Raw genomic sequence first — 55708 nt, 5'->3', positions numbered from 1 at the left:
GCGACATTGCCGTTACCGACGATGACCACCCGCTCATGACTGAGGTCCACCGGCAGATCCACGAAGTCGGGGTGCCCGTTGAACCAGGCCACCACCTCGGTGGCGGTGGCGGTGTTGGTCAGGTCCATCCCGTCGATGTCGAGACGCCGGTCGTTGGGCGCGCCGACCGCATAGAGCACGGCGTGGTGGTGTTCCAACAACTCCGCATGGCTGAGGTGCTTGCCCACCTCGACGTTGAGGAAGAAGGTGAAGCCCGTCTGCCGCGTCATCCGGTCGAACAGCCGGGTGACGCGCTTGGTGCTCTGGTGGTCCGGCGCCACTCCGGCGCGGACCAATCCGTATGGCGTGGGCAGCTTCTCGAAGACGTTCACCCGGACCCCTCGCTGGGTGAGCAACTCGTCGGCCGCGTACATCGCCGCGGGACCGGAACCGACGATCGCCACGGTGAGCGGATCACCGGCGCGCGGATACACCTTCGGCGCCTCCAGTACCGGCGCCAGCTTCGACGTCGGCGGCAGTTTCCCCTCCCGCTTGGGATAGAACGCCGCGTTCAATTCGATGAACGGCAACTGGTTCTCGGTGAGCCGGGTATCGGGCCCGATCGCACCGACCGGGCATGCGCTGACGCACGCGCCGCAGTCCACACAGGCATCGGGATCGATGTAGAGCATCTCGGCGGTGGCGAAACCCGGCTCGTCCGGCGACGGGTGGATGCAGTTCACCGGGCAGGCGTAGACACAGGACCCGTCGCTGCAACACGACTGGGTGATCACATGAGGCATCGGGCAGCCGTCAGGCGACCGAGACCAGGTGCTGGCGCTGCGGCTCGCTGCGGTAGCGACTGGGGCTGCCGTTGATCCGGCAGATGCGCCACACGAGCTTCGCCAGCGGGTTCATCAGACCACTGTCGTGGGCCAGCATCCGCACGTCACCGAACATGTCGCGCAGCATAAGCCGTGACTGCGGCGATTTGAAGAAGATGTCCTTGCGCACCGAGCGCGGGATGTCGAACTTCTTCCAGAACGTGCGCGGCGGCACGATGATCGCCGAGCACAGGATGCGCATCACGATCGGGACGTAGATCGACAGCACGAACCGCTTACGCCAAGACAATTCGGGAACCCGCTTGCGCAGGTACTCGTGCGCGAACGAGATGTGCCGGGCCTCTTCGGCGACGTGGATCGCCATCACCCGCTCCATGATCGGGTGCAGGGCCTTGCCCTCGCGCAGCACGTTCTTCTGGGTGTGGTCGATGGGCTCCTCGCCGGCGAGAATGCCGAACCAGAACGGGATCGGCAGTGGGCCGGCCACCAGCGGGATGCCGGGCTGGATCCACTTCAGCAGCCGCGGCATGCCCGGCACGTCAGCGCCGATACGGTTGACCATCTCCTGGAACATCAGGGTGTGGTTGCACTCCTCGACCGCCTCGTGCAGGCAGTACCGGTATTCCGGGGACCCGTTGGGCGTCCAGAAGGCGTACTCCATCAGGCCGCGGATGAGGATCGACTCGAAGTGCAGGCCGACCTTGGCGACATTGGCCTGGCGCCACATGCCGATCTCGATCTGCCGCTCCAGAGGCTGGGCCTGGTACCAGGGATGCTGGCCGATGGGATCAGTGGCAGGAAGCACCCACCGCGGGTCGTTGGGGATCACGGCAAACTCCGGCGAATCCCACTCGATGTCTTTGTACGGATTGAAATTGCGCCGCACCGAACCCTCGGACAGCGTGGTGAGCATCTCGACGTATTGCGTGTCCTCGCTGACGTCCATGTTCTTGCGCCAGCGCCGGATCATCTTGGTCCTAGCCACTTGAATCCCTCCGTGAGGTTTACATCGAACGGCCTCTTGTCTAGACGGTACCGCAGGTATCGAGTAAAAGTCCACACTCCCGGCTCTCCATTTGCTGATATTCACAGCTCATCAGGAGAAGGTCCTGTTGGAACTCTAAACGCTGCCACACGATATGTTTGCTACACGCCGCCCGAGCCCCGCCCCGCGGCGTGCGGGATCACGCCGCACCCGACGGTCTGACCACGCATTCGTGTGACTGCGTCACCTCGGAATTACCACCTGCGCCGACCGCACAAACCTTGCTGCGCAACCCCGGAAAGCGACACCACACCGATACCGAAACCGGGGTCATCCGACGGACGACGGCGGACACGCGCGTTCCTCCGTCCATGCCGCCGCCGCGCACCCAGCGTCAGAAGCGCGCAAAGTCTCCTCACCTCGCTACACTCCCAGCTGACTCACAGCACCGACGAAGGATGCAGATGGCCGTCAATCGCAACGTCAAAGGTGTGGTGATCGGGGCCGTGCTCGTCGTCGGCGTCCTGATCTCGGGCGCGGTGCTGTCGAGTTGCGCCACCCAGGTAGGGCCGGGGCAGACGGCGGTCAAGGTGGACGACTACGTCTTGATCCCCACCGATCCCAAGGTGGAGGGTTGCATCAATCCGGAGACCTCGGAGTTCAATCCACCCGGTGGTTTCAAGGCGTATCGCTATCCGTCCCGACAGATCAGCTGGGATGCGACCGGCGGGCCCGATTCCGAGGCGGAGGCCACGATCGTGGTGTCCAACGCGACCGCCCCCGCCGAACTTCGCGTTCCCGTCGTGATCACCTTCGATCTGACCACCGACTGCAGCATGCTGATGGACTTCCACCGCGACTTCGGCACCAAATACCAGGGCTGGCTGGACAACGACGGCCTGGTCACCCCCGGTTGGGTGAACCTGCTGCGCTACGTCATCGGCCAGCCCGCCGAACAGGTGCTCATCAGTGTCGCCCAGAAGTACACCTGGCGGGAGATCTGGAATGACGAGAAGGTCCGGATCGAATTCCAGAACGCGCTGCGCGACGCCCTGCCCGGCGCGTCGCGGGCCCGCACCGACGGGCGGGAGTTCTTCACCAACTTCCAGGTGACCGTCATGAAACCGGATCCGGTGGAGTCGGGGCTCAAGGACGCGATCATCGCCGAGCAGAAGGCCATCGCCGACGCCCGGGCCGCTGAGGCCAAGGGGGTGGCGGACGCCAACGCGGCCAAGGCCAAAGCCGAGGCGGACAAGGCGGCCGCACAGGCCCAGACCGAACTGGCCCGTCAGCGTGCACTTCAGAAGCAGGCCGAGATCGCCGGCTACCCGGACGTGGACGCCTACCTGAGGGCCATCGCCATCGAGAACGGGCAGAACCCGTTCCAACCCACCTACGTGGTGCCCCAGGCGCCCTGAACCGCACCGGCGTCTTAATGGCTGGCGCAGGCCGATAATCTGAACGCCATGGCCGAACTGACGATCCCCGCCGATATCAAGCCGAAAGACGGACGCTTCGGGTGCGGACCGTCCAAGGTGCGCCCCGAACAATTGGCCGCGCTGGCCGCCGCCGGTGACCTGTTCGGCACCTCGCACCGGCAGGCCCCGGTCAAGAACCTGGTGGGACGGGTTCGGGACGGTCTGCACCAGCTGTTCGCGCTGCCCGACGGGTACGAGGTCATCCTCGGTAACGGCGGATCCACCGCATTCTGGGATGCCGCGGCCTTCGGCCTGGTCGACAAGAAGTCGCTGCACCTGACCTACGGCGAGTTCAGCTCGAAGTTCGCCTCGTGCGTGGCCAAGAATCCGTTCGTCGGCGATCCCATCATCATCAAGACCGAGGCGGGCACCGCCCCGGAGCCGACGTCGGACCCGTCGGTCGACGTCGTCGCCTGGGCGCACAACGAAACCTCGACCGGCGTCGCGGTGCCGGTGCAGCGTCCCGCCGGCGATGCGCTGGTGGTCATCGACGCCACCTCGGCGGCCGGCGGGCTGCCCGTCGACATCGCCGACACCGACGCCTACTACTTCGCCCCGCAGAAGAACTTCGCCGGTGACGGTGGGCTGTGGATCGCGGTGCTCTCGCCCGCCGCGCTGGCGCGCATCGAGGCCATCGCGGCGACCGACCGCTGGGTGCCCGATTTCCTGTCCCTGCCCATCGCGGTGGAGAACAGCCTCAAGAACCAGACCTACAACACCCCGGCCATCGGCACGCTGATCCTGCTCGCCGAGCAGATCGACTGGCTGTTGGGTAACGGTGGGCTGGATTGGGCGGTCAAGCGCACCGCCGATTCGTCGCAGCGGCTGTATTCGTGGGCCGAATCGTCGGCGTTCGCCACGCCGTTCGTGGCCGACCCGGCGCTGCGGTCGCAGGTGGTCGGCACCATCGATTTCTCGGATTCGGTCGATGCCGCGGCCGTGGCCAAGGTGCTGCGTGCCAACGGCATCGTCGACACCGAGCCTTACCGCAAACTGGGCCGCAACCAGCTGCGGGTGGCGATGTTCCCCGCCGTGGAGCCCGACGACATCAGCGCCCTGACCGCGTGCGTGGACTGGGTTGTCGAAAAGCTCTGACCGGCCTGCGTGTCCGCGCGGTAACGGACAGATAACGCTGTAGGGTGCGCGGGAGGAGGTCAGTATGCGTGAACTCAAGGTCGTCGGGCTCGACGTGGACGGCAAGAGGCTGATCTGCGAGGGCGCCGACGCGAGCGACAAGTTCGTCATCAAGGTCGACAACCGGTTGCGCGCCGCCGTCCGTGGGGACAAGGCCACCTCCAACCAAACTCAGATCGAGGTCGAGGTGTCGACGACGTTGCGTCCCAAGGAGATTCAGTCCCGCATCCGTGCGGGCGCCTCCGTCGAGCAGGTCGCGGCCATCACCGGCGCCGATATCGAGCGCGTGCAGCGGTTCGCTCACCCCGTGCTCTTGGAGCGGGCCCGCGCGGCGGAGCTGGCCACCGCGGCGCATCCGATCCTGGCCGACGGTCCGGCGGTGTTGACCCTGCTGGAGACGGTCACCTCCGCCCTGATCTCGCGCGGCCTGGATCCCGATGCCACCACCTGGGATGCCTGGCGCAACGAGGACGGTCGCTGGACCGTGCAGCTGGCCTGGACGGCCGGCCTGTCGGACAACACCGCGCACTTCCGGTTCACCCCGGGCTCGCACGGCGGCACCGTGACGGCCTTCGACGAGCGGGCCGCCGAGCTGATCGAGCCGAACTTCACCCGCCAGCTGCGCACGGTCGCGCCGGTGGCTCAGCTGGAATTCGAAGCGGTGCCTGCTCCCGCGCCGGTGACTGCTCCGGAGCCGGTGGCGGCACCCGCGCCCGCGACGATGGCGGAGCCGACACCCGAACCTGCACCCGCGGCGCCCGCAGCCAAGCCCGCACGTAACCGCAAAGCCCGCGCCACGGTCCCGGCGTGGGAGGACGTGCTGCTCGGCGTGCGCTCCGGCACGCAGCGCTGAGCCGGTTCCCTCCGGTCAGAGCGAAGGAGCGTTCGCGCTCAGCGGCTGGCGAGCAGCGCGAGCAGGGTCACCCAGCCGGCGGCCACGCCCACCGCTGAACCCAGCACGAACCAGCGCCATACCGGGCGGGAACGCCAGCCCCACACCGTGGGAGCCAGGCCACCCACCGCCACCAGGTTCAACCCGACGGTGAGCAGTGGGTGCACCCGCGTCAACCCCACGCTCAGCACGATGATGGCCGCGGCGGTCAGGGCGGCGACGAACCCGGCGACGGTCAGACCGGTGCCCCAGGGCACGCCCGCTCCGCGCGCATGCGATCGCGTCGTGTCACCCGACATCACGCCAGCCTAGCCCGCTCGTAGAAGGCCAACGCGGCAGCCGTGGCGACGTTGAGCGAATCGGTGCCGCGCGCCATCGGGATGCGCACCCGGACGTCGGCGGCCCGCATCGTGTGCTCGGCCAAGCCCGGCCCTTCGGCACCGACCAGGATCGCGACCTTGTCGCCCACCAGGCCGCTCATGGCCGCGGCCAGCGTGTCGGCGGCCGGATTCGGGGTCATGGCCAGCACCCGGAAACCGTTGTCCCGCAAGGTGTCCAGCTCGCGAGGCCAGGACGGCGCCCAGGCGTAGGGCACCAGCAACGCGTGCCCCATCGACACGCGCACCGCGCGCCGGTAGAGCGGATCGGCACAGCCGGTGCCGAACAGCACCGCATCCACGTCCAGGCCCGCCGCGTTGCGGAAGATCGAGCCCAGGTTCTCGTGGTCGTTCACGCCTTCCAACACCGCGATGGTGCGGGCACCGTCGAGCACCTCGGCCACCGACAGTTCGGGCGGGCGCGGGGCCGCCGCGAGCACACCACGGTTGAGATGGAAGCCGATCGCCTGGGCCATCACCTCGGCGTCGGCCCGGTAATAGGGCACGTCCACGTCCGTCAGATCGGCCGCCAGTTCCCGCAGCCTGCGATCAGTGCCCAGCAGTGCCCGCGGGGTGAACCGGGAGGCGAGCATGCGCTGCACCACCAGCACGCCCTCGGCGATCACCAGTCCCTTGCCGCTGGGCAGATCCGGCCTGCGGTCGACACTGTTGAGATCGCGAAAATCGTCCAGCCGCGGATCGGCCGGATCCACGATGTCGATGATGTCGGTCAGGTCGCCGAACCTTCGTCGACGATGGCCAGCATCAGGTCGGCGGCCTCCAGGAGCGTCTGGCGCTGTTCGGGGGTCAGCGCATCCAGCCGCTGTTGCAGCCATTCCCGGCTGGCCTTGCGCTCGGCCTCGATCAGGTCGGTGCCGGCCCGCGAGACGGACACCAGGACCTGCCGGCGGTCGGCGGGATGCGCGGTGCGGTCCACGAAGCCGAGATCGACCAGCGACGCGATCACCCGGGTCATCGACGGCGGGCGGACACGCTCGCGGATGGCCAGAGCGCCGGGGGTCATCGGCCCTTCCTTGGCCACCGTGGCCAGCGCCGAGAGCTGCGACAGCGACACCGGTGAGTCCGGCCGGCGGAACCGCAACTGCCGGGCCAACCTGATCACGGCCAGCGACAGATCGCTCGACAACCTTGAGTCGACGTCCGTCACAGGGCAAGACAATACCCAGAGGCCATCCGGGAGGTCGGGAGGCTACGTCGGGAGGCTAGGTTGTGAGGCGATGGCAGAAAACACGGCCGACCCGATCGAACCGCCCGCGCTGCCGGCCAGACTCCTCGAACCGGTGCCGGTCATCGTCGCGATCGCGGCCGGCTGGCTGATCGCCGTGCTGCTGGCCTTCACCGTGCCCGCCCTGCACACCTGGCGGCCGATCACCCTCGCCGGGCTCGGCGTCGGAGTGCTCGGTACCTCGATCTTCCTGTGGCAGCTGCGCTCCGCCCGTCGCGGCGACCGCGGCGCACAGCGCGGCCTCGTCAACTGAATCGAAGGAGCACAGTGCCGTCCAGACAGGGATCCCCGCTACTGCAGGCTCAGATCGACATCCACGCCCCGGTGCCGCAGGTGTGGGCGCTGATCTCGGATCTGCGCCGGATGCCGCAGTGGAGCCCGCAGTGCCGCGCGATGTTGGTGCTCGGACGCACGCGCGTCGGCGCCAAGGCGATCAACCTCAACCGCCGCAACAAGACGTTCTGGCCGACGACGTGCACCGTCACCGAGATCGTCCCGCAGCGCAAGCTGGCCTTCCGGGTCGACTTCAACGCCATGGTGTGGAGCTATGAGCTCGAACCGATCGAGGGCGGCACCCGGGTGGTGGAGACCCGCCGGGCACCCGAGGGCTTCAAGACGGTCCCCACCCTGCTGGTCGACAAGATGATGGGCGGGGTGCCCAGCTTCGAGCAGGAACTCGTCGCCGGGATGAACGAATCGCTGCGGCGGATCAAGACCGCCGCGGAGCGTTAGGACCCGTCCGCGGGACGTTCGGCGACGTCCAGCACGCCGTCGTCGTACGGATCGAACAGCGGCGAGCCAGTGCCGGCGGGAACCGGGGTGTCCGAGTGCGCGCCGCAGCCGTACTCGCCGTCGACCACCCGGCCGTCGGCGGACATCTCGTTTCCACAGACACCGAACACGGTGCCCAGCGAACCGGCCAGCGGCAGATAGAACCCGCATTCACGGCACACCCGCCGGGTGGCGCGGGCCATCGCCGAGTCGGGGCCGAACTCGCCGTCGTGCCAGCGCTGCGCCGCGTCGAGCCTGCCCTCCAGGCTGAGCACCTGACGGCGGCCCAGGCCGACCTCACCGGCCAGTTCGTCGAGCTCCTCGTCACCGCTGGACAGATAGCCGGGCACCAGTCGCGGGTCGTCGGCAGGTGGGGCCAGCAGGTCACCGGGACTCAGGTCGCCCGGGCGGACGCGCTCCTCCCACGGCACCCACTGGGGCGCCAGCAGCGCGGTGGGACCGGGCACCAGCACCACTTCGCTGATGGTGACGTGGTCGGCGCCGGGATACCCGGCCACCACGACCGCCCACTGCCAGCCCTGGTAGCCGGTCAGCACGGCGAGGAAGCGGTGCGTCGCGGCGGCCGGGTCCTCGAATGCCGAGCCCAGATACTCGCCCACGGCGTCGGCGCCGCTGAACTCCTCGATCGCCGCGCGCGCGGCGTCGACCGCACCGAGCAGCAAGGCTTCGAGCGCAGGTGACCGTTCCGCCTGTGGCTCGACCTGTTCGGTGACTTCGGCGACCGTGTCCGTTCCTGTGTCCATCGATCGCAATTATTGCCTGACCATGCCCACCAGAGCCACACCGGTCGCCTTCCCACGGCAGCCGTCGCGGTAAGGGACAATCGAAGTCGTGCCTTCCCGGGACCCCCGATACCACCCACCGCGGCCGCCGTCGGACGGTGAGCACCCCGGCATGGCGAACTATCCGAGCGACGGTGGCGCAGGTTCCAACGGCCGGCGGCAGCACCCGCCGTCCGGGCCGAGCGCCAACAGGTGGCTGCCGCCGCTGGACGAGGACACGCCCCGGCGCCACACCGATCCGCAGCCCCGGACCCGTTCGGGCGTCGGCGCGGCGGCAGGCGAGAAGGTGACCGTCACCCGCGCCGCCGCCCAGCGCAGCCGGGAAATGGGCAACAAGATGTACGACCTGGTGCACCGGGCCGCCACCGCCGACGGCGCCGACAAGTCCGGGCTGACGGCACTGACGTGGCCGGTGGTGGCCAGCTCGGCAGTGGACGCCGCGATGGCGGTGGCACTGGCCAACACGCTGTTCTTCGCGGCGGCCTCCGGCGAGAGCAAGGGCAAGGTGGCGCTGTATCTGCTCATCACCATCGCCCCGTTCGCGGTGATCGCCCCGCTGATCGGTCCTGCGCTGGACCGCCTGCAGCACGGTCGCCGGGTGGCACTGGCCATGTCGTTCGCGCTGCGCACCGTGCTCGCGGTGGTGTTGATAGCCAATTACGACGGCGCCACCGGCAGCTATCCCTCCTGGGTGCTGTACCCGTGCGCGCTGGGAATGATGGTGCTGTCCAAGAGTTTCTCGGTGCTGCGCAGTGCGGTGACCCCGCGGGTGCTGCCACCGACGATCGATCTGGTGCGGGTGAACTCCCGGCTCACCATGTTCAGCCTGCTGGGCGGGACGATGGCGGGCGGGGCGATCGCCGCCGGCGCCGAATACCTGCTCAACATGGCCGAACTGCCCGGCGCGCTGTACGTGCTGGTGACGGTCACCGTGGCCGGCGCGGTGCTGTCCATGCGGATTCCCAAATGGGTCGAGGTAACCGCCGGTGAGGTACCGACCACCCTGAGCTACCACGGCGGCGGCACCGAGGCGTTGCGCCGGCCGGCCACACAACGGCAACCCTTGGGCCGCAACATCATCACCTCGCTGTGGGGCAACTGCACCATCAAGGCGATGGTCGGATTCCTGTTCCTCTACCCGGCGTTCGTGGCGAAATCGCACGGCGACGGTGGCTGGGAGCAACTGCGCATCCTCGGGCTGATCGGCGCGGCGGCCGGAATCGGTAACTTCGTCGGGAACTTCACCGCGGCCCGGCTCAAACTCGGCAGGCCCTCGCTTCTGGTGACCCGGGCCGCCATCGCGGTCACCGTGATGGCCCTGGCCGCCGCCGTGTTCGGGAATCTGCTGGTGGCCGCCCTGGCCACCCTGGTGACCTCGGGCGCCAGCGCGATCGCGAAGGCATCGCTGGACGCGTCCCTTCAGGACGACCTGCCCGAGAAGTCGCGGGCATCGGCGTTCGGCCGCTCGGAGTCGCTGTTGCAGCTGGCCTGGGTGCTCGGCGGGGCGACCGGGGTGCTCATCTATCCGCAGCTGTGGATCGGGTTCACTACGATCACCGCCGTGCTGATTATCGGTTTGGCCCAGACACTGGTGAGCTACAACGGCGGATCCCTGATACCCGGCTTCGGCGGCAATCGCCCGGTGCTCGCCGCAACCGAAGGCGGCCCGGTGGCCGCTTCGTCGGGACGCCGATGAAGCGCGTACTCGCTGCCCTGCTGGCGGTGGCGCTGTTGGCGTCGGCGGGCACCGGACTGCTGGTGTGGCAGCTGAGCCGGCACGACGGCACCGGGCTTCCGGAGATCAGCGCCTATTCGCACGGCGAGTCGGTGCGCGTCGGCCCCTACCGGTATTGCCAGGTGCTCGATCTGGACAACTGCGAAATTCCGCAGACCACAGGTAGTTTGGCGGTGAATTCGCGCAACCCGCTGCAGCTGTCGGTGCCGTCGGCGATCGCGCGGGCGCCGTGGTGGCTGATCCGCGCCTACGAGGACGCGCCGTCGCCGGTCGTCTCGGAGTTCCGGCCGGGCACCACTTTGGCGGTCACCATCCCCACCGTCGACGCGCGATTCGGCAAGCTCACCGGGATCGCGGTCCAGGTGCCCACCCTGGTGCGCGATGAGGCGGGCAATGAGTTCCCGCTGCCGCACGCCGAATGGTCGGTGCGCACCGTCTGGAACTAGACCGGCGGGGTCCCATCGCCAAAAGGTCTGCCGCCCAGGACTTCCCGACCGTGCGGCGTGTTCCAGCCGGAGAGGTCGGGCCCCTTCGGCACGATCTGGGTGGGGTTGATGTCCTTGTGCACGACGTAGTAGTGCTTCTTGATCTGATCGAAGTCGATGGTGTCGCCGAAACCGGGCGTCTGGAACAGGTCGCGGGCGTACGCCCACAGCACGGGCATCTCGGTCAGCTTGGACCTGTTGCACTTGAAATGCCCGTGGTAGACGGGATCGAAGCGGGCCAGCGTGGTGAACAACCGGACGTCCGCCTCGGTCAGCGTGTCACCCACCAGATACCTTTGTGCGCTTAACCTTTCGGATACCCAGTCCAATGCGGTGAACAGCCGGTCATAGGCGGCGTCGTACGCCTGCTGGGAGCCGGCGAAGCCACACCGGTACACGCCGTTGTTGATCTCGGTATAGATGCGCCTCGCGACGTCGTCGATCTCGTCACGCAACGGTTCCGGATACAGCTGCGGCGCCCCGGCGCGGTGGTAGGCGGTCCATTCGGTGGAGAAGTCCAGCGTGATCTGGGCGAAATCGTTGGTCACGACGGCGCCGGTCGGCACGTCCACGATCGCCGGCACCGTGATGCCCTTGGGGTAGTTCGGGTCACGCTTGAAGTACGCGTCCTGCAGGCGTGGGATCTGCAGGACCGGGTCGACTCCGCCGGGATCCAGATCGAAGGTCCAGCTGCGCGCATCGTGGGTGGGCCCGCAGTAGCCGATGGACAAGGCGTCCTCCAGCCCCAACAGGCGCCGCACGATGATGGCGCGGTTGGCCCACGGGCACGCCCGCGCCACGATCAGCCGGTAGCGTCCCGGCTCCACCGGGAAACCGTCGCGGCCGTCCGCGGTGATGCGGGTGGTGATGTAGTTGGTGTCGCGGTTGAACTCCCCCTGCGGGCTGACATAGGCCATGGCCCCAGTGTTCCCCGTCGAGCGTCGAAAACACGTCGGCCATCCACAAATTTGTCGATGCACGGAACCGCGTGGAGCCCCGGAGGGTCCAACAAGTGGGGACGTTCTGGAGTGGCCCTTCGTCGGCTCGGAGGCGCGCGCCGCCGGCCTGGTGACCGATCACCGCCTGCGGACCGCCTACGTCGCCGTCCACCGCAATGTCTATGTGCCACGCGAGGTCGCACTCGATGCCAAGGACAAGGCGGTGGCGGCATGGCTGTGGTCGGGCCGGCGTGGCGTCGTGGCCGGGCTCTCGGCGGCCGCGCTGCTCGGCTCCCGCTGGATCGACGGACACCTGCCCGCCGAGCTGAACAGGCCGTCGCGCGACAAGGCCAACGGGATAGTGCTGCACAGCGACGCGTTGGCGCCGCGCGATGTCGATCGCATGGCCGAGCTGACCGCACTGGGTTGGAGCGTGGTGCGCGTCAGCGGGGAGATGCTGCGCGACCGACCTCACGTGATCGTGCAACGTGTGAGCGCAGCGCTACGCGAACGTGGACTTGTCGTCGAAGAAACCCGTTAGGAGCGACGAAAACTCGACGTTCGCGGAGAAGAACTACGCGTCGAGTTCGCGGGCGACGGCCTTGACGACCTCGGACACCCGGCGGGCGACCTTACGGTCGGGGTACTTACCCTTGCGCAGCTCGGGCTGGATGGTGCTCTCCAGCAGGGTGATGAGGTCACCGACCATGCCGTGCAGCTCGTCGGGGGTGTGCTTGTGCTCGACGGTGACAGCCTCGCGGCGCGTCTTGGCCAGGCTCGGCGGCGGGTCGATCAGCTTGACCTGCAGCGCCTGCGGGCCTCGGCGACCGGCAGCAAGCCCGAACTCGACCTTCTGCCCGGCCTTGAGACCCTCGACACCCGCGGGCAGCGCCGAAGACCGGACATAGACGTCCTCGCCGTCCTCCTGGGACAGGAAGCCGAAGCCCTTCTCGGCGTCGTACCACTTAACCTTGCCCGTCGGCACCGCTGTTCACCCGCTCGTCTCTAGATCACATAAGTAATGCGTCCCGCCTGCGCAGGACGCAATGTAGGAGGATCTTATCCAATTCCCGGGTCGCCGCGCTCATGGGTAGTCTGATGTGACCGCTGGAGGAGACATGCGCCTGATCCTGAATATCGTCTGGTTGATCTTCGGTGGGTTGTGGCTGGCCCTGGGCTACCTGCTGGCCGCCATCATCTGTTTCGTCCTCATCATCACGATCCCGTTCGGGTTCGCGTCGCTGCGTATCGCCCTGTACGCGCTGTGGCCGTTCGGGTACACCGTCGTCGACAAACCTGGCGTGCGCCCCGGCGCCCTGATCGGCAACATCATCTGGATCATCGTGGCCGGAATCTGGTTGGCCATCGGGCATCTGGTGAGCGCCGTCGCCATGGCCATCACCATCATCGGCATTCCGCTGGCGCTGGCCAATCTCAAGATGATCCCCGTGTCGCTGATGCCACTGGGCAAGGAGATCGTGCCGGTCGACGAACCACGACGGGTGACCGGATGACGCTGACCGATCTCGGCGTGCCCGCCCTCCGCATCAGCCGCCCGGCGCCCACCGCGGGCCCATTGATCGACACCTTCGGCCGCATCGCCACCGACCTGCGCGTATCGCTGACCGACCGCTGCAATCTGCGCTGCACCTACTGCATGCCGGCCGAGGGGCTGGACTGGCTGCCGGGCAGTCAGCTGCTCAGCGCCGCCGAACTGAGCCGTCTGCTGCGGATCGGCATCACCCGGCTGGGCATCACCAACGTCCGGTTCACCGGAGGCGAGCCGCTGGTCTCACGAAATCTGGAAGAGGTCATCGCCGCGGCTGCGGCCCTGCGGCCCCGCCCCCAGATCGCGATGACGACGAATGGGATCGGACTGGCCGCCCGGGCCGCCGGGCTGAAGCGGGCCGGCCTGGACCGGGTCAACGTCTCCTTGGACACCGTCGACGCGACGCACTTCGCCCAGATCACCCGCCGCGACCGCCTCGATGACGTGCTGGCCGGGCTGGCCGGGGCCGCGGCAGCCGGGCTGGCCCCGGTCAAGGTCAATGCCGTGCTGGACCCGCGGACCGGTCTCGACGATGTGGTGCCGCTGCTGCGCTTCTGCCTGGAGCACGAGTATCAGCTGCGGATCATCGAGCAGATGCCGCTGGACGCGGGCCATGAGTGGAGCCGGGACCGGGCGATCGGCGCCGACGCGGTACTGGACACGTTGCGCCGGTACTTCGACCTCCGGCCGGATCCGGCCCCGCGGGGTTCGGCGCCGGCCGCTCTGTGGCGCGTCGACGGCAGTGCGGCCACCGTCGGGATCATCGCGTCGGTCTCGGAGGCTTTCTGCGGGGCCTGCGACCGGACCCGGCTGACCGCCGACGGTCAGATCCGCAACTGCCTGTTCTCGACCGCCGAGACCGATCTGCGCGGACTGCTCCGCGGGGGTGCCGATGACGAGGAGATCGAGACCGCGTGGCGGCAGGCGATGTGGGTCAAGGCGGCCGGGCACGGCATCAACGACCCCGGTTTCGTCCAGCCGTCGCGGCCGATGAGCGCGATCGGCGGCTAGCCGTGACACCGTCCGCTGACGGCTCACCGATGACGGTCACCGTGCGATATTTCGCCGCCGCACGGGCCGCTGCCGGAATCGAGACCGAAACGTTGCAGCTGCAAAAAGAATTGACGCTCGCAGCTCTCGTACAGCAACTCTCGTCCAGGAGTCCAGAGTTGGCCAAAGTGCTGGCACGCTGCTCTTTCCTGTGCGACGAGGTCGCCGTGCGCGATCTCGAACGGCCGCTCCGAACAAACCAAACCGTCGATGTGTTACCCCCGTTCGCGGGCGGATAGTCGTGATTTGCATCACATAACGAAACGGTCACAACGAGGCCAACCCGAGGTTCTGCGCCGAAAACACCTGCGAAAACGCCCGAGCGGCCTGCGCCTTTAAAGTCCTCATAAGATTTGCTGCCTGTGAAAACGCCGAAAACGCATCGAAGTGACGCATGCCCGGCGAACCGATACCGTCTTGTCCCAAGCCATTTGACCTATATCGAGTGGCCCGCTGTGCCCACTACGCCGAGCTCCATCCACCGGGCACTGCCACCAACGAACCAAACCTTGGATGGAGGCGGGGGACCCACCGGTCCGCCGAAAGCAGACCAGGGCTCACGAGCCCTTGGGGTGAAGCCGGCGTCGGAAACGACGCAGGCCGGACAACCTCTCCAGTCCGAACCCGACAGCTGACCTCGCAGGCGTTCACGAGAGGACTGTCTTTACGTATGAGTGGACGGCACCGTAAGCCCACGTCAACCTCAGTCAGCGTTGCCAAGATCGCCGTCACCGGCGCTGTTCTCGGTGGCGGGAGCCTCGCCCTTGCCGGCCATGCCGGTGCCGCCACAGACGGTGAATGGGACCAGGTCGCCCGCTGCGAATCCGGCGGCAACTGGGCCATCAACACCGGCAACGGCTACCAGGGCGGCCTGCAGTTCTCGCCGGGCACCTGGGCCGGCCACGGCGGCGGTGAGTACGCCCCGGCCGCCCATATGGCCACCAAGGACGAGCAGATCGCGGTCGCCGAGCGCGTGCTCGCCACCCAGGGCAAGGGTGCCTGGCCCGTCTGCGGGCGCGGCCTGTCCGCCTCGACGCCGCGCAACGTGCTCGCTGAGCCCGCTCCCCCGCAGGCACTGGACAACCCGCTCGTCAACGGTGAGCTGCCGCCGCCGCCCGCGCCTGAGTCGGCCCCCTTCGATGCGCTCTCCGCGCCGCTGCCCGAGGCTCCGCCTCCGCCGCCCGCGCCCGAACCGCTGCCGCCAGCCCCCGACGTCATCCCCGCCGTCCCCGTCGATGCAGTGAGCCCCGCGCCGGCCGATCTGCCGCCCGCACCGCTCGATGCACCTGCACCTGCACCCGTCGACGCCGCACCGCTGGACGCGCCGGCGCCGCCGGCCCCGGCCCCGGCCGACATCGTCAACGTCGACAATGTGGTTCCCGCCCCGGCACCGGTCGATCCTGCCGCGCAGCCGGCGATCCAGGCCGCCAGCTGGGATGCCGCACCGGCACCTGCCGATCAGCCTCAGGTGTGGGCACTGCACGGCGCCCCGATGCCGCTCGACCCGGTCCTGCCGGCACCGGCCCCCGCCCCGGCGCCCGCTCCGGTCGCCGCGCCCGATCCGCTGGCCCCGCTCGGTGCCGTCAATGTCCCGCAGCCGGCCTACGACGTCGCCAACCAGGCGATCTCGGGCCAGCTTCCGGTGCCGGCCGAGGGTGTGCCGCACCTGATCAGCCCGGACAACCTGCCGCCGGGATCGACCATGGATCCCAATGCCGACGGCAACGAGAGCCCGAATGTCAGCTACCTGCGGCAGCTGTGGCACGCCGTGCAGAACCAGGACATCACCGGTAAGGACGCACTGATCGCGATCACCACACAGCGGTCGATGAACAGCCCGATCCCGGACGAGATCCCGGCCCCGCCGAACGCCCCGGCGCCGGCGGCACCCGCCCCGGCCGATCCGGCGCCCGCGGTCCTGCCGACGCCCTGACGACGCTTTCACGACAATGGCTGTATTCCGCTGAGGAATACAGCCATTCGTCGTTCCGGGCTCAGGCCGAGTTGACCCACTCGTCGGTCCCGTCGCCGAAGAACTGGTGCTTCCACACCGGCAGCCGGGCCTTCACGCGCTCCACCAGCAGCGCACACGTCTGGAACGCGGCGCCCCGATGGTCGGCGGCGACGGCGACGGTCAACGCAGCATCGCCGATGTGCAGCACACCGATGCGATGGCTCACCGCGACCGCCCGCACCCCCTGGGCCTCGCCGGCCACCTCTTCGACCACCTCGGTCAGCGTCTGCAGGGCCGACGGGTGCGCGGAATACTCCAGCCGGGTGACCGAGCGACCGCCGTCGTGATCGCGCACCACACCGGAGAAGCCGACCACCGCCCCGGCCGCCTCATGGGCGACCAGCGCCTCGTGTTCGGGCAGTGAGATCAGGTCCTCGGTGAGCGCGACGCGGACGATCTCAGCGGGCATGGTCACCACCGCGCAGTTGGTCCAGCGCGTGCTCCAGGACCCCGTCCAGCACGCCCAGCCCGTCTTTCACACCACCGGTGGAACCTGGCAGGTTGACGATCAGGACCCCGTCGCGCACGCCGCACACACCCCGCGAGAGCACCGAGGTCGGCACGTGCGGCAGTCCGGAACGGCGGATGGCATCGGCCAGGCCGGGGATCTGGTAGTCGACGATGTTCGCCGTGGCATCTGCGGTGCGGTCGGTCGGCGAGATGCCGGTGCCCCCGGAGGTGAGCACCACGTCGACGCGCGCCCCGACCGCGGCGAACAGGGCGCGACTGACCGCGACCCCGTCGGCGACCACCACGGGCGGCGGGACCTCGAATCCGCGGGCGGTGAGCCAGTCCACGATCACCGGTCCGCTGCGGTCCTCATAGACGCCGGCGGACGCGCGGGTGGACGCCACGATGACCTGGGCCGTTCTCATCGTGTCGCCGTCGTCATCGTGTCCACGTACCCGTCTTGCCGCCCTCTTTGTGCACCACCTGAATCCCGTCGATGCGGGCGGCCCGGTCGACGGCCTTGATCATGTCGTACAGGGTCAGCGCGGCCACGCTCACCGCGGTCAGCGCTTCCATCTCGACGCCGGTGCGGTCGGTGGTACGGACGGTGGCGGTGATGGTCACCTCGGTGCTGCCGATGGTGAAGTCGACGTCCACACCCGTGAGGGCCAGCTGGTGGCACAGCGGGATCAGGTCACTGGTGCGTTTGGCGGCGAGAATGCCGGCGACCCGGGCCGTGGCCAGGGCGTCGCCCTTGGGCAGCCCGCCGCCGGCGATGAGCTCGATGACATCGGCACGGGTCTGCACCGTGCCGACGGCCACGGCGGTGCGCTTCGTCGCATCCTTGGCCGTGACGTCGACCATGTGGGCGGCGCCCGACTCGTCGAGGTGCGAGAGCCCGCTCACCTGACTACTTGTTGATGACGGTGACCGAGTGCAAAAACGGCAGATCCTCGGCCGGCAGCGGGAAGGTCACATCGCCGAACGGCGAGAGGGCACCCACGCGGTCGGTGGCGAGCTCACTGACGGCGTGCTCGCCGTCGGCAACCTCGGGCCAGCCATTGTCGACGTACTGGTTCTTCTTGTCAGCCACGACTGCCATTGTGGCAGGTACTGCGCGCCGGAGCGAGACCGGTGGCCGTCTCACCGCTCGGCCCCGCAGGAAGCTGCTTTACGCTGGTCAGCGATGAGCCAACACGGAGGGACCGGGGGATCGATGCCGACCGTGCCCCTGGGTGTCTGGTTGGCCGACCTTCCCGACGACCGTCTGATTCGTCTGCTGGAGTTGCGACCCGACCTCACCCAGCCGCCACCGGGCACGATCGCGGCGCTCGCGGCCCGCGCCCAGGCCCGCCAGTCGGTGAAAGCCGCCACCGACGCGCTGGATTTCCTGCATCTGGCGGTGCTCGACGCGATGCTCGCACTGCAGGCCGACGCCGGACCGGTCCGACCCGAGGCGGTCGTGGAGTTCCTCGGCTCCCGGGCCAACGCCAACGAGGTGCAGGCCGCGCTGACCGACCTCACGGACCGCGCGCTGGTGTGGGGCACGGACGCCCTGCGCGTGACACCCGAGGTGGCCTCCGGTCTGCCGTGGTTTCCCGGACAGGCCAGCCAGGCCGAGCCCGATCTGGATCCGGCGACGATCACGGCACTGCTGGCCGGTATCGACGAACCCCAGCGCGAGCTGCTGGTCCGGTTGTCGGAGGGCTCGCCGGTGGGGCGCACCCGCGACGCGGCGCCCAGTACGCCCGCCGACCGGCCGGTGCAACGCCTACTCGCCGCCGGGCTGTTGCACCGCATCGACACCGACACGGTGATCCTGCCCCGGCTGGTCGCGCAGGTGCTGCGCGGCGAACTGCCAGGTCCGGTCGGGCTGCACCGCCCGGATCCCACCGTGCACAAGACCAAGCAGGCCGACGCCGACTCGGTGGCCGCCGGCGCGGCGATCGATCTGCTCCGCGAGATCGACCTGGTACTCGAAACACTCTCGGCCACACCGATTTCCGAGCTGCGGGCCGGCGGTCTCGGGGTACGCGACGTCAAACGGCTGACCAAGCTGACGGGTATCGACGAACAGCGACTGGGCCTGATCCTCGACATCGCGGCCGGGGCGGGCCTGATCGCCTCCGGAGTACCCGATCCACTTCCGCCGGACGGCAGCGCCCCGTACTGGGCCCCGACGGTGGCCGCCGACCGCTTCCTGGAAGCCACCACCGCCGCCCGCTGGCAGTTGATCGCCGCCACCTGGCTGGACCTGCCGTCGCGGCCGGGGCTGGTGGGCACCCGCGGTCCGGACGGCAAACCCTACGGTGCGCTCTCCGATGCGTTGTACTCCACCGCAGCACCGCTGGATCGACGGCTGCTCCTGGCCACCCTGGCCGAGCTGAAGCCGGGCGCCGGGGTGGACGCCGCCTCGGCGGCCGGCGCCATGATCTGGCACCGTCCGCGCTGGGGCGCCCGGCTGCAGCTCGAGCCCGTCACCGACCTGCTGCGCGAGGCGCACGCGGTGGGCGTGGTGGGGCGCGGTGCCATCGCCACCCCGGCGCGGGTGCTGCTCGCCGGCGGCACCGACGACGAGGTCGTCGCCGCGATGGACAAGGCGCTGCCCGCACCGCTCGACCACTTCCTGCTGCAGGCCGATCTCACGGTGGTGGTGCCCGGTCCGCTGCAACGGGACCTGGCCGAGCAACTGGGCGCGGTGGCCACCGTCGAATCGGCGGGTGCGGCGATGGTCTACCGGATCAGCGAGGCGTCCATCCGGCACGCCCTGGACTCCGGGCGTACCGCCAGCGAGCTGCACGCGTTCTTCGAACGGCATTCGAAAACTCCTGTGCCCCAAGGTTTGACCTACCTGATCGACGATGTGGCCCGCCGGCACGGGCAGCTTCGGGTCGGGATGGCCGCATCCTTCGTGCGGTGTGAGGACCCCGCGCTGCTCGCCCAGGCGGTGGCCAGCCCGGCCACCGAGTCACTGGAACTGCGCGTGCTGGCGCCGACGGTGGCGGTCTCGCAGGCACAGATCGGCGATGTGCTGGCGGCCCTGCGCGCCGCCGGCTTCGTCCCGGCGGCCGAGGATTCCTCCGGTGCCGTCGTCGATATCAGCGTCCGCGGCGCCAGGGTGCCCGTGCAGGGCCGGCGCCGGACGTACCGACCGCTGAGCGCACCCGCGGCGCAGACGCTCGCCGCGATCGTCGCCGTGCTGCGCAAGGTGTCCACCGCGCCCGCCGCAGGGCAGCGTCTGGACCCCGCCGGGTTGATCGCGCAGCTGCAGCAGGCCGCGCTCAACCAGCAGCCGGTGGTGATGGGTTATGTCGACCCGGCCGGGGTGGCGACCCAGCGGGTGGTCGAGCCGATCAACATCCGCGGCGGCCAGCTGACCGCCTTCGATCCGGCCGCCGGACGGGTCCGCGAGTTCGCGATCCATCGCGTGACGTCCGTGGTGTCGGCAGACCCTGGATAATGGACGGGATGATCTCCGCGCATGAAGGCCGCTCATGACTGACGGCCCCTTGATCGTGCAGTCCGACAAAACGGTGCTGCTCGAAGTCGACCACGAGCTCGCCGGCGCAGCCCGCGCGGCCATCGCGCCGTTCGCCGAGCTCGAACGTGCCCCTGAACACATCCACACCTACCGCATCACCCCGCTCGCGCTGTGGAATGCGCGCGCGGCCGGACATGACGCCGAGCAGGTGGTCGACGCGCTGGTGAGCTTCTCCCGGTACGCGGTACCGCAACCGCTGTTGGTGGACATCGTCGACACCATGGCCCGGTACGGCCGGCTGCAGCTGGTCAAGCATCCGGCGCACGGCCTGACCCTGGTCAGCTTCGACCGCGCAGTGCTCGAAGAGGTACTGCGGCACAAGAAGATCGCCCCGATGCTGGGCGCACGCCTCGACGACGACACCGTCGTCGTGCACGGCAGCGAACGCGGGCGGGTCAAGCAGATGCTGCTCAAGATCGGTTGGCCGGCCGAGGATCTCGCCGGTTACGTGGACGGTGAGGCGCATCCCATCACCCTGGAGCAGGACGGCTGGGAGCTGCGCGACTACCAGGAGATGGCCGCGGACTCGTTCTGGGCCGGCGGCTCCGGTGTGGTGGTGCTGCCGTGCGGTGCCGGTAAGACGCTGGTGGGCGCCGCGGCGATGGCCAAGGCCGGGGCGACGACGTTGATCCTGGTCACCAACACCGTCGCCGGGCGGCAGTGGAAGCGCGAGCTGATCGCACGAACCTCCTTGACCGAGAACGAGATCGGCGAATACTCGGGCGAACGCAAGGAGATCCGGCCGGTCACCATCGCGACGTATCAGGTGATCACCCGCCGCACCAAGGGCGAGTACAAGCACCTCGAGCTGTTCGACAGCCGTGACTGGGGTCTGATCATCTACGACGAGGTGCACCTGCTGCCCGCGCCGGTCTTCCGGATGACCGCGGACCTGCAGTCGCGCCGCCGACTGGGACTGACCGCCACGCTGATTCGCGAGGACGGCCGGGAGGGCGATGTGTTCAGCCTGATCGGCCCGAAACGCTATGACGCACCGTGGAAGGACATCGAGGCCCAGGGCTGGATCGCGCCCGCCGAATGCATCGAGGTGCGGGTCACCATGACCGACAACGAGCGGATGCTCTACGCGACGGCCGAACCCGAGGAGCGGTACAAACTCTGCTCTACGGCGCACACCAAGATCGCCGTGGTGAAGTCGATCCTGGAACGCCACCCGAAAGAACCCACCCTGGTCATCGGCGCCTACCTGGACCAGCTCGACGAGCTCGGTGCGGAACTGAACGCCCCGGTGATCCAGGGTTCGACCAAGAACGCCGAGCGCGAGGCGTTGTTCGACCAGTTCCGCCGGGGTGAGATACGGACACTGGTGGTCAGCAAGGTGGCGAACTTCTCCATCGACCTACCGGAAGCATCTGTGGCCGTTCAGGTTTCGGGCACCTTCGGGTCCCGACAGGAGGAGGCGCAACGACTGGGCCGGTTGCTGCGGCCGAAGGCCGACGGCGGCGGCGCGGTGTTCTACTCGGTGGTCTCCCGCGACAGCCTGGATGCCGAGTACGCCGCGCACCGGCAGCGCTTCCTGGCCGAGCAGGGCTACGGCTACATCATCAAGGACGCCGACGACCTGTTGGGACCGGCGATCTAGGCGTCCAGCGCGCCCGCGGCCACCGCTGCCGCGTTGATCCGGGTGAGCACCTTGTGTAGGTGCTCCAGTTCGGCGAGATCGACACCGAGGCGGGCGACCACGGCGGGCGGGATGTCGAGCGCCCGACGCCGTAATGCACGACCGTCCGCCGTGAGCTCGACGTGGGTGGTGCGCTCATCGGCACTGCTGCGGGTGCGGGTGACCAGCCCCAGCGCCTCGAGCCGTTTGAGCATGGGCGAGATGGTGGCCGGTTCCAGCTGCAGAAGAGCGGCGATCTGCTTGACCGACAAGGGAACCCCCTCGGCGTTGGCGTTGTCCCAGAGCGCCAGCATCACCAGGTACTGGGGATGGGTGAGGCCGAGCGGTTCCAGCAGTGGACGGTAGACCGCGAGCACGGCCCGGTTGGTCACCGCCAGCGCGAAGCACACCTGACGCTCCAGGGCGAGGGGATCGACTTCTTCGGTCATGGTGGCCATGGACACAGTGTACTACTTGATTAGCGCCCTAATCATTAGTGTACTATCTAAGTACTACCCGGCACCGACCGTAGGAGCCACGATGACCGCGTCCCAGCCCACCACGTTGCAGTACCTCGCGTACGCCTATGGGCGACGCCTGCCCGACTCGATGCGGGAATGGGTGGCCGACGACCTGACCGGCCCGGGCGCGATCCGGCGGCACATGATCCGGTACTCGATTCCACCGCTGTTCGTCCTGGCCCCCCTGTGGCTGCTGCCGGCGTCGCTGTACGTGCATCTCGAGATGACGGTGCCCATCTATTTCTGGGCCGTGGTGATGGCGTTCGTACTCAACAAGATCTGGCGCAGACACCGCCTCGCTCAGCACGGCCTCGACCCCAACCTGGTCGACTCGGCCAACCGCGAGCGCAACGCCCGCCTGCACGAGGACTACGCCCGCCGCTTCGGTCCCCGCCCCGAATCGGCGAAGTGGCAGTCCAACTCAAGTCCGTTCTGATTCTCAGACGTGCGGCCCGACGGGCTTGACGACGGTCAGCAGCACCGCCGAGTCCGCCAGCGCGTCTAGGCGGTGCCGGGTCCGCGGGATGACGAGGTGATCGCCGGGCGACCCCTCCCAGCTCGCCTCGGCATTACTGAGCCGAACCCGGCCTTCGATCACGTGCAGGGTGGCCTCCCCCGGGCTCTCGTGCTCATCGAGACCGTGCCCCTCGGTCAGCGCGATGAGGGTCTGCCGCAGGGCGTGCTCGTGGCCGCCGTACACGGTGTGTGCACTGCGACCGCTGCCGGCGGCGCGGGCTGAGGCCAGTTCTTGGCGGGCAAGGGCCGTCAATGAGATCTTCTCCATGAGACCCGATGCTTCCACTTCCGGGCCGTCCGCAATCCGAGAAGCCGCAGTTGGACCGAACTCAGGCCCGAGATGACGGTGCGACGCCTTCGCCGCCCCTCGCATCGGACAGCGCCGCTTTGGCGTTGCGCGAGATGTCGTCGGCGATGATCTCCGGCGCCCCGTCGAGCAATCCGTCCACGGCCAGCCGGGCGACCACCGCGGGATCGGTCTTCTGATCGGCCGGGATGTAGGTGACCATATCGGTGTCCATATAGCCGACGTGCAGGGCTGACACGCTCACCCCGCGCGGGGCCAGCTCTTCGCGTACCGCGTCGGTGAGCGCCCAGGCCGCCGCCTTCGCCGAGGCGTAGGCACCCGAGGTGTGCGGATGCAGCCAGGACAGCACCGACAACACATTCAAGATGGCGCCACCGCCGTTGCCTTCGATGATCGGAGCGAATGCACGGATCACGTTGAGCGTGCCGAAGTAGTGGGTCTCCATTTCCAGCCGCACATCCTCGATCGGCCCGGTGAGCAGATTGGCCCGGGTGGACACCCCGGCGTTGTTCACCAGCACCGTGACATCGGCGGCTATCCGGGCGGCTCGGCGTACCGATGCCGGGTCGGTGATATCCAGCTGGATCGGGATGACGCCGGGCAGGTCGACGGTCTCGGGCCGCCGCGCCGCGGCGTACACCTTCGCACCACGTGCGACCAATTCGATGGCGAGCCGTTTGCCGAGCCCGCGGTTGGCGCCGGTGACCAGCGCCGTGATTTTCTCAGTCATAGCGCGCACAACGCCTGCGCCGCCGGGCTCGGTACCTGACCGTTGCGAGGAATCTCCTTCCAGCTGCGAGCACACCGATCCTGGCCGGGGGTGCGCACCGTGCCGACGATGAAACGATGCGACGACATCTGCACACGTCGGTACTGCCCACCGCCGCGGCCCTGGCGGCGGCCATGGGGGTCGGCCGGTTCGTCTACACCCCGATCCTGCCGATGATGACCGCCCAGACCGGGCTGACCGCCCACTCCGGCGGGCATCTGGCGACCGCCAACTACCTCGGCTACCTGGGTGGGGCCGTCGCGACGATGTTGTCTCCGCGGTTGGCCCGTTCCGGGCCGGCGTGCCGGGCCGCACTGGTGGCGATCGTCGCAAGCATGGCAGCAATGCCGTTGACGCTCAACCTTTTTGCATGGCTGACCCTGCGTACCCTGGCCGGCTTCGCCAGTGCGGTGGTGTTCGTCATCGCGGTCAACACCCTGATGGAACGGCTCCCGGAGAAAGCCGGCTGGGGGTTCGGCGGGGTGGGCGCGGGGATCGCATTGTCGGCGGTGCTGGTGCTCGCACTACCCGCGCACACGGGCTGGCGTACGGCATGGTGGTCGGCGGCCGCGCTGGCCGCGATACTCGGTGCGCTCGGCGTGCTGGTGCACCCGCAACCAGTGACCGCGACGGCCGCCACCGCGCGGGCGCGGGCGCATCGGGGCTCCGCCGACTCCCCGGTCGCTTCGCTCCTGGCCGCCGGCAGGGCGGGCAGCACTCGCTTCCTGCTCCTGTTCACCGGCTACACCCTGGAGGGCATCGGCTACATCATCGCCGGCACCTTCCTGGTAGCGGCGGTGGCACAACACTCCCCCGGCGCCCTGGGCAGCAGCGTCTGGCTGGTGGTGGGTCTGGCTGTCATCCCGTCGGCCGCCCTGTGGGCTCGGCTCGGCAAGCGGCACGGGCAGCCGGTCATGCTCACCGTGGCACTGGCGCTGCAGGCCGCCGGGATCGCGCTGGCCGGTCAGGGCAGCGTGGCCGCCAGCCTGACCGGCGCCCTGCTGTTCGGGGGCACCTTCATCGGGGTGAGCACACTGGCGATGGCCGAAGGCAGGTTGCTCGGTGTCCGCGGCGCGGTGGCCGTGCTGACCGCCGGCTACTCCGTCGGCCAAATCCTGGGGCCGCTGCTGGTGGCCCCGCTGCTCGACGGCGGCTACCGGCCCGCACTGTTCGCGTCGGCGTTCATCGTGTCACTGGCCGCGCTGGCGACCGCTGCGGTATGGATCATCGGCCGGAAGCCACGCGTCAGCGTCGAGCACTCCCAAACCGCCTGTATCACGTGTGAATTCGTCGATGACGGCGTGGACGATCGGATTGGATTCGCCCCGGCGCCACACCAGTGACCACGTCCACACCGGGGTGGGTCCCACCACCGGCCGGCGCACCAGATCGCGCGGCTGCACGTCGTTCTGCCCTTTGGGATTGTTCAGCACGGGCCTGCCCAGGTTGCGCACATGCTCGAAGAACGTCGGCCCGGTGACTCCGCCGTCATCGGTGCGCATCACCCGGGCCCCGGTATCGGCGGCGAACTGCTCGGCGTAGCGGTTCCAGGACGACCAGCTCGCGGTGTCCGTATCGACCAGCACGACGGTGTCCTTGGCCGATACCGGCGATTCGTCGCTGCCCGGACACAGGGCGTAGAGCCGATCGACGCCCACCAATCTGGCCTCCAGCGACAGCGCAACGAGGTCGGCGCCCTGCACCCAGCAGATCGCCAGATCCAGGCTGCCTTCGGCCACCCGGGCCGCCTGGGTGTGCGACGGCATCACCCAGGTGTCCACCCGAAGCTGCACCACCCCCGCGGCCCGTTCGGCCCAGCCGACCGGGCACCAGTTGACATAGCCGATGCGCACGGGATCGGAGACCACCAATCCCGCTGCACTCCTGCGTAATTCGTCGGCCTGCTCGATCAGTGCCCGCGCACCGGGCAACAGCGCGGCCCCTGCCGCGGTGAGCGCAACCGAACGCCGATCCCGGTCGAACAACTGGATCTTGAGCTCACGTTCGAGCACCTTGATCTGCTGTGACAACGACGGACCCGCGATGCGCAGCCGCTCGGCGGCGCGGCCGAAATTCAACTCCTCGGCCACGGTGACGAAGTACCGCAATTGGCGCAGCTCCACCGGAGAAAGCCTAGTAGGCACACACTTGCACCAGGGAGGATTACCGTCCCGCCGAGACGGCATCGTGGGCGCGATCCTCGCGTTGAGCTCGGTGACAGACCCGCTCAGAAAGGCAGGATCATGAACACTCCCACCACCCGCGTAGCGATCATCACCGGCGCCTCCCAGGGCATCGGAGAGGCACTGGTCGCCGGCTACCGCAAGCTCGGCTACGCGGTCGTCGCGAATTCCCGCAGCATCACCGAGAGCGACGACCCGATGGTGCTGACCGTCGCCGGTGACATCGGCGCACCGGGTGTCGGCCGACGGATCGTCGACGCCGCCATGGAGCGGTTCGGCCGCGTCGACACCGTCGTCAACAACGCCGGCATCTTCGTCGCCAAGCCGTTCACCGAATACACCGATGCCGACTACGACGCCGTCACGGGCGTGAACCTGCGCGGCTTCTTCGAGGTCACCCGTGCCGCACTGGCCACCATGCTCACCCGGGACGGAGGCGGCAACATCGTCACCATCTCGACCAGCCTGGTCGACCACGCCAACTCCCAGGTGCCCTCGGCGATGGCGTCACTCACCAAGGGCGGGCTGAACGCGGCCACCAAGGCACTGGCCGTCGAGTATGCCGGGCGCGGCATCCGGTCCAACGCGGTGGCGTTGGGCATCATCGACACCCCGATGCACGCACCCGAGACCCATGACTTCCTGGCATCCCTGCACCCGATGGGTCACCTGGGTGAGATCGACGACGTCGTGGACGCGGTGCTGTACCTGGAGCAGGCGAAGTTCGTCACCGGCGAGATCCTGCACGTCGACGGAGGCCAAAGTGCCGGGCACTAGCGAGGACATCGTGCGCACCGTGCTCGACGAGTGGAAGGCCGGGATCGACACGCACGACCCGGGGCGGGTGGCTGCGGTGTTCACCGAGGATGCCGTGTTCCAGGGGCTGCACCCCTACACGGTGGGCCGCGACGGCGTGTTCGCCTACTACGAGGGACAGCCGCACGGGCTGACGGTGGACTACCGGATGTACGCGATCCGCCGGCCCGCCGAGCAGGTGCTGCTGGGCTACGGGCATGCCGATTTCACCCGCCCCGACGGCACCGTGCTGGCCCTGATGCTCGGCGTGGCACTCACTCGCGATGGGGACGACTGGCGGATCACGCAGTATCAGGTCAGCGCCGTGCCCACTTAGCCGAGGGCCGGGATGATCTCGCGCTCGAACAACTCGATACCGGACCGGTCGTACGCGGCCTCGGGGAAGTAGAGGATGGCGTACTCGCACCCGAGGTCGCGCAGCCGCGTGAGCCGCTCGATGACCTGTTCGGGGGTGCCGGTGGCCGAGTCGGGTGAGGCGACGTTGGCCAGCATCGCGTCGACGGCAGTCGCATCGGCCTTGCTCACCTGACGGGCCCGGATCCGGGCCAGCCGGTCCTTGACCTCGGCTTCGGACCGACCGACCACGGCGTTCAAATTGGCCGAGCGCACGATGGCGTCGTAGTCGGTGCCGACATCGCGGCAGTGGCCCGCCAGGATCTCGGATTTGCGGGCGAACTCCTCGGGAGCCGCGCTGAAATTGGTGTACCGCGCGTACTTGGCCGCGATCTTCAGCGTGACCTTCTCGCCGCCACCGGCGATCCAGAGCGGAAGCCCGCCCTCCTGCAGCGGCTTCGGTGCCACGATGGCGTCGTTCACCTGGTAGTACCGGCCGTCGAAGGTGACGCGGCCGTCGCGCCAGGCGTCCCGCATGATCTGCACGCCCTCGTCGAGGCGGCCCAACCGTTCGCCTGCGGACGGGAAACCGTAGCCGTAGGCCCGCCACTCATGCTCGTACCAGCCGCCGCCGATACCCATCTGGGTGCGCCCGCTGGAGATCACATCGACGGTGGACGCAATTTTTGCCAGGTAGGCGGGGTTGCGGTAGCTCATGGCGGTGCACATCTGGCCGAGCTTGACCCTGCTGGTGGTCGCGGCCAGTGCGGCCATCAACGACCACGCCTCATGGGTGGCCTCGTCGGTGGGCACCGGGACAGTGTGGAAATGGTCATACACCCACACCGAATCCCAGCAGCTCGCATCGGCATGAGCAGCCAATTCGCTCATCAGCGGCCACTGTTGTTCGGTGGGGATGTCGACGAGATCGAGTCGCCAACCTTGCGGAATGAAGAGTCCGAAGCGCATGCATAGAAACTGTAGGCCCACCGCATTGTTATCTCGTCTACACTCTAAGGAAATTGTTCGCTACATCAATGGGTGAGGACTGGCCATGACCAACTCGACGCGCCGCTACGCGGCGGCCGTGGCGGCGGCCTTCGCACCACTGGCTGTCGTTTCCGTGATCACCGCTGCACCGAGCTCCGCCGAGTGCGGGGCCGACCAGTCCGAGTTCAACGGCAACTGTGTCTCGTCGAACTGCAAGAAGACCGAGGTCCGCGACTCCGGCACCGGTGAGTGCCGCAGCGCACTCTCGGCGGCATTCGGTAAGGCCCAGCCGCGCCAGGTCGCGCAGGTCAGCCCCGAGCAGTGGAACAACGCCTACCACGTGGCACAGCAGGCCAACGTCCTGCCGTCCGGCGTGAAGGCCACCAAGGACGTGTTCAGCGTGGTGAACTCCGCGATCGACGTGCCGACCAGCGCCATCGGCGGTGTGAACGATCTGGCCTACACCGCTTTGCTGTTCAGTCGAATCGGCGGCGGCACGCTCGGTGCCACGAGCAACATTGCCTCCGCGGCATCGGCTCCGGTCAGCGCGATGGGCGCCATCGCCGACGCCGCGCAGGCGCTACCGTCCCCGAAGATCGGGCTGCCCAAGGTCGGCCTGCCCAAGGTGGGGCTGCCGAAGATCGGGATGCCGAAGCTGTTCTCGGCCTGCCTGCCGGTGAAGTTCGTCTTCTTCCGGCCCTGCATCTGATCCCACACTCGTCCGACTGGCCGGAAACCTCAGGGTTCCCGGCCAGTCGTCTTTTCACGGCCGGTACAGGGCGGCGACATCGCGCAGACTGACCTTGAGCGCCGGATTGCGGGGCAGCGCGTCGACGACCACCACCCGCACCGGGACACTGTGGTGCGGCAGCGTCTCACGCACGAGGCCCAGCAGCGCCGCCGGATCCGGTGCGGGGGCACCCGGGACGACTTCCACAGCGGCGAACGGCACCTGGCCCAGCCGGGTATCGGGTACCCCGACCACGCAGGCGTCGCGCACACCGGGATGGTCCAGCAGCACCCGTCGCACTGTCTCGGGCAGGATCTTGAATCCCCCGCGGTTAATCGCACCGTCGGCGCGGCCGTGCAAGGTGATGAAACCGTCGGAGTCGATGGACGCGATATCGGTGGTGCGGATCCAGTCCGGGTTGATCGACGCGATACGCGCTTCCAGCAGGCCGTGGCGCCCCGCCTCCAGTTGTTCTCCGGTATCCGCGTCGATGATCCGTACTTCGGTGTCGGGCAACGCCTTTCCTGAGCTCAACCGTTTGGTGGCGCCGAACTCCCGATACAGCTCGGGCGTCCACGCGCATACCGATCCGGCGAATTCCGTTGCACCGTAGGCCAACAGCACCGGAATCCGGTAGCGCCGCTCGAACGCGTCGCGCACCTCCGAATCCAGCGGACCGGAAGCACTGACGATGAACTGCAACGAGGCCAGATCCGCGGGGTCGAGGTCGGCGTCCAGCAGCATCCGCACCACGGTGGGTTGCACCCCGGCCCGTTGCAGCCGATAGGTTTTCACCACCCGCACCCACTCCTGGACGCTGAATTTCTCCAGCAGCACCATGCGCTTGCCGATATAGGCACCGGTGATCAATTGGCACACCCCGCCGATCCCACCCAGTGGCCAGTACACCAGCTCAGGCGGATCGTCGGCGCTGGCCTGCCCGCCGGTCACGCTGTACACCGCGCGTTCCAGCACACGGGCCGCAATGGCCTGCCGTTTGGGCGGCCCGGTGGTGCCGCTGGTGAGGACGTGCACACCGCAGCGGCCCGCAGCGGTGTCGACGTGACTGCGCGCCAAGCCATCGACGAGGTGCGCGCCGCTCACCGAGATCCGCACGCCGGCACTGCCTGCCGCCGCGGCGGCGGCGGCCACCGGCGCGGTCCAGTCCTCGTCGTCGGCCAGCACCGCGGGCAACCGGAGTTTCTCGATATCGGCGGCGATGGCGGCTGAGGATTGGAACGAATAGATCATCGACACCCAGCGGCGCGCCGCCAGCAGACCGATGGTCGCGGCGGCATGCGGCCATCGGTTGCGCACCACCAGCCCGATCGGTGCGCCGGCCGGTACGCCGGCGGAGCCCAGCGCGGCCTCGACCGCGGCGGCCATGGCGGTGACTTCGGTGCCGGTGTACCAGCGCCCGCCGAATTCGATACAGGGCCGGTCAGCGTAGCCGGCCACCCTTGCCGCAAAGGTTTCGGTAAAGCTTTCGGTCACGTGGCCACGGTAGCGGTCCCGCGAAAACCCCACGCCGACGCCGACACGTTCGGTATACACAGGACCGCTGGTATCACCAATCGGGTTGGGGGGTCTGATGTCGATGAACCATGGCGGCACACGGGTGCGGCAGTCGGTCGCGATGTTGTGTGCGGTGTTGTGGGCGTTGGCGACCATGTGGATGGCGGGCGGCGTCGCCCACGCCGACGGGACATCGACGAAGGACTCCACACGGAGCAGCGCGTCGGAGGGTGGCGCGTCCACGTCGGAGCCGGCCACCCACGACAAGCCGACGGCCGATTCCACGGCCGCCGGGGAGGGCGCCGCCACCGGGGAATCGAACACCCAGAAATCCGGCACCGAGAAATCCACCGCCACCGATCCACCCAAGACCCGCGGCACCCACAAGCACGGCACCTCCCGCCCGGCGGGTAAACCCAAGACCGCGACGCCGGCGACGGACACGACGTCAAGTTCCAAGTCCGACACCAAGGCCGATGCCAAACCGGCCGCGACGCCGGCCGATGCCGACGCGGCGCCGAGGACGACGAAGGACAAGACCGTCACGGTCAGTGCCGCGGCCGCCACTCTTGCGGCGGCACCCGCGGCCGCGAAGGTCGCCACCGCGGCGGTCACCCCGTCGGCCACGGCATCGGTGCCCAACCCGATCAAGCAGATCACCCAGTTCGCCCGCCAGATGACCGGGCTGGCCAATGACCTGGCCTTGATCGCGGTGTCGCTGGTGAACAATCTGGCCGCGGCGGCGGCCACCACCATCGGCCCCAAACCGTTCTTCGGCCTGCCGTACAACATCGCCAAGACCGTCGCCGGCACCACCGCGATCGCGGCCAAACTGCTGGACGGCACGCCTTTGGATGCCGTCAGCGAGGGACCGTACAAGGTGAACTACGGTGTGCCCGATCTGCTGTCCTGGCTCAATCCGGTGAAATCGCCTGCGGGAGCCAATCTTCCGTTCACCGGAATGTCGGCCGACCATCCGCTGCCGATCATCCTGCTCAACGGCACCAGCGCCACCCAGGGTGTGAACTGGAGCGTGGGCGCCCCGGTGCTGGCCAACGCCGGCTACACGGTCTACACCTTCAACTACGGCAACACCACGACGAACCCGTACTTCCCGGTGCAGGCCACCGCCGATATCCGCAAGTCCGCGCAGGAACTCTCCGACGAGGTGGACCGGGTACTCAACGAGACCGGCGCGGACAAGGTCATCCTGATCGGTCACTCACAGGGCGGCGGCATCATGCCGTCCTACTACATCAACAATCTGCACGGGGACGAGAAGGTCTCGCAGTTCATCGGAATTGCGCCGAGCAATCACGGCACCAACGTGGACGGGCTGGTCGATCTGAAGAACATCCCCATCCTGGGCCCGGCACTCGCGCCGCTGATCTACCGCATCGTCGACCTGTTCGGCGCCGCCTGGACGCAGCAGGCCGTCGGTTCGCCGCTGCAGCAGGAAACCTACGGCGCCGGTGACACCCGGCCGGGCGTGCTGTACACGACGATCGCGTCGAAGTTCGACTGGGTGGTGACGCCGTATACGCAGCAGGCACTGGCCGCCGGCCCGAACGTCACCAACATCGTGCTTCAGGATCTGTACCCCAACTACAACGCCGGGCACCTGGGCATCGTGTTCTCCGCTCCGACGTGGACCGCCGTGTTGGGTGCACTGGCCGCGAACCCGGCGGCGAACGTCGCGCCCACGACGGCGCTCGCGGCCTGATCCGACGTCCGAAAATTGACATCAGCGGCCACAAGATGGCCGAAAGTCGCTCGCGTACAACGGACCGTCGGCTATACCCATACCCAAGGGTATTGCCCATGGGGGTCGGGGGAGGCCACAGTGTCGTCGAGTCGTGTCCGCGTGCGCACCTGCCGTTTTCCAGCCGCGCTCTTGGTGATCGCCTGGTTGTTCGCCGCGCTCTGGCTGACCGGCGGCGTGGCGTATGCCGATGACACCACGTCGCACGATTCGACGCCGGGCACCTCCCAATCGGGTGACCAGAGCGCCACGTCGGCAGACAAACCGGCCGCTTCTGCAGACAAACCGACTGCGTCGGAGGAGAAGACCGACACCCCCACACGGGCCGGCAAGCCGCGCGGCGCGCGTAAGCACGGCACCGCCAAGCAGGCCACCGAGACCACACCGGATACCAAGCCGGACGCCAAGCGCGGTCCTGATTCCGACGCGAAGGCCGGGACCAAGCCGAAAACCACGGCCGCGCCGGAACCGGACACCAAGCCGCTCACCACCACCGCGAAGAAGTCCGGCGCCGCTGCCGCAACCCTGAAGCTGGCCTCCCCGGCGGTCCTGCCGTCGACCACCGCCAAGGCGCCCCACCCGATCGCGCACGCGGTCCAATTCGTCCGGCAGATGACGGGGCTGGCCAACGACATCGGTCTGCTCGCCGTCACCGTGGTGAACAACCTTGCCGCCGCGGCGGCCGCCACCATCGGCCCGAAACCGTTCTTCGGGGTGCCCTACCACGTGGCCAGTGCCATCGCCGGAACGGCGGCCACCGCGGGCAAGCTGCTGACCGGGACACCGCTGAACGCCGATTCCACTGTCAAGGGGCCGTTCAAGGTCAGCTACGGGATGGGCGATCTGCTGAGCTACCTGAACCCGAACAAGTCGCCTGCCGGAGCCAACCTTCCGTTCACCGGGATGCCCGCGGACCACCCGCTGCCCATCATCCTGATCGCCGGCACCGCGGCCAACGCCCCGTTCAACTGGAGCGTCGGCGCACCGGTACTCGCCAACGCCGGCTACACCGTCTACACGTTCAACTACGGCAACGTCACCGACAACCCGAACTGGCCGGTGCGCGGCACCGCCGATATCCGCAAATCCGCCGCGGAACTCTCCGCCGAAGTCGACAAGGTGCTGCAGGAGACAGGTGCCGACAAGGTCATCCTGATCGGGCACTCGCAGGGCGGCGGTATGACGCCGGAGTACTACCTGAACAATCTCGACGGGGCGGCCAAGGTCTCGCAGTTCATCGGCATCGCGCCGGCCAACCACGGGGCCGATGTGGACGGACTGGCCTACATCAAGAACATCCCGCTGATCGGAAAACCGATCTTCAACCTGATGAACCTGCTGGGCCCGGCTTGGCTGCAGCAGGCCATCGGGTCACCCCTGATCGACGAGATCTACGGCGACGGCGACACCCGTCCCGGCGTGCTCTACACGATGATCAGCACCAAGAACGACTGGATCGCCACGCCCTACACCAACCAAGCGCTCGACGGCCCGAATGTGCAGAACGTCGTCCTGCAGCAGCTGTACCCCGATTTCAACGCCGGGCACCTGGGCATCGTGTTCGCGAAGCCTACGTGGGATGTCGTCCTGGGTGCGTTGGCGGCCAACCCGGCGGCCAATCGGGCACCACAGGATCAGACCATCGCCGCCTGAAAACGACTGCCCACCAATAAGTTCAGAGCAGTGGTTAGGCTGGTGGCCATGGCCCTTTCCAAGGAAGAACGCGAACAGTTTCTCGCCGAGCCGCATATTGCCGCACTGTCGGTCTATGCGGGTGACAACCGCGGACCCCTCACGGTGCCGATCTGGTACCAGTACTCCCCCGGCGGACAGCCCTGGCTGCTCACCGGGAAAGGCTCGCGCAAGCACACGCTGATCGAGGCCGCCGGACACCTCTCGCTCATGGTCGAGCGCCTCGAACCGTCCGTGCGGTACGTCGCGGTGGACGGTGCGGTCGACCGCATCGAACCGGGTACCGACGACCAGCTGGTCGAGATGACCAAGCGCTATCTGGCACCGGAGAAGGTGGATCCGTACCTGGAGTTCGCCCGCCGCGAGCACGGGGAGAGTGTCGCGGTGTTCCTCAAGCCCCAGCACTGGATCTCCTCGGACCTGGGTGCACTGTGACCATGCTTTCCGACAAGGTCGTCGCATTCCTTTCGGAGGGCACCCGTACCGCCGTATTCGGATGGGTGGCCTCCGACGGCCGGCCGCTGGCGGCACCCGTGTGGTTCTTCGTCGACGGCGACGAGTTGGTCTTCAACACCGGCAAGGACACCGCCAAGGGAAAGGCGTTGCTTCGGGATCCGAGAGTCGTGCTGTGCGTTGATGATTCGCAGCCTCCGTACTCCTTCGTGCAGGTTCAAGGGGTGGCCACCCTCAGCGAGGACCCCGCCGAACTGCTCGACACGGCGACCCGCCTCGGCGGCCGGTACATGGGGGCTGACCGGGCGCGGGAGTTCGGCGAGCGCAACGGCGTCCCTGGCGAATTGGTGGTGCGGGTGCGGCCGACCAAGGTGCACGCCGGGTTCGACGTCGCGGACTAGCCGCTAGCGACCGGGACGCCTCAGAGTCCCAACGCCGCCATCGCACCGTCGACCGCGGCGGTGCGCAGTTCATCGCGCCGGGCATCGGGGAACTGCAGGCAACAGTCCTGCAGCCCGCCGAACGCGATGACGGCCCGCGTCGACTGCGTCAGCGAGGCCCTGGCGCCGAACACCAGCCGGGTGTAGCGCTCCCGCCACGCCAGCAGGGTGTCGATCAGGCCGAGGTCGGCCAGTGTCGTGAGTTCGGCGACCACGAGCACCAGGTCGGCACGGTACCGGTAGTGGAAGTCGAACCAGCCCTCCAGGAGTTCCCGCGGGGTGGCGCGGGCCGCGCCCCGGCGCCGCTCATAGCCGGTGACCAGCTCTTCGCCCTCGTCCATCAACGGCGTGAGGATGCTGCGCACCAGGTCCTCACGGGAACTGAAGTGGTAGTACAGCGCGGGTTTGGTGATGCCCAGGCGGTCGGCGATGTCCTGCAGGCTGGTGCGCTGCACGCCCTTCTCGGTGAACAGCTCACGCGCCACCTCTTGGATGCGGTTCTTGGTATCCGACGCGGGCCTGGGCACGTAGCCACCATAGCTGACTTAACGATCGGTAAGCTCGTCGACGTAAGCTTACCGATCGTTAAGTAAGGAGAAGATCGTGAACGTACTCATCTCCGGCGCCAGCATCGCCGGGCCGGTGCTGGCATATTGGCTGGCACAGCACGGGATCGACGTCACCGTCGTGGAACGCGCACCCGCACTGCGCAAGACCGGCGGCCACGCCATCGACCTGTTCCGGCCCGCGATGGAGATCTCCGAGCGGATGGGCGTCCTCCCCCAGGTCATGGCGCATGCCACCGGGACGACACTGCTCGACGTGCGCAGGCCCTGGGCCCCCCGTCCGGCGTATATCGACTACGTGAAGCTGGCCGGCGCCATGTCCGACCGGCACGTCGAGATCATGCGGGACGATCTCAGCGAGATCTACTACGACGCAAGCCGTGACGACGCCGAGTACCTCTTCGGCGACCAGATCACCGCGATCGCCGATGACGGCCGGGTGACATTCGCTCACGGCAGGTCACGGCGGTTCGACGTGGTGGTGGGGGCCGACGGGTTGCACTCGGGCGTCCGTCAGATCGTGTTCGGCGACGTGCCCGAACGTTTCCTCGGTGGCTACCTGTCGGTGGTTTCGGTGCCGAAATCGTTTGCCCGCGAGGGTGAGATGACCGGCTACTACGAGCCCAACCGGGTGGCGATGGTCTACACCGCCGATCATCTGGACGACGCCCGCGCGGTGTTCGTCTTCCGGCCGGTGACGCCGCTGGCATTCGACCACCGCGACGTGTCCCGGCAGAAGAGGCAGCTGTGCGACGCCTTCACCGGCGTGTCCGGCGAGGTCGACACCTGGCTGGCAGAGGTGGAGCGCACGCCGGCGTTCTACTTCGACGCCATCACCCAACTGGAGATGACCACCTGGTCGAAAGGCCGCGTGACACTGGTCGGGGACGCCGGCTATTGTCCCGGCCCGGCCGTCGGCGGCAGCACCAGCCTGGCCGTCTACGGCGCCTACGTGCTGGCCGGTGAGCTCGCGCGCGGCAAGGACATCTTCGCCTCCGATGAGCGCTTGCGCGAAGAGCAGATAAGCACCGATGAGCGCTTGCGCGAAGAGCAGATAAGCACGGCGTTCGCGGCGTACGAGGCGATCATGATGCCGTCGGTAGTCAGCGCGCGCGCCTTCGCGGCCACCACGGCGAAGACGATCGTGCCCGGAAGTCGTTGGGGCGTGGACGCACTCGTCGCCGCGGGGCGCGCGATCTCGGCGCTCCCGCTGGGTGTGACGCAGGCACTGGCCCGGCTCAACCGCAGGGGTGTGCGGCTCTACGACACCATGCCGCTACCCGCCTGAACACACAAATCCCCCGGAACCGCAGTGGTTCCGGGGGATTCGCGTGAGATGACTAGCTCTCCAGCGACGCCGGCGGCAGGAACCGGTCGCCGTACTTGGCGGCCAGTTCCTTGGCGCGGGCCACGAAGGCTTCCTTGCCGACGCCGAGCGGTCCCTCGTAGCCGACGATGAACTGGGCCGAGCCCCCGGTGTACGGCGGGAAGCCGATACCCATGATGGAGCCGATGTTGGCATCCGCGGTGGAGGTCAACACGCCCTCGTCGATGCACTTCTGGGTTTCCAGAGCCTCGGCGAACAGCATGCGGTCGATGGCGTCCTGCAGCGGGATCTGCGCAGACCCGGAGTTGAACGTCTCGCGCAGTCCGGGCCACAACCCGACCCGCTTGCCGTCGGCGTACTCGTAGAAGCCGGCACCGGCCAGCCGCGAGGGACGGCCGATCTCGATCATCTTCTCGACGACGGCCTCAGCCGGGTGCGGAACGTAGACGGCTCCCGCATCTTCCTGCGCCTTGCGCGTAGCAACGGCGATCTTGTGCATGAGCTCCAGGTTCAGCTCATCGGAGAGCTGCAGCGGCGCCGCCGGGTAACCGGCCTGCGATCCGGCCTGCTCGATCGACGCGGGCTCGACACCCTCGCCCAGCATGGCCAGCGCCTCGTTGACGAAGGTACCGATCACGCGCGAGGTGAAGAAGCCGCGGCTGTCGTTGACGACGATCGGGGTCTTCTTGATGGCCAGCGTGTAGTCGAACACCCGGGCCAGCGCCTCGTCGGAGGTCTTCTCCCCGCGGATGATCTCCACCAGCGGCATCTTGTCGACCGGCGAGAAGAAGTGGATGCCGACGAAGTCCTCCTGCCGCTTCACGCCGGTCGCCAGACCGGTGATCGGCAGCGTGGAGGTGTTGGAGCCGAGCAGCGCGTTGGGCTCGACGATGTCCTCGATCTCCTGGAACACCTTGTGCTTGAGTTCCTGGTTCTCGAACACGGCCTCGATCACGAAGTCGACACCCGCCAGATCCGCCGGGTCAGCGGTCGGGGTGATCTTGGCAAGCAGCGCCGCAGACTTCTCCTCGGTGGTCTTGCCACGCTTGAGCGCCTTGGCTTCCAGACCCTCCGAGTACGCCTTGCCCTTCTGGGCGGCCTCGATGGTGACGTCCTTGAGCACGACGTCGAAACCGGCCTTGGCCGACACGTAGGCGATACCGGCGCCCATCATGCCCGCACCCAGCACACCGATCTTGGTGATCGGCACCGGTGCGATGCCCTCGGGCCGCGAGGCGCCGCCGTTGATGGCCTGCAGGTCCAGGAAGAACGCCTGGATCATGTTCTTGGCGACCTGACCGGTCACCAGCTGGGTGAAGTACCGGCTCTCGATGCGGCTGGCGGTGTCGAAGTCGACCTGCGCACCCTCGACGGCGGCATCCAGGATGGCCCGCGGTGCCGGCATCGGGGCGCCCTTGAGCTGCTTGCGCAGCAGCGCCGGGAACGACGGCAGGATGGCCGCGAGCGCCGGGGTGGCGGGGGTGCCACCGGGGATCTTGTAGCCCTTGACATCCCACGGCTGCACATGGGCATCCGGGTTCGCCTTGATCCAGGCCTTGGCGGCCGGGATCAGTTCCTCGACCGAACCGACGAGCTCGTCGACCAGGCCGACCTCCTTGGCCTTGGTCGCGGTGAACCGGGTGCCCTGGCTCAGGATCTCCATGAAGGCCTTCTGGATACCGAACATCCGCACGGTGCGCGCCACGCCGCCGCCGCCGGGCAGCAGGCCCAGGGTGACCTCGGGCAGACCGATCTGCACACCCTTGACGTCGGCGGCGATGCGGTGGTGGGTGGCCAGCGCGATCTCCAGGCCGCCGCCGAGCGCCGCGCCGTTGATGGCCGCGACGACGGGCTTGCCGAAGGTCTCCAGCGTGCGCAGGTCGCGCTTGATGGTCTCGACCTCGTTGAACGCGTCAGCGGCGTTGTCGGGGCCGATGTTGATCATGGCCTTGAGGTCACCGCCGGCGAAGAACGTCTTCTTGGCACTGGCGATCACCACACCGGTGATCTCCTCCTGCTCCGCGAAAAGCCGCTCCACGGCGAGGTGCATCGACTCCTTGTAGTGCTCGTTCATCACGTTGGCGGAGCCGGTGGGGTCGTCCAGGGTCAGGGTGACGATGCCGTCGGCGTCCTTGTCCCAGTGAATCGTGTTCTCAGTCATTGGTTCAGTTCTCCCTAGACGCGCTCGATGATGGTGGCCACGCCCATGCCGCCGCCGACGCACAACGTCAGCAGGGCACGCCGGGCGCCGCGGCGCTCCAGCTCGTCGACCATGGTGCCGATGATCATGGCGCCGGTGGCGCCCAGCGGGTGGCCCATGGCGATGGCGCCACCGTTGACGTTGAGCTTCTCGTCCGGGATGTTCAGATCCTTCTGGAACTTCAGGACGACCGAGGCGAACGCCTCGTTGATCTCGAACAGGTCGATATCGTCGACCGTCAGGCCGGCCCGGTCGAGCACCTTCTTGGTGGCCGGCGTGGGGCCGGTCAGCATGATCACCGGGTCGGCACCGCTGGTGGCGGTGGCCACGATGCGAGCCCGCGGGGTCAGCCCCTGCGCGGCACCCGCAGCCTCGGAGCCCACCATGACCAGCGCGGCACCGTCGACGATGCCCGAGCTGTTACCACCGGTGTGGACGTGGTTGATCTTCTCGACGAAGTGGTACTTCTGCAGCGCCACATCGTCGAAGCCGCCCATCGCGCCGATACCGTCGAACGCGGTCTTGAGCTTGCCCAGGCTTTCCACGGTGGAACCGGGACGCATGTGCTCGTCCTGATCGAGGATGACCAGTCCGTTCTGATCCTTCACCGGCACCACGGACTTGGCGAAGTAGCCGCCCGACCAGGCCGCGGCCGCGAGTTCCTGCGAGCGGGCCGCGTACGCGTCCACATCCTCGCGCGAGAAGCCCTCGATGGTGGCGATCAGGTCGGCACCGATGCCCTGCGGCACGAAGCCCACGCGGTAGTTGGTCTCCGGGTCCAGCGCCCAGGCGCCACCGTCGGAACCCATCGGGACACGGCTCATCGACTCGACACCACCGGCGAGCACCAAGTCATCCCAGCCCGAGCGCACCTTCTGGGCGGCCAGGTTGACGGCCTCCAGGCCGGAGGCGCAGAACCGGTTGAGCTGGAAACCACCGGTGGTGTCGGGCATGGCAGCGGCCAGGACCGCGGTACGGGCGATATCGCCACCCTGATCGCCGACCGGGGACACGACACCCAGGATGACGTCGCTGATCAGCTTCTCGTCGAGGTCGGGGAAGCGGGTACGCAGTTCGTTGATCAGACCCACAACCAGGTTGACGGGCTTGACCTCGTTGAGGGCGCCGCCGCGCTGCTTACCGCGCGGCGTGCGAATGGCCTCGTAGATGAAGGCTTCTTCGGACATGTGTAGTTCCCTTTCGGGTGGGTGACGGGATCGTCGGTCGGGACTCGAGTCCACTGGTCGCGAAGCCTAACAAAACCGCAAACCAACCTGTTGGTTGGGCGTATGCTCAGCGCCCCGAACACCCACTACACACTCATGCCGTGCGCGGTTCCTCCAGCTCAGCCAGGGTCGGGTAGTCGATATAGCCTTCGGCACCCGGGGCGTAGAAAGTGGCCACATCCGGCTCGTTCAGTTCCGCACCCAGCAAAAGACGGTCGATCAGATCGGGGTTGGCCAGGAACGTCCGGCCCACGGCGACAGCGCTGACGGCGCCCCACTCGGCGTAGCTCTCCAGCTGGCAGAAGTCGGTGCCCGTCTCGCGCCCGGTGTTGAGCACCAGGGTGCCCGACCACACCGCGCGCAGCACGCCGAACTCCCGGGCGCTCGGGTCGATAAGCACGTGCAGATAAGCCAGTCCCAGCGGGGCGATGCGGTCTAGCAGCGCCTCGTACACCGCGACGGTGTTCTCCTCCCGCATATCCCCCGCGGAGTTCCCGGGCGAGATACGCAGGCCGACCCGCCCCGCGCCGATCTCGGCCACCACGGCCTCGACCACCTCGGCGGTCAGCCGGGCCCGGTTTTCCGGCGAACCCCCGTAGGCGTCGGTGCGCTGGTTGGTCACATCCGATGAGAACTGGTGCAGCAGATAGCCGTTGGCACCGTGGATCTCGACGCCGTCCAGTCCGGCGTCGACGGCACGCCGGGCGGCGGCCCGGAAATCGGCGATGATGCCGGGGATCTCGTCGGTACGCAGCGCACGCGGCACGACGAGCGCCTTCTTACCCGACGGGGTGTGGGTGGTCATGTTCGCCGCGATCGCCGAAGGCGCGACGGGCTCGATGCCGCCGTTCACCTCCGGATGACCCATCCGGCCAACGTGCCAGAGTTGCATGAAGATTCGGCCGCCCGCGTCGTGCACGGCCCCGGCGATCTCGGCCCACTTCTCCTGATGCCGGTCGGTGTAGTTGCCGGGGGTGTTCATATAGGCGCCGTTGGCCACCTCGGAGATGGCGGTGGCCTCCGTGATGATCAGTCCCGCGCCCGCGCGCTGGGAGTAATACTCCGCGGCCAGATCCGACGGCGTGCCGTCGGCCTGCGCCCGGGACCGGGTCAGCGGTGCCATGAAGATCCGGTTCCGCGCTTCGGTGTCGCCGACGCGGATCGGCTTGAGCAGTGTGGCGTCGGGCACGAGGGTGAAAGCCATGTGCTGGTAAGCGCACCTGGCAGTCGATTCATTCCGTACTGTGCGGCGTTGCACACGGCACTGGGCCATCCGGGCGCTGGTCGACTCGGCGCGCCGTCCGGTCGCCTAGGCTCGGAGGGCATGACGGTCTCGCGGCTCCAGCCGTATGCGGTGACGATCTTCGCCGAGATGTCCGCGCTGGCGGCCCGGATCGGTGCGGTGAACCTCGGTCAGGGCTTCCCCGACGAGGACGGCCCGGCCGGCATGCTCAAGGTGGCCCAGGACGCGATCGCCGAGGGCGTCAACCAGTACCCGCCCGGCCCGGGTATCCCGGCGCTGCGCCAGGCCATCGCCGCCCAGCGCGCCAGGCACTACGACGTCGACTACGACCCCGACTCCGAGGTGCTGGTGACGGTCGGCGCCACCGAGGCCATCGCCGCCGCCGTGATCGGGCTGGTGGAGCCCGGCTCGGAAGTACTGGTGCTCGAACCGTTCTACGATTCCTACTCCCCCGTCATCGCCATGGCCGGGTGTGTGCGCAAGGTCGTGCCGCTGGTGCCCGACGGCCGCGGTTTCGCCCTCGATATCGACGCCCTGCGCGCCGCCGTCGGGCCGCAGACCCGAGCGATGATCATCAACTCACCGCACAACCCGACCGGGATGGTGCTCAGCGATGCCGAGCTGAGCGCGATCGCCGATCTCGCGGTGGCCGCGGATCTGCTGGTCATCACCGACGAGGTCTATGAGGCGCTGGTGTACACCGACTCTGACTACCGCAGACACCTGCCCCTGGCCCGCTTCCCGGGCATGGCCGAACGTACCGTGACCATCTCCAGTGCGGCCAAGATGTTCAACGTGACCGGTTGGAAGATCGGATGGGCCTGCGGCGCACCAGAACTCATCGCCGGCGTGCGAGCGGCCAAACAATTCCTCACCTATGTCGGGGGCGCGCCGTTCCAGCCGGCGGTGGCGTACGCCCTGGACCACGAGGACGCGTGGGTCCGCAAGCTCCGGGACAGTCTGGAGAGCAAACGGGATCGGCTGTCCGCGGCGCTCACCGACCTCGGTTTCGAGGTGCATGACAGCCAAGGCACCTATTTCCTGTGCGCGGACCCGCGGCCCCTGGGATATCACGACAGCACGCAGTTCTGTGCCGAGTTGCCGCACAAGGCCGGCGTGGCGGCCATCCCGATGTCGGCGTTCTGCGCGGACACCGACAACACGTGGAATCATCTGGTGCGCTTCGCGTTCTGCAAACGCGATGACACCCTCGACGAGGCGATCCGCCGATTGGAGGTGTTGCGGTGAATACCATCCCGGAACCCACGCTGGCCCGTATCGACGCGCTGCTGGCCGATGTCGACGCGGACCTGGCCGCGCACTATCCGGGTGACCGCCCCGAGGCGCAGCCGGCGCACACCGTGTACATCAGCGCGGCCGACGCCTCCGCGGACACCCCCGCGATCTGGGGTGCGGCGGCGCTCGAGCTGCTGGATCGGCACACCGCGGTATTGCTCGAGCTGGGCGACCCCGCCGTCCTGGAGTTGGTGCGGCACCGGCTGTCCACCGCGCCCATCGCCGATCTGCGGCTGGATTTCGAGGACGGCTACGGCCGCCGCGGCGATACCGTCGAGGACGACGATGCCGTCCGCGCCGGCCACACCTTGCGTGCACTCGGCTTGGGCAGCTGCGGTATCCGTTTCAAAGGGCTGACCCTGGCGGATCGCCCCCGTGCGGTGCGCACCCTGGAACTGGTGCTCGACGGCGGGCTACCGGAGGGCTTCGTGTTCACCGTGCCCAAACTGCGGGCGGCCGAGCAGGTCACCGCGACGATGTGGCTGTGCGAGGCGCTTGAGCATGCGCACGGGTTGCCCGCCAGGTCGTTACGGTTCGAACTGCAGATCGAGAGTCCGCAGGCGGTACTCGGCGCCGACGGCACCGCCACCTTGGCCCGGGCCCTGCACCTGGCCGAAGGTCGTTGCACCGGACTGCATTACGGCACCTACGACTACAGCGCCGCGTGCGGCATCACCCCGCAGAACCAGTCGTTGGAGCATCCGGTGGCCGATCACGCCAAGGCCGTCATGCTGGCGGCGGCGGCCCAGACCGGGGTGTGGGTGGCCGACGGGTCCACCCAGGTAAATCCGGTGGGCACCGATACCCAAGTGGAACAAGCGATCCGACGACACCACAGACTGGTGACCCGCTCCCTGGAACGCGGTTTCTACCAGGGCTGGGATATGCACCCGGGCCACCTGGTGACGCGCTGGCTGGCGACGTTCACCTTCTTCCGGACTGCACTGGCGGCCGCGGCCCCGCGTCTGCAGGCCTATCTGGACCGGCGCGGTGGCGCGGTGGTCGACGAGCCGGCCACCGCGGAGGCGCTGGCGGCCGTGGTGCTGCGCGGACTCGACTGCGGCGCCTTCGGTGTCGACGAGGTGCTGGCCCAGGCCCCGGGCGCGGACCTCGCGACCCTGCGCGCATTGAAGGCCCGCACACACTCCTGATTCGCCGGACGTCGAGTTGTGGTCGGCCCGAACGGGAAATACCGACGACAACCCGACGTTCGGTATCAGAGCGTGGTGTATTGCTTCTCCGGCGGTGCCGCGAACTCGCCTCGCTTGGATGTCCGCAGCCCCAGGGTGACCAGCGACTGCACCGTCAGCGTCGCCGCCGTCACCCCGTCGATCACCGGCACACCGAGGTCGACCGAGATGGCGGCGCACATATCGGCCATCCCCGCACAACCCAGCACGATGGCATCGGAGTCGTCGGTCTCCAGCGCCTCCCGGCAGGCCTCGGTGATGATCTTGCGGGCATCGGGATCGGTCTCCAGGTCCAGCACCGCGATCTCGCAGGCATGTATCCCTCGGCAGAACCGTTGCATGCCATAGTGTTCGGCCAGATCGGCGGCCCGTCCCATGGTGCGTGCCAGGGTGGTGACCACACTGAAGCCGCGGCCCAGATGGCTGGCGGTGTGCATGGCCGCCTCGGCGATGCCGATCACCGGTCCGCGGGCCACCTCGCGGGCCGCGTCCAGGCCGGGGTCACCGAAGCAGGCGATGACATAGCCGTCGACGCCGTGGGCCTCACCGCGCTTGACGGCGTCGAGCAAGCCGGGCACGCTCATCGCCTCGTCGTAGTGACTCTCGATCGAGGGCGGGCCGAATTCTGAGGTGACCCCGACGATTTCGGTGCCCGGACCGGCCACCGCCCGGGCGCACGCCTCGATGGTCGAGGTCATGGCCCGGGTGGTGTTCGGGTTGATCACCCAGATTCGGCTCATGCCACCGATGCTGCCACCAGCGTGTCGCGCTTGGCCAGCAGGTAGTACAGGCCCAGCGCCACACCGCAACCGATGAACCAGCTGTACTGGGCCGCGGTGTGCATGCCGTAGACGCTACCGCCGAGCAACACCGGGAGCATGGCCAGCACCGCCCCGACCACCGTGGCGATCACCGCACACTTGTTGTAACCCTTGGTGTACCAGTACTTTCCGGACTCCTCCATGGTGAACAGGTCGTCCACCACCACCTTCTGCTTGCGGATCAGGTAGAAGTCGGCCAGCAGCACCCCGAACAGCGGGCCGATGAACGCGCCCAGCGTTTCCAGGGTGTAGTGGATGACCTCGGGGTTGTTGTACAGGTTCCACGGGGTGATCAGCACCGAACCCACCGCCGCGATCATGCCGCCGGCACGCCAGCTGATCTTCTGGGGGCTGACATTGGAGAAGTCGAACGCCGGCGAGATGAAGTTGGCGACGATGTTGATACCGATGGTGGCGATGGTGAAGGTCAACGCACCGAGCACGATGGCGAAGGTGCTGTCGATCCGGGCCACCGTGGTGACCGGATCGGTGATCAACTCGCCGAACACCGGAAGCGTCAGCGACGCCGTCACCACCACCAGCACCGAGAACACCAGGAAGTTCACCGGCAGGCCGAGGAAGTTGCCCTTCTTCACCGCCGCGAACGACTTGCCGTAACGGGAGAAGTCACCGAAGTTGAGCATCGGGCCAGAGAAGTAAGACACCACCAGGGCAATGGCACCGAGCATCACCGGAACCGAGGACCAGCCGGTGTACGTGACATCACCGAGGTTGAGATCAATTGCGCTCCAACCGGCCTTGTGGATCAGGTAGCCGCACAGGATGAACATGACGACGTACACCGCGGGCCCGCAGAAGTCGATGAACTTGCGGATCGATTCCATACCGCGCCAGAACACGCATGCCTGCAACACCCACAGCAGCAGGAAGCTGCCCCAACCCAGCAGGGACAGCCCGGCGAACCCGTAGTCGCCCACCACCGCGTACGGTGCCAGCCCCGGGAAGAGCTTGACCAGGACGATGTCCAGGGCCGCCGACGCCAGAAAGGTCTGAATGCCGTACCAGGCCACCGCGATCAACCCACGGATGATGGCCGGGATGTTGGCACCCAGCACACCGAACACGGTGCGGCAGATGACCGGGTACGGCACACCCGCCAGCTGACTGGGTTTGGCCACCAGGTTGCACAGGAAGTAGACGATGCTGATGCCGACCAGCAGCGCCACCAGCACCTGCCAGCTGGCCAGGCCGAGCGCGAAGAGGCTGCCCGCGGTGACATAGCCACCGACGCTGTGCACATCGGACATCCAGAACGCGAAGATGTTGTAGGAACCCCAGGTCTGGTTGCGCAGCGGGGCCAGGTCTTCGTTGGTCAGCCGCGGGTCGTACCCCGGCTTGATCTCACCACCGCCGACCGGGTGACCGGCCGCTTCCACGATGTCACCGGCGCCGATGACGGCGCCGGGAGGCAGGTCGTTCTTGGGGATGACGGTATCGGTCATAGTCGGTGACGCTAGAAACCGTGTGTTTCCCTGCTGTTTCACCGCGACTATGGATTGATTGCGAAGAAAATATATTGCCAGCTAGGCAAGTAGGCCGGTGTCGGTCGGCAGCGTCGCGATCACGGCGTTGAGCCGTGCTGCGTGGACGTCGGAGGCGGCCAGCAGCCGCGGCGCGTCGCCGGCCAGGAACGCCTCCAGCATCTCGCGATGATCGGCGTGCAGGTGCGCGCGATCCTCGGGGCCGACATGGACCATCGACTGCACGGGTTCGGTGACATTCCACGCCGCCTCGAGCATGTGCAGCAGTCGGTACATGCGTGAGGGCCGGGTCAGTGCGGCATGGAACTCCCGGCTGCCCCGGTGGTAGGCGACGCCGTCGGCGTCCCGTACCGCTTGTTCCAGGAGATCGTTGACCGCGATCACCGCGAGCCTGTCCTCCTCGGTGGCATTGGCCACCGCGGCGGCCAGCGACGCGGACTCCAAAGTCTCACGCACGATGTACATCTCGCGAAGTTCCTCGGCGGTCAACTGCGCGACGCTGTAGCCGCCGTTGCGCCGCTGCGCCACCAGGCCCTCACCGACCAGTGTTTTCAGCGCCTCCCGCACCGGGATCTGACTGACACCGAACACCTCGGCCACCTCGGCGAGCGGGATGGGGCTGCCGGGGGGCACGCCGCCGTCGAGGATGGCGCGACGCAATTCGCCGAGCACGGCCTGCTGCGAGGAGCCCGCATGATCGGCCACCAGATGTTCGAGCAGGGCCGATCGCCGTTGGGGCCGCATGCCCGCAGGGTAGGACACCGGTGTTGCCGCCCTGTTTCAGACCGCTTACAGCGCGGCGCCCACCTCCCAGATGGGCTCGAGCGAGGCAATACCGGTGCGGACCAACGGGCTCAACACGACGTCGGTGGCTCCGGCGTCGAGATAGCGCCGCAGCGCTGCGGTCACCTCGGCGGCCGTGCCGACGGCGGCGAGATCGATCACCGAATCCACGCCTTCGCGCTCGATGACCTTCGCGTACGACGGGATGGTGGCGTAGAACTCGAGGGCCTCCTGCGCCCGGGCCCGGCCCTCGTCGACATCATCGGTCACCAGCACGGGCACCGCGGCGATCACCTTCGGTGCGGGCCGGCCCGCCTCGGCCGCCGCTTTGGAGATCGTCGGCACGATGAACTCCGCCACGGTGCGCGGCCCCGCCAGGTACGGCAATGTGCCATCGGCCAGTTCTCCCGTCACGCGCAGGGCCTTGGGCCCCATGGCGGCGACGTACACCGGAAGTGGTGACCCGCCGGCCACCGTGACCGGCCATTCCGGGGCCGCGGTGAACTCGGCACCGTGGAAGTCGACGGTGCCGGTGTCGAGGATGGACCGCAGCACCTGAAGGTGCTCACGAAGCCGGCCGATGGTGTTCGGCCAGGCGGTGCCGAAGGCGGCCTGCTCGGGTGCATGCGCACCGAGCCCCAGTCCGAGGCTGAAGTTCCCCCCGGTGGCGGCCTGAGCCGTCTGCGCCTGCGAGGCGACGATGAGCGGGTGCCGGGGGTTGATGGGCACCACGAACGTCCCGACACCCAGGCCGGGCACCGCGGCGCCGACATAGCCGGCCAGCGAGATGGCGTCATGGTCGAACTGCTGGGCGATCCACAACTGGCGGATGCCTGCGTCGTAGGCACGGCGGGCCTGGTCGATGGCGGCCTCGACGTGGTTGGCAGAAGTACGGTCGGGATCGAGCACTACTCCGGTGGGCATGCTGAGCACAACCCTCCGCCCGGCACCGGGAATTCCGTTCGGCTCAGGCTGAGTACTTGTCCATGACCTGTTGATGCAGGCTGTCCACGGCGGTGTCGAGCACCAGCTTCTTCGCCCGCCGGACGATGAAATCCGGGATCGGCGCGGCGAGGTCGATGATCAGGTCGAAACGCACCCGGGTCCGGTCACCCTCGCGGGTGAGGTTGTATTCACCGTGCTGGCCGCGCTGGGTGCCGGTGTCGGCGGCGTCCCACACCACCCAGTTCTCGCCCCAGTGATACTCCAGCAGTTCCCTGTCGGTGAATCCCATGATCTTGAGCGTTGCCCGCACGTGATGCGGGCGGCCGTCCGGGTGACGGTCGAGCACCTCGGTCTCCCGGTGCAGCGACGACCACGACGGCACCGAGTCGATATCGGCGATAGCGTCCAGGATCTCCTCGGGCAGGGCGTCGAAGACGACTTCCCGCGTTGCCGTGACAGCCATACGGGCAAATGTAATTACCCATTCAGCCTCGCGCAACGATTCTGAAGGCTAATTTTGCCTCAGACGTAAACGCATCGTCACCAATCGATCTGGTCGATCGGGGCGGCGATCTTCGCGTCCCGCGCACCGACTGGCTCGCGTGCGGTGCACGCGTGCCGACAGCACACCCCGTAAACGCCGTCACCGACCGTACGCACCCTTTGCTGAAATCGACAGAGTCAGTCGAGCAACAGGCCGTGGCGCCTGAGCACCTCCACCGACTCGTGCCGGTCCCGTTCGATGTGGGCGTAGGCGACGCTCTCAGCGAGGCGTTCATTGCCGGTCTCGATGGCGGTGACGATATCGGCGTGATCCTGGTGCGCTGCGACGTTGTCGAGGTCGGAGGTCATGTAGAACAGCCACATCATCCGGCCTGCCAGTGACCGCATCATCGAACGCATCAGCTCATTGCCGGTCAGGTCGGCGATCACCTCATGGAACTCCGTGCTCTGCTCGGCCACCACGTAGACGTCGCGGGTCTGCAATCCGCGAGTGGCGTCGTCCAGCGCCTGATGCAGGCGGTCGGTACGAGCACCTGCCGCAACCTGTCGCGCGGCGTATCTCGCGGCACCGACCTCCAGGCAGAGCCGCACGTCGAACAGCTCGTGTACGGTCTGGGCCGTCCACGAATTCACCACCGCGCTGCGCCGGGGCAGGGTGCGCACGAACCCGTCCACCTCGAGCCGGGGTACGGCTTCGCGCAGCGGCACCCGACTGATGTTGAACTCGGTGGCCAGCCGTTGTTCGGCCAACCGTGTGCCCTGTGGATAGGTGCCGCGAATGATGCCTTCCCGCAACGATTCATAGACCATCCGGGACGACAACGATCGTGCGCCGTCCGTGTTCACGCTCGACATGGCCCCTCCTGTCTGGCATGGCGCACCGCGGTCGACCGGCGGGCCGACTCGTGACGCTACCCGTCGACAGTCCGGCTCGATGATCAGATGCCCAGCATGTCGAGGGTGGCCTGGCCCAGTTCCTTGCGTGAGATGTGTGGCCCCGCGGCGGTACTGGGCGCCTCGCCGGCGGGCATCCCCGGCGCGGCGGCCAGTGAGGCATCCGGGTTGGGCTGCTGGAAGTAGGCGACGGACTGCCTGCCCAGCGCCGCGGCGGGACCCTGCGCCCACACCACCCGGTGCGGTGTCGCCGGGAGGATTCCGCCGCTCCAATGTTCGAGCACATCACCGACATTGAGCACCAGCGAGCCCTCGATGTAGGGCACGTTCCACCACTTGTCCTGAGCGAAGACCTCCAGACCGCCGGGTTCGCTGGGCCGGTACAGCAGGGTCAGGGCACCGTGGTCGGTGTGCGTGCCGTTGGGGATCATGAACCCGTCGCCGACGTCGTGGCGGGGCGGGTAGTAGTTCGACGCCAGGTTGTTGAAGTGGCGATCGAACTTGTCGGCGAACCAGTCCTGCCGAAGCCCCAGACCCACCGCGATCAACTCCAGCAGCCGGTCCCCGAGCGACTCCATCTCCCGGTAGTAGCGTTCCCACACCGGCCGCAGATCGGCGGGGCGGTCCGGCCACAGGTTCGGCCAGCGCCACAGCCGGGCCTGTGGGCTGCCGGGCCGGTAGTCGTCGACGGTGTCGAGCCGATTGATCAACAGCGACTCCATGGCGTTGGGCGCACGGACCGCGCCGGTGATGTCCGGCAGCGGCTCGTATCCCCGGATGATCTCCGGGGACGGGAACGACACCGCCATCTTCTCGTCCACCGGCAGCGCGAAGAATTCCCGCGATGTCGCGCAGTAGTCGTCGAACACCCGCTGCGGGATGCCGTGCCCTGTCACCACCGCGAATCCGGTGTTCCGGAAGGAGGACACCAACTCCGCCGCCACCTCGACGGCACGGGCTTCGGTCGCACCGGGGCCCACGGAGCCCGTCAGGTCCACGGTGTCGACATCGACGGTACCGCTGCTGGCTTCGTCGCCGATGCGGGCGGTAGTCATGTACTCCGCGCTCGGGGTGATCTTCGGAACGGCGCTGTCGGCCATGTCGTCTCCTCCTGAGGATGGCAGCGTGATCGTCACTTCGGTGCCTCGATAGTGAGCTGGTTGAAGTTCAACTCGAAAGAGCCGATGTTGTGCGCGTTCTCGATATTGCCGAGCCATTTCTGCGCGACGACCCAGTCCTTGTTGTAGGCCAGGGTCATGTAGCACCCAGTGGCGCCATAGGCGTCACCGGCCTTGACGTAGGTGGCGATGTCACCGGTCTTGACCGCGTCGTCGAGCATGCCGTCCACGGCCGGGCTGTCACAGAGGAAGTAGTTGATTCCGCCGGACTTGTCCCAAAAGACGTGTCCCCACATGTACGGGTTACCGCCGTCGGGACCGTTGCTGCCGTCGACGAACGCATCGGGCCCCTTGGTGGGGTCATTGGGCCAGGAGAATACCGTTGCTGTCGGGTAGGCCTGCGCCGACGCCCGGATACCCATCGTCTGGAGCTGCGCGACAACGATGTTGGCCATCTTCTGGGCGTTCTCGTTACCGGTCGCGTAGCCCAGCGTCATCTCTGTGTTCGGGGGCAGTGTCTTGGCGTACGCCGCCATGACCGTGGGGTCATAGGTGATGTGCTGTTGATCGGCCCCGCCGGGGATCATGCCCTTGCCGTACATGGTGGTGGCCACCTCAGAGGTGTCCCCCATCACGTCGCTGACCAACTTCTTCTGGTCGATCATCTGCAGGAAAGCCGCCCGCGCCGGTTGGGTGCGGAAGAAGTCCTTGCTGGGGTTCAGCGTCAGCAGGGCTGCCCCGAGGGTCGGCAGGAAGTGGTTCGTCACCGACGAAAGCGACTGGTAACGCTTGAGGTTGGACGACGGCAACGCGTTCACCGCGCCGGCGACGTCACCGCTATCCAAGGCGAGTTGCAGCGCGGAGACGTCGTTGTAGACGGTCAGCCGCACCGTCGTGAACGGCGACTTCTGACCCCAGTACCCGGGATAGGCGGTCAGGTCGTATCCCCGGCCCGTCTCGGCCTTGCTCAGTTCGTACGGTCCGGTACCCAGGTCGTGCTTGCTCAGGAAGTCCTGCGCATGGTCGGCGCCGGCGTTCTTCGCCAGTCCTGCAGGCGATTCCATCTTGGGCCCGAAGGGTGACGCCAGATAGTCCAGGAAGGCCGAGTTCGGCTCCTTGAGCGTCACGACGGCGGTGCGGGCGTCCGGTGTGGCGACGCCCTGCACGCCTGCCACCATGTACGCCGGACCGCCGTTGACCGCCGTGCGCCGGTCGAAGGATGCCTTGACCGCCGACGAGTCGAACGGGGTGCCGTCGTGGAACGTGACGCCGTCACGCAGGGTGAAGGTGAAGACCGTGTTCTGCGGGTTGACGGTCCACGAGGTGGCCAGCGCAGGGGCGATATCGGGCCGGTCAGCGCCGTCCTTGTATTTCACCAGGCCCTCGTACACGTTCTGGATGATCGCCACACCGTTGTTGGCGTAGTAGATGTCGGGGTCGGGCGGCTGGCCGATATCTCCGTTGAGACCCAGGACCAGGACACCGTCGGTCGGCGGCTTGGCATCGCCGCCGGAAGAGGAGGTCTTGCCGCCGCACGCGGTCGCCGCGACGAGGACCGTTGCCGCGCAGAATGCCGCGGTGGCGACGCGGGTGTTCATTGATGTCACGCGAATCTCCTTGGGATGGTGACGATTGGCACTCGCGGACCGCGCTTCACAGTGCGATCCGGGGATCTGCCATGGCTTGCAGGATGTCGACGGCGGCGTTGGCGACGATGTACATGGCTCCCAGCAGCAGCGTGACCCCCGCGATAGCGGGGAAGTCATCGACCGGGATGCTGGCGGCGAGATAGTTTCCGATGCCCGGCCAGTTGAAGATCTGTTCCACCACAACGACACTGGCGAACATGAAACCGAGTTGCAGACCGGCCATCGACAGGGCCGGGTTGATGGCGTTGCGCAGGACGTGGCGCACCACCATCGCACCCGCGCCCAGACCTTTCATCTGCGCGCTGCGCATGTAGTCGGCCTTCATCGTCGACTCCAGACTGGAGCGCAGTATCCGGCCGATGGCGAGTGCAGGCGCGATCGCCAGGGTGGCCGCCGGCAGGATGAGGTGCTGCAATCCGGTCCACCACTGCGCGGGGTCGGCGCCCAGGATGCTGTCCAGCAGAACCAGATTGGTGGGTCCAGTGGTCGGCCCGCGCCCACCTCCGGGCAGCCAGTTCAGGTTACGGTAGAACACGATCAGGGCGCCCATCGCAATCAGGAACGGCGGTGCACACCCGGCGATCAGCAGCGCCCCGCGGTACCAGGAGGTGCCGGGAATCTGGATCGCCCCGGACAGCGCGAAGAGCGCCGCCAGGCCCAGCGCGATGCCGAACGCGCACAGCACCAGTTCACCGGTGGCCGGGGCGAACGTCGCGAGATCGGCCCATACCGGATCGCGGCTGCGCATCGAGATGCCGAAATCGCCGTGCAGGGCGCGCCACACATAGCTGAGATACTGCGCGGTGAGCGGGCGGTCCAAACCCAGCCGGTGGCGGGCCTCGGCGACGGCATCCGGTGTGGCGTTGGCGCCAAGATAGGCCTTGACCCCATCACCCGGGCTCATCATCTGGAGGATGAACACCGCCGCAGAGAGCACGGCCAGCAGCAACACAGCCCAGCAGGAGCGGCGAATGATGAACCTGATCATGAGTTCTCACCCAGCACCTTGCCCAGGGCATCCCCACCGAGGTTGGCCACCAGGCTGAGCAGCAGAATGGTGACCGCCGGGATCACCGGCACCCACCACTCGCTGAGCAGTTGCGGTAACGCAGCCGCCGTGTCGGAGCCGAGTTCGGGCGCGGGCTCGCGTTGCCCCAGCCCGAGAAAGGACAGCCCGGCCAGCAGCAGGACCGCGTTGCCGACATCCAGGCTGGCCGCCACCACCGAGGTGGGGACCACGCCGGGCAGCAGGTGCCGAAACACCAGGCGCGGCCGCCCCGCCCCGGCCAGCCGGGCGGCTTCCACGTGCGGCCGGGCGGCCAGCGCGCGGACCTCCCCGCGCACCACGCGGGCGTAATACGGCCACCACACGATCGAGATGGCGATCAGCGTGTTGGTCAGGCCGGGTCCACGGGCCGCCACGATGGCGATGGCGACCAGAGTTCCGGGCAGGGACAAGAACAGGTCGGTGATCCGCATCAGGATGCCGTCCACCCACCGCCCAGCCGCGCCGGCGACGAGTCCGATGGTCCCGCCCACGATCAGACCGACGGCGACGAGTCCGATGGTCCCGCCCACGATCAGACCGACGGCGACGATGACGAGCGCCGACAGCCAGCTGGTACGCATGCCGATCAGGGTCCGGCTGAGCACATCTCGACCGACCCCGTCGGTTCCGAGCAGATGTGTCGGCGTGAACGGCGGCAGGTTCAGCTCACCGACGGGTTGCACCGGGTCGAACGGCGCGAGCCATGGGACGACCACCACCGACGCGGTGACCACCACGAGTACGGCCACCATCGCCTGATTGCACCTGCCGCGCAGGCCGGGCATCTCGATCTGCAACGGGGAGAACCGTCGGCGTGGCACGGTGAGGGCGGTCATGTCAGGACCGCAGGCGGCGGGCACATCCGGGCGAACGCCTCGTAGATCTGCCGAGGCTGGGCGATCCATACTGAGTCACGCTGTGCGGCAATATGGTCCAGCGCACGGGTGATGTGGCGCAGACGAAATGGGGCGCCCGAGATGAACGAGTGGAGCACGATGCTCATCACGATTGGTCTGCCCTCGTCGGATTCCCGTAGCTCATCGAACTCGTCGACGATCATGTCGGCGAACTCGGCGGCGCCGACATGCCTGCCGATCATCGAGGTCGAGTCGTTGAGTTCGAGCGCGTACGGAATCGACAGCAGCGCACCAGCTGACGAGGTCAGCCACTCCGGCTGATCATCGCGGCGCAAGTCGAGCAGATACCTGTAACCGGCCCGGACCAGGTTGTCCACCGTACTGGGGGTATGGATCAGCCAGGGTGTGGACCATCCGCCCGGCGGTGCGCCCTCGTGGTTGTCGATGGCGTGGGCAACCGTGGTCAGGTAGGCCAGTTCCTCGTTCTCCTCCAGTCCGTGCAGCGAATCGGAGTTCGACACCCCGTGTCCGACGAATTCCGCTCCGGCAGCGCGTAGGGCGTCGGGCACCGCGGGCACCGTGCCGTACAGCATGGTGTTCAGCAGTGTGGTGGCCGGGATGCCGAGATCGCCGAGTCGCTGCAGCAGTCGGTACACGCCCACGTTGTTGCCGTACTCGCGCCACGCCCGGTTGACCGCGTCGGGGGCTGGTATGTCGGGCAGCAGATTCTCTGCATAGCCCTCGTCAGGCCGGTAGTCTTCGACACCGACTGCCACATAGACGGCCAGCGGCGCGTCTCCCGGCCAGCGCCCCTGCACCCGCATCACTTCACCCATCTGTTGATTCCGACATCGGCGGCGGCAGCTCGATCGACGACCTCCCGGTAGAGCGGCAGCACTTCCCTGGCCGCGGTCTGCGCCTCGATCAGGTCCGGCCGGCGGGCCGCGAACAGTTCACGTGCCTCGCCCAAGAGGGCGTCCTGATCGACCCTTGTGAGCCGGCCGGCCCCGGCCACCAGCACGCCGTCGACCATGGTCGCGACCACATCGGAACCGTTCTCGCAGTACACAAGTTGGCCCGCGACATCGTTGCGCGGGGTGAAGGTAGGCGTGTGCAGGTCCAGCATCGCGAGATCGGCGAGCCGGCCGGGCGCGATGGCGCCCAAGGTGTCCGGCAGTCCCATCGCCTGGGCCCCGCCCGCCCAGAGACAGTCGAGCACCTCGGTGGCCCGGGGCCAGCGGTCGCTGTCAGGATCGGTGATGTTGTGGATCAGGCCGGCCATCCGCACGACGCTCCACATATCGACGGCGTCGTTGCAGATCGCCTCATCAACACCCAGCCCGACTGGGATACCGCGATCGAGCATGGCGCGCAACGGCATCACCCCGCTGCCCAGCCGCAGATTGCTCACCGGGTTGTGCAGCACCGTCGACCCGGCCGCCGCGATGAGATCAAGATCGGCATCGTCGACCCACACGGCGTGGATGACATTGGTGTGCTCGTCGAGCAGGCCGAGATCGGCGGTGTAGCGCACCAATGAGCGACCGGCGAAGCGGGCCTGGTGCTGACTCAGCACCCGTTGGGTCTTGGTCTCGAGCATGTGCGCGAACAACGGGGTG

59 protein-coding genes, 1 pseudogene and 1 riboswitch (2 of these 61 running past the window's edge) are annotated in these 55708 nt (G+C 67.8%); of the genes and pseudogenes, 26 read left to right on the top strand and 34 right to left on the bottom strand.

The features are described 5' to 3' along the window. Both QN239_RS06510 and QN239_RS06505 read right to left on the bottom strand, forming a co-directional pair. Nucleotides 1-782, bottom strand: partial view of an FAD-dependent oxidoreductase gene (locus QN239_RS06510; RefSeq protein ID WP_499008822.1) — the 5' end (the start) only. The gene continues 901 nt to the left of window position 1, outside the view; the window shows 782 of its 1683 coding nt (coding positions 1-782); it begins with the start codon at nt 780-782; its stop codon lies beyond the left edge, outside the window. 10 nt (nt 783-792) lie between these two features. Beyond that, nucleotides 793-1809, bottom strand: a complete 1017-nt coding sequence (locus QN239_RS06505) for an AurF N-oxygenase family protein (protein WP_499008820.1) — start codon at nt 1807-1809, stop codon at nt 793-795. A gap of 464 nt (nt 1810-2273) precedes the next feature. Between QN239_RS06505 and QN239_RS06500 the strand changes: the two genes are divergently transcribed. The 3 genes from QN239_RS06500 to sepH all read left to right on the top strand — a co-directional run bounded on the left by QN239_RS06500 (nt 2274) and on the right by sepH (nt 5274). After that, on the top strand, nt 2274-3227 hold the full coding sequence (locus tag QN239_RS06500) for a membrane protease subunit, stomatin/prohibitin (protein ID WP_499008818.1): 954 nt from the start codon (nt 2274-2276) through the stop codon (nt 3225-3227). Nucleotides 3228-3275: 48 nt separating this feature from the next. After that, nucleotides 3276-4382 carry a phosphoserine transaminase gene (gene serC / locus QN239_RS06495; protein ID WP_499008816.1) on the top strand — a complete coding sequence of 369 codons (1107 nt, stop codon included), beginning with the start codon at nt 3276-3278 and terminating at the stop codon, nt 4380-4382. Between the two features lie 64 nt (nt 4383-4446). Beyond that, nucleotides 4447-5274 (top strand): septation protein SepH, encoded by an 828-nt coding sequence (sepH, locus tag QN239_RS06490; protein WP_499008814.1) that lies wholly within the window; start codon nt 4447-4449, stop codon nt 5272-5274. 38 nt (nt 5275-5312) lie between these two features. Here the strand turns inward: sepH and QN239_RS06485 are convergent, their stop codons facing one another. The 3 genes from QN239_RS06485 to QN239_RS06475 are packed head-to-tail and all read right to left on the bottom strand — an operon-like array spanning nt 5313 to nt 6858. Continuing rightward, the gene (locus QN239_RS06485) at nt 5313-5612 is read right to left on the bottom strand and encodes a DUF2537 domain-containing protein (protein WP_499008813.1); all 300 of its coding nucleotides are present in this window, start codon (nt 5610-5612) and stop codon (nt 5313-5315) included. Further along, a complete protein-coding gene (locus tag QN239_RS06480) occupies nt 5612-6424 on the bottom strand; it encodes a TrmH family RNA methyltransferase (RefSeq protein WP_499016611.1) in 813 nt (270 codons plus the stop codon). Before QN239_RS06480 ends, QN239_RS06485 begins: the two co-directional genes overlap by 1 nt. Then, a complete protein-coding gene (locus QN239_RS06475; RefSeq protein WP_499008811.1) occupies nt 6421-6858 on the bottom strand; it encodes an Rv0880 family HTH-type transcriptional regulator in 438 nt (145 codons plus the stop codon). Before QN239_RS06475 ends, QN239_RS06480 begins: the two co-directional genes overlap by 4 nt. Nucleotides 6859-6928: 70 nt before the next feature. On the opposite strand from QN239_RS06475, the gene QN239_RS06470 reads away from it, so the two are divergent. Both QN239_RS06470 and QN239_RS06465 read left to right on the top strand, forming a co-directional pair. After that, complete coding sequence (locus tag QN239_RS06470; protein ID WP_090354623.1) at nt 6929-7189, top strand: DUF2530 domain-containing protein; 261 nt, start codon at nt 6929-6931, stop codon at nt 7187-7189. 14 nt (nt 7190-7203) lie between these two features. Further along, a complete protein-coding gene (locus tag QN239_RS06465) occupies nt 7204-7668 on the top strand; it encodes an SRPBCC family protein (RefSeq protein WP_499008809.1) in 465 nt (154 codons plus the stop codon). Here QN239_RS06465 and QN239_RS06460 read toward each other — a convergent pair. Continuing rightward, nucleotides 7665-8471 carry a DUF3027 domain-containing protein gene (locus tag QN239_RS06460; RefSeq protein WP_499008806.1) on the bottom strand — a complete coding sequence of 269 codons (807 nt, stop codon included), beginning with the start codon at nt 8469-8471 and terminating at the stop codon, nt 7665-7667. The two genes, QN239_RS06465 and QN239_RS06460, sit on opposite strands and share 4 nt — an antisense overlap. A 151-nt stretch (nt 8472-8622) precedes the next feature. Between QN239_RS06460 and QN239_RS06455 the strand changes: the two genes are divergently transcribed. Then, entirely contained in the window at nt 8623-10206 is a 1584-nt protein-coding gene (locus QN239_RS06455; RefSeq protein WP_499008804.1) for an MFS transporter, read from the top strand. After that, nucleotides 10203-10691 carry a DUF2771 domain-containing protein gene (locus QN239_RS06450; RefSeq protein WP_187096973.1) on the top strand — a complete coding sequence of 163 codons (489 nt, stop codon included), beginning with the start codon at nt 10203-10205 and terminating at the stop codon, nt 10689-10691. The genes QN239_RS06455 and QN239_RS06450 overlap by 4 nt, the downstream gene beginning before the upstream one ends. Here the strand turns inward: QN239_RS06450 and QN239_RS06445 are convergent. Next, complete coding sequence (locus QN239_RS06445; protein ID WP_499008803.1) at nt 10688-11647, bottom strand: glutathione S-transferase family protein; 960 nt, start codon at nt 11645-11647, stop codon at nt 10688-10690. The two genes, QN239_RS06450 and QN239_RS06445, sit on opposite strands and share 4 nt — an antisense overlap. A 151-nt stretch (nt 11648-11798) precedes the next feature. Here QN239_RS06445 and QN239_RS06440 point away from each other — a divergent pair, with 151 nt between their 5' ends. Beyond that, nucleotides 11799-12209, top strand: coding sequence for a putative endonuclease domain-containing protein (locus QN239_RS06440; RefSeq protein WP_499008801.1), 411 nt, complete (start codon nt 11799-11801; stop codon nt 12207-12209). 33 nt (nt 12210-12242) lie between these two features. Here the strand turns inward: QN239_RS06440 and QN239_RS06435 are convergent, their stop codons facing one another. Continuing rightward, complete coding sequence (locus tag QN239_RS06435) at nt 12243-12653, bottom strand: cold-shock protein (RefSeq protein ID WP_090354612.1); 411 nt, start codon at nt 12651-12653, stop codon at nt 12243-12245. A gap of 133 nt (nt 12654-12786) precedes the next feature. On the opposite strand from QN239_RS06435, the gene QN239_RS06430 reads away from it, so the two are divergent. From QN239_RS06430 to QN239_RS06415, 4 genes are all read left to right on the top strand, one after another. Next, nucleotides 12787-13182: a YccF domain-containing protein gene (locus tag QN239_RS06430; protein WP_499008800.1), complete on the top strand. Its 396-nt coding sequence runs from the start codon at nt 12787-12789 to the stop codon at nt 13180-13182. After that, a complete protein-coding gene (gene moaA, locus QN239_RS06425; protein WP_499008798.1) occupies nt 13179-14228 on the top strand; it encodes a GTP 3',8-cyclase MoaA in 1050 nt (349 codons plus the stop codon). The genes QN239_RS06430 and moaA overlap by 4 nt, the downstream gene beginning before the upstream one ends. A gap of 29 nt (nt 14229-14257) precedes the next feature. After that, nucleotides 14258-14506, top strand: coding sequence for a MoaD/ThiS family protein (locus QN239_RS06420; RefSeq protein ID WP_276065241.1), 249 nt, complete (start codon nt 14258-14260; stop codon nt 14504-14506). 251 nt (nt 14507-14757) lie between these two features. Continuing rightward, nucleotides 14758-14928, top strand: a riboswitch (cyclic di-AMP (ydaO/yuaA leader). A gap of 9 nt (nt 14929-14937) precedes the next feature. Continuing rightward, the gene (locus QN239_RS06415; protein ID WP_499008797.1) at nt 14938-16200 is read left to right on the top strand and encodes a transglycosylase family protein; all 1263 of its coding nucleotides are present in this window, start codon (nt 14938-14940) and stop codon (nt 16198-16200) included. Between the two features lie 61 nt (nt 16201-16261). Here the strand turns inward: QN239_RS06415 and QN239_RS06410 are convergent, their stop codons facing one another. From QN239_RS06410 to QN239_RS06395, 4 genes are read right to left on the bottom strand one after another with little or no spacing between them, the layout of a single operon-like run. Next, a complete protein-coding gene (locus tag QN239_RS06410) occupies nt 16262-16690 on the bottom strand; it encodes a molybdenum cofactor biosynthesis protein MoaE (RefSeq protein WP_499008795.1) in 429 nt (142 codons plus the stop codon). After that, nucleotides 16680-17156 (bottom strand): MogA/MoaB family molybdenum cofactor biosynthesis protein, encoded by a 477-nt coding sequence (locus QN239_RS06405; protein WP_499008793.1) that lies wholly within the window; start codon nt 17154-17156, stop codon nt 16680-16682. Before QN239_RS06405 ends, QN239_RS06410 begins: the two co-directional genes overlap by 11 nt. A 13-nt stretch (nt 17157-17169) precedes the next feature. Next, nucleotides 17170-17637 carry a cyclic pyranopterin monophosphate synthase MoaC gene (gene moaC, locus QN239_RS06400; protein ID WP_499008791.1) on the bottom strand — a complete coding sequence of 156 codons (468 nt, stop codon included), beginning with the start codon at nt 17635-17637 and terminating at the stop codon, nt 17170-17172. Nucleotides 17638-17641: 4 nt separating this feature from the next. Then, nucleotides 17642-17833, bottom strand: coding sequence for a hypothetical protein (locus QN239_RS06395; protein ID WP_090354602.1), 192 nt, complete (start codon nt 17831-17833; stop codon nt 17642-17644). A gap of 84 nt (nt 17834-17917) precedes the next feature. Here QN239_RS06395 and QN239_RS06390 point away from each other — a divergent pair, with 84 nt between their 5' ends. Further along, a complete protein-coding gene (locus QN239_RS06390; RefSeq protein ID WP_499008789.1) occupies nt 17918-20191 on the top strand; it encodes a helicase-associated domain-containing protein in 2274 nt (757 codons plus the stop codon). A 34-nt stretch (nt 20192-20225) separates the two neighbouring features. Continuing rightward, nucleotides 20226-21875 carry a DNA repair helicase XPB gene (locus tag QN239_RS06385; protein ID WP_167165039.1) on the top strand — a complete coding sequence of 550 codons (1650 nt, stop codon included), beginning with the start codon at nt 20226-20228 and terminating at the stop codon, nt 21873-21875. On the opposite strand, the gene QN239_RS06380 is transcribed toward QN239_RS06385, so the two are convergent. Further along, entirely contained in the window at nt 21872-22351 is a 480-nt protein-coding gene (locus QN239_RS06380) for a MarR family winged helix-turn-helix transcriptional regulator (RefSeq protein WP_499008787.1), read from the bottom strand. The two genes, QN239_RS06385 and QN239_RS06380, sit on opposite strands and share 4 nt — an antisense overlap. Before the next feature lie 82 nt (nt 22352-22433). On the opposite strand from QN239_RS06380, the gene QN239_RS06375 reads away from it, so the two are divergent. After that, entirely contained in the window at nt 22434-22850 is a 417-nt protein-coding gene (locus QN239_RS06375) for a DUF5313 domain-containing protein (RefSeq protein WP_499008786.1), read from the top strand. Between the two features lie 3 nt (nt 22851-22853). Here QN239_RS06375 and QN239_RS06370 read toward each other — a convergent pair whose 3' ends face one another. Further along, nucleotides 22854-23198: a cupin domain-containing protein gene (locus QN239_RS06370; RefSeq protein ID WP_499008784.1), complete on the bottom strand. Its 345-nt coding sequence runs from the start codon at nt 23196-23198 to the stop codon at nt 22854-22856. A gap of 61 nt (nt 23199-23259) precedes the next feature. Beyond that, entirely contained in the window at nt 23260-23967 is a 708-nt protein-coding gene (locus QN239_RS06365) for an SDR family oxidoreductase (RefSeq protein ID WP_499008782.1), read from the bottom strand. A gap of 116 nt (nt 23968-24083) precedes the next feature. Here QN239_RS06365 and QN239_RS06360 point away from each other — a divergent pair. Continuing rightward, nucleotides 24084-25154, top strand: a pseudogene (locus QN239_RS06360) (YbfB/YjiJ family MFS transporter); the annotation flags it as partial. 42 nt (nt 25155-25196) lie between these two features. On the opposite strand, the gene QN239_RS06355 reads toward QN239_RS06360, so the two are convergent. Continuing rightward, nucleotides 25197-26129, bottom strand: coding sequence for a LysR family transcriptional regulator (locus QN239_RS06355; RefSeq protein WP_499008781.1), 933 nt, complete (start codon nt 26127-26129; stop codon nt 25197-25199). A gap of 120 nt (nt 26130-26249) precedes the next feature. Between QN239_RS06355 and QN239_RS06350 the strand changes: the two genes are divergently transcribed. Beyond that, the gene (locus QN239_RS06350; protein WP_499008779.1) at nt 26250-26966 is read left to right on the top strand and encodes an SDR family NAD(P)-dependent oxidoreductase; all 717 of its coding nucleotides are present in this window, start codon (nt 26250-26252) and stop codon (nt 26964-26966) included. Continuing rightward, nucleotides 26953-27321 (top strand): SgcJ/EcaC family oxidoreductase, encoded by a 369-nt coding sequence (locus QN239_RS06345; RefSeq protein ID WP_499008778.1) that lies wholly within the window; start codon nt 26953-26955, stop codon nt 27319-27321. The genes QN239_RS06350 and QN239_RS06345 overlap by 14 nt, the downstream gene beginning before the upstream one ends. Here the strand turns inward: QN239_RS06345 and QN239_RS06340 are convergent. Next, nucleotides 27318-28307: an LLM class F420-dependent oxidoreductase gene (locus QN239_RS06340; protein ID WP_499008777.1), complete on the bottom strand. Its 990-nt coding sequence runs from the start codon at nt 28305-28307 to the stop codon at nt 27318-27320. The genes QN239_RS06345 and QN239_RS06340 overlap by 4 nt on opposite strands. Before the next feature lie 85 nt (nt 28308-28392). On the opposite strand from QN239_RS06340, the gene QN239_RS06335 reads away from it, so the two are divergent. Continuing rightward, the gene (locus QN239_RS06335; protein ID WP_499008776.1) at nt 28393-29037 is read left to right on the top strand and encodes a hypothetical protein; all 645 of its coding nucleotides are present in this window, start codon (nt 28393-28395) and stop codon (nt 29035-29037) included. A gap of 54 nt (nt 29038-29091) precedes the next feature. On the opposite strand, the gene QN239_RS06330 is transcribed toward QN239_RS06335, so the two are convergent. Continuing rightward, the gene (locus QN239_RS06330) at nt 29092-30552 is read right to left on the bottom strand and encodes a class I adenylate-forming enzyme family protein (protein ID WP_499008774.1); all 1461 of its coding nucleotides are present in this window, start codon (nt 30550-30552) and stop codon (nt 29092-29094) included. Between the two features lie 97 nt (nt 30553-30649). Between QN239_RS06330 and QN239_RS06325 the strand changes: the two genes are divergently transcribed. From QN239_RS06325 to QN239_RS06310, 4 genes are all read left to right on the top strand, one after another. Then, a complete protein-coding gene (locus QN239_RS06325) occupies nt 30650-32296 on the top strand; it encodes an alpha/beta fold hydrolase (protein WP_499008773.1) in 1647 nt (548 codons plus the stop codon). 120 nt (nt 32297-32416) lie between these two features. Further along, nucleotides 32417-33988 carry an alpha/beta fold hydrolase gene (locus tag QN239_RS06320; RefSeq protein WP_499008771.1) on the top strand — a complete coding sequence of 524 codons (1572 nt, stop codon included), beginning with the start codon at nt 32417-32419 and terminating at the stop codon, nt 33986-33988. Nucleotides 33989-34036: 48 nt separating this feature from the next. Continuing rightward, nucleotides 34037-34462: a pyridoxamine 5'-phosphate oxidase family protein gene (locus QN239_RS06315; RefSeq protein WP_090354583.1), complete on the top strand. Its 426-nt coding sequence runs from the start codon at nt 34037-34039 to the stop codon at nt 34460-34462. After that, nucleotides 34459-34881, top strand: coding sequence for a PPOX class F420-dependent oxidoreductase (locus QN239_RS06310; protein ID WP_499008769.1), 423 nt, complete (start codon nt 34459-34461; stop codon nt 34879-34881). The genes QN239_RS06315 and QN239_RS06310 overlap by 4 nt, the downstream gene beginning before the upstream one ends. Before the next feature lie 20 nt (nt 34882-34901). On the opposite strand, the gene QN239_RS06305 is transcribed toward QN239_RS06310, so the two are convergent. Then, entirely contained in the window at nt 34902-35447 is a 546-nt protein-coding gene (locus QN239_RS06305; RefSeq protein WP_499008766.1) for a TetR/AcrR family transcriptional regulator, read from the bottom strand. Nucleotides 35448-35523: 76 nt separating this feature from the next. Here QN239_RS06305 and QN239_RS06300 point away from each other — a divergent pair, with 76 nt between their 5' ends. After that, a complete protein-coding gene (locus QN239_RS06300) occupies nt 35524-36774 on the top strand; it encodes an FAD-dependent monooxygenase (RefSeq protein WP_499008764.1) in 1251 nt (416 codons plus the stop codon). Between the two features lie 52 nt (nt 36775-36826). Here the strand turns inward: QN239_RS06300 and QN239_RS06295 are convergent, their stop codons facing one another. The 3 genes from QN239_RS06295 to QN239_RS06285 all read right to left on the bottom strand — a co-directional run bounded on the left by QN239_RS06295 (nt 36827) and on the right by QN239_RS06285 (nt 41443). Next, complete coding sequence (locus QN239_RS06295) at nt 36827-38974, bottom strand: 3-hydroxyacyl-CoA dehydrogenase NAD-binding domain-containing protein (protein ID WP_499008762.1); 2148 nt, start codon at nt 38972-38974, stop codon at nt 36827-36829. Nucleotides 38975-38988: 14 nt separating this feature from the next. After that, nucleotides 38989-40200, bottom strand: coding sequence for an acetyl-CoA C-acetyltransferase (locus tag QN239_RS06290; RefSeq protein WP_499008761.1), 1212 nt, complete (start codon nt 40198-40200; stop codon nt 38989-38991). A gap of 133 nt (nt 40201-40333) precedes the next feature. Further along, nucleotides 40334-41443, bottom strand: a complete 1110-nt coding sequence (locus tag QN239_RS06285; protein WP_499008760.1) for an alkene reductase — start codon at nt 41441-41443, stop codon at nt 40334-40336. A 120-nt stretch (nt 41444-41563) separates the two neighbouring features. Between QN239_RS06285 and QN239_RS06280 the strand changes: the two genes are divergently transcribed. Both QN239_RS06280 and QN239_RS06275 read left to right on the top strand, forming a co-directional pair. Then, nucleotides 41564-42730, top strand: coding sequence for a pyridoxal phosphate-dependent aminotransferase (locus tag QN239_RS06280; protein WP_499008757.1), 1167 nt, complete (start codon nt 41564-41566; stop codon nt 42728-42730). After that, nucleotides 42727-43929, top strand: a complete 1203-nt coding sequence (locus QN239_RS06275) for a DUF6986 family protein (protein WP_499008755.1) — start codon at nt 42727-42729, stop codon at nt 43927-43929. Before QN239_RS06280 ends, QN239_RS06275 begins: the two co-directional genes overlap by 4 nt. A 65-nt stretch (nt 43930-43994) precedes the next feature. Here QN239_RS06275 and QN239_RS06270 read toward each other — a convergent pair whose 3' ends face one another. From QN239_RS06270 to QN239_RS06215, 12 genes are all read right to left on the bottom strand, one after another. After that, the gene (locus QN239_RS06270; protein WP_499008752.1) at nt 43995-44708 is read right to left on the bottom strand and encodes an aspartate/glutamate racemase family protein; all 714 of its coding nucleotides are present in this window, start codon (nt 44706-44708) and stop codon (nt 43995-43997) included. After that, a complete protein-coding gene (locus tag QN239_RS06265) occupies nt 44705-46252 on the bottom strand; it encodes an NCS1 family nucleobase:cation symporter-1 (protein WP_499008750.1) in 1548 nt (515 codons plus the stop codon). The genes QN239_RS06270 and QN239_RS06265 overlap by 4 nt, the downstream gene beginning before the upstream one ends. An 81-nt stretch (nt 46253-46333) precedes the next feature. Beyond that, complete coding sequence (locus QN239_RS06260) at nt 46334-47035, bottom strand: GntR family transcriptional regulator (RefSeq protein WP_499008748.1); 702 nt, start codon at nt 47033-47035, stop codon at nt 46334-46336. Between the two features lie 45 nt (nt 47036-47080). Next, nucleotides 47081-47998 (bottom strand): TIGR03564 family F420-dependent LLM class oxidoreductase, encoded by a 918-nt coding sequence (locus QN239_RS06255; protein ID WP_499008746.1) that lies wholly within the window; start codon nt 47996-47998, stop codon nt 47081-47083. A gap of 43 nt (nt 47999-48041) precedes the next feature. Next, nucleotides 48042-48482, bottom strand: a complete 441-nt coding sequence (locus tag QN239_RS06250; RefSeq protein WP_499008745.1) for an SRPBCC family protein — start codon at nt 48480-48482, stop codon at nt 48042-48044. A 218-nt stretch (nt 48483-48700) separates the two neighbouring features. Next, nucleotides 48701-49378, bottom strand: coding sequence for a GntR family transcriptional regulator (locus tag QN239_RS06245; RefSeq protein ID WP_167165088.1), 678 nt, complete (start codon nt 49376-49378; stop codon nt 48701-48703). Nucleotides 49379-49461: 83 nt separating this feature from the next. Continuing rightward, nucleotides 49462-50517 (bottom strand): isopenicillin N synthase family dioxygenase, encoded by a 1056-nt coding sequence (locus QN239_RS06240; RefSeq protein ID WP_499008743.1) that lies wholly within the window; start codon nt 50515-50517, stop codon nt 49462-49464. Nucleotides 50518-50549: 32 nt separating this feature from the next. Beyond that, a complete protein-coding gene (locus QN239_RS06235) occupies nt 50550-52133 on the bottom strand; it encodes an ABC transporter substrate-binding protein (RefSeq protein WP_499016608.1) in 1584 nt (527 codons plus the stop codon). A 55-nt stretch (nt 52134-52188) separates the two neighbouring features. Continuing rightward, nucleotides 52189-53172 carry an ABC transporter permease gene (locus QN239_RS06230; protein ID WP_499008741.1) on the bottom strand — a complete coding sequence of 328 codons (984 nt, stop codon included), beginning with the start codon at nt 53170-53172 and terminating at the stop codon, nt 52189-52191. Beyond that, a complete protein-coding gene (locus QN239_RS06225) occupies nt 53169-54068 on the bottom strand; it encodes an ABC transporter permease (RefSeq protein ID WP_499008740.1) in 900 nt (299 codons plus the stop codon). Before QN239_RS06225 ends, QN239_RS06230 begins: the two co-directional genes overlap by 4 nt. Beyond that, nucleotides 54065-54925: a polysaccharide deacetylase family protein gene (locus QN239_RS06220; protein ID WP_499008738.1), complete on the bottom strand. Its 861-nt coding sequence runs from the start codon at nt 54923-54925 to the stop codon at nt 54065-54067. Before QN239_RS06220 ends, QN239_RS06225 begins: the two co-directional genes overlap by 4 nt. Then, nucleotides 54913-55708: the 3' portion of an amidohydrolase family protein gene (locus QN239_RS06215; protein ID WP_499008736.1), read on the bottom strand. 749 nt of this gene lie beyond the right edge of the window; 796 of the gene's 1545 nt are visible here — the last part of the coding sequence; the start codon falls outside the window, past its right edge; its stop codon occupies nt 54913-54915. The genes QN239_RS06220 and QN239_RS06215 overlap by 13 nt, the downstream gene beginning before the upstream one ends.

Source organism: Mycolicibacterium sp. Y3, from assembly GCF_051188035.1.
Lineage (GTDB): Bacteria > Actinomycetota > Actinomycetes > Mycobacteriales > Mycobacteriaceae > Mycobacterium > Mycobacterium fluoranthenivorans.
The sequence above is the reverse complement of the archived record's forward strand: the minus strand, read 5'-3'. Positions and strand labels throughout refer to the sequence as shown.

Bases quoted from the DNA above. Each gene is read 5' to 3' on its own strand.
- QN239_RS06500 (WP_499008818.1), top strand. From the start codon at position 2,274: ATGGCCGTCAATCGCAACGTCAAAGGTGTGGTGATCGGGGCCGTGCTC.
- serC (WP_499008816.1), top strand. From the start codon at position 3,276: ATGGCCGAACTGACGATCCCCGCCGATATCAAGCCGAAAGACGGACGC.
- sepH (WP_499008814.1), top strand. From the start codon at position 4,447: ATGCGTGAACTCAAGGTCGTCGGGCTCGACGTGGACGGCAAGAGGCTG.
- QN239_RS06485 (WP_499008813.1), bottom strand. From the start codon at position 5,612: ATGTCGGGTGACACGACGCGATCGCATGCGCGCGGAGCGGGCGTGCCC.
- QN239_RS06470 (WP_090354623.1), top strand. From the start codon at position 6,929: ATGGCAGAAAACACGGCCGACCCGATCGAACCGCCCGCGCTGCCGGCC.
- QN239_RS06460 (WP_499008806.1), bottom strand. From the start codon at position 8,471: ATGGACACAGGAACGGACACGGTCGCCGAAGTCACCGAACAGGTCGAG.
- QN239_RS06455 (WP_499008804.1), top strand. From the start codon at position 8,623: ATGGCGAACTATCCGAGCGACGGTGGCGCAGGTTCCAACGGCCGGCGG.
- QN239_RS06450 (WP_187096973.1), top strand. From the start codon at position 10,203: ATGAAGCGCGTACTCGCTGCCCTGCTGGCGGTGGCGCTGTTGGCGTCG.
- QN239_RS06445 (WP_499008803.1), bottom strand. From the start codon at position 11,647: ATGGCCTATGTCAGCCCGCAGGGGGAGTTCAACCGCGACACCAACTAC.
- QN239_RS06430 (WP_499008800.1), top strand. From the start codon at position 12,787: ATGCGCCTGATCCTGAATATCGTCTGGTTGATCTTCGGTGGGTTGTGG.
- moaA (WP_499008798.1), top strand. From the start codon at position 13,179: ATGACGCTGACCGATCTCGGCGTGCCCGCCCTCCGCATCAGCCGCCCG.
- QN239_RS06420 (WP_276065241.1), top strand. From the start codon at position 14,258: ATGACGGTCACCGTGCGATATTTCGCCGCCGCACGGGCCGCTGCCGGA.
- QN239_RS06415 (WP_499008797.1), top strand. From the start codon at position 14,938: ATGAGTGGACGGCACCGTAAGCCCACGTCAACCTCAGTCAGCGTTGCC.
- QN239_RS06410 (WP_499008795.1), bottom strand. From the start codon at position 16,690: ATGCCCGCTGAGATCGTCCGCGTCGCGCTCACCGAGGACCTGATCTCA.
- QN239_RS06405 (WP_499008793.1), bottom strand. From the start codon at position 17,156: ATGAGAACGGCCCAGGTCATCGTGGCGTCCACCCGCGCGTCCGCCGGC.
- QN239_RS06395 (WP_090354602.1), bottom strand. From the start codon at position 17,833: ATGGCAGTCGTGGCTGACAAGAAGAACCAGTACGTCGACAATGGCTGG.
- QN239_RS06390 (WP_499008789.1), top strand. From the start codon at position 17,918: ATGAGCCAACACGGAGGGACCGGGGGATCGATGCCGACCGTGCCCCTG.
- QN239_RS06385 (WP_167165039.1), top strand. From the start codon at position 20,226: ATGACTGACGGCCCCTTGATCGTGCAGTCCGACAAAACGGTGCTGCTC.
- QN239_RS06380 (WP_499008787.1), bottom strand. From the start codon at position 22,351: ATGGCCACCATGACCGAAGAAGTCGATCCCCTCGCCCTGGAGCGTCAG.
- QN239_RS06375 (WP_499008786.1), top strand. From the start codon at position 22,434: ATGACCGCGTCCCAGCCCACCACGTTGCAGTACCTCGCGTACGCCTAT.
- QN239_RS06370 (WP_499008784.1), bottom strand. From the start codon at position 23,198: ATGGAGAAGATCTCATTGACGGCCCTTGCCCGCCAAGAACTGGCCTCA.
- QN239_RS06365 (WP_499008782.1), bottom strand. From the start codon at position 23,967: ATGACTGAGAAAATCACGGCGCTGGTCACCGGCGCCAACCGCGGGCTC.
- QN239_RS06350 (WP_499008779.1), top strand. From the start codon at position 26,250: ATGAACACTCCCACCACCCGCGTAGCGATCATCACCGGCGCCTCCCAG.
- QN239_RS06340 (WP_499008777.1), bottom strand. From the start codon at position 28,307: ATGCGCTTCGGACTCTTCATTCCGCAAGGTTGGCGACTCGATCTCGTC.
- QN239_RS06335 (WP_499008776.1), top strand. From the start codon at position 28,393: ATGACCAACTCGACGCGCCGCTACGCGGCGGCCGTGGCGGCGGCCTTC.
- QN239_RS06325 (WP_499008773.1), top strand. From the start codon at position 30,650: ATGTCGATGAACCATGGCGGCACACGGGTGCGGCAGTCGGTCGCGATG.
- QN239_RS06315 (WP_090354583.1), top strand. From the start codon at position 34,037: ATGGCCCTTTCCAAGGAAGAACGCGAACAGTTTCTCGCCGAGCCGCAT.
- QN239_RS06295 (WP_499008762.1), bottom strand. From the start codon at position 38,974: ATGACTGAGAACACGATTCACTGGGACAAGGACGCCGACGGCATCGTC.
- QN239_RS06290 (WP_499008761.1), bottom strand. From the start codon at position 40,200: ATGTCCGAAGAAGCCTTCATCTACGAGGCCATTCGCACGCCGCGCGGT.
- QN239_RS06285 (WP_499008760.1), bottom strand. From the start codon at position 41,443: ATGGCTTTCACCCTCGTGCCCGACGCCACACTGCTCAAGCCGATCCGC.
- QN239_RS06280 (WP_499008757.1), top strand. From the start codon at position 41,564: ATGACGGTCTCGCGGCTCCAGCCGTATGCGGTGACGATCTTCGCCGAG.
- QN239_RS06270 (WP_499008752.1), bottom strand. From the start codon at position 44,708: ATGAGCCGAATCTGGGTGATCAACCCGAACACCACCCGGGCCATGACC.
- QN239_RS06265 (WP_499008750.1), bottom strand. From the start codon at position 46,252: ATGACCGATACCGTCATCCCCAAGAACGACCTGCCTCCCGGCGCCGTC.
- QN239_RS06260 (WP_499008748.1), bottom strand. From the start codon at position 47,035: ATGCGGCCCCAACGGCGATCGGCCCTGCTCGAACATCTGGTGGCCGAT.
- QN239_RS06255 (WP_499008746.1), bottom strand. From the start codon at position 47,998: ATGCCCACCGGAGTAGTGCTCGATCCCGACCGTACTTCTGCCAACCAC.
- QN239_RS06250 (WP_499008745.1), bottom strand. From the start codon at position 48,482: ATGGCTGTCACGGCAACGCGGGAAGTCGTCTTCGACGCCCTGCCCGAG.
- QN239_RS06245 (WP_167165088.1), bottom strand. From the start codon at position 49,378: ATGTCGAGCGTGAACACGGACGGCGCACGATCGTTGTCGTCCCGGATG.
- QN239_RS06240 (WP_499008743.1), bottom strand. From the start codon at position 50,517: ATGGCCGACAGCGCCGTTCCGAAGATCACCCCGAGCGCGGAGTACATG.
- QN239_RS06235 (WP_499016608.1), bottom strand. From the start codon at position 52,133: ATGAACACCCGCGTCGCCACCGCGGCATTCTGCGCGGCAACGGTCCTC.
- QN239_RS06230 (WP_499008741.1), bottom strand. From the start codon at position 53,172: ATGATCAGGTTCATCATTCGCCGCTCCTGCTGGGCTGTGTTGCTGCTG.
- QN239_RS06225 (WP_499008740.1), bottom strand. From the start codon at position 54,068: ATGACCGCCCTCACCGTGCCACGCCGACGGTTCTCCCCGTTGCAGATC.
- QN239_RS06220 (WP_499008738.1), bottom strand. From the start codon at position 54,925: ATGGGTGAAGTGATGCGGGTGCAGGGGCGCTGGCCGGGAGACGCGCCG.